This window comes from Shewanella vesiculosa, assembly GCF_009994065.1.
GTDB lineage: Bacteria > Pseudomonadota > Gammaproteobacteria > Enterobacterales > Shewanellaceae > Shewanella > Shewanella vesiculosa.
Genome location: NZ_JAACSD010000017.1, coordinates 1 through 57,671 on the forward strand (window position 1 = coordinate 1; position 57,671 = coordinate 57,671).

Here is a 57,671-nt window from a genome sequence, read left to right on the forward strand (position 1 = left end):
CTTCTCACCATCATCACTATGCCAAATGCTATTTAAGCTACATCGCCTGCACTTGATTTTATAAAGAATGACACCTTATTGGCGCGCATTAATAAATACAATCAACAAAGTCGTTTACACCCTAAATGAGCCTGAAACTAACTGTGCAAAAAGCACCTCTGACTTGAATAGTGCCATCTTAGGGTTAACCGATAAATGTCTAGTGCCCCTGAAATTTCAAAGGAGTGAAAAGAGTCAGGCAGCGATAAGATCGCCTTAAGAGAGCCTCTATACGTGTTTGCATGCTGTTGTTGCTAAAAGCACGATGATTTGACAGCTAAATGACAGACGAAGTAGATGAATTTGTTGATTGATTTTAATTTGACTGCAAAAGCAGTCAAATAAGTTAGGCTCGCCTATTGACTGGCGGGAGGCTCATATGTGTTATGTGTTTTTGATTGATGCATATTCTTTATGAAAGCTATTAACTTTATTTGCAATGACTGGAATTTTCTTAGCCAAGCTATCACCCCACTTGCTAATTAAAGTTGAGGCTTGAAGGTTTTCACTAAGGCCGCAGTTCTCTATTAAGTCTTGTGCCTTAGCCCTTAGAATATCGGCTTCCCAAATCAAAATTTCATGTTGGTCTGACTTAACATGATAATCCCTTGAAAGCTCATCAAGTTCGGATGCTAATATTTTACCTGCTTCAGCTAGATCTACTTTATTCATAGTCCGTACACATAACGTTTTAGTATTTGTGGGTTGCGCGCTTTGCATGGAACAAACCGCTTGTTGGACTTGGCCGATGCCGAGTTCAGGTTAATGGGTACAAGTTATGCTATAGGAATTTGCTTTTTTTGATGCTAGCTCTGGGCTGCAAAGCAATGTTGAATTGATTATGAGACTTGATTTGTATGTGTTCAATTGAAATTCCCTTGTCATTATAGTGCTCCATCACATTTTTTTAAGTCTAACTGATTCAATGAGGTTAATACACTCTATTGAGTCAGCATTTCGCTCCGCGCAGAGGCTTAGTTCAACGCCCTGCTAATAAGTGAACCGAGTGCTGGCGGGCGATTTGCTCAGCAAATGGCATGACAGCCTTGGTGAATCTGAATTTAGAGGTTTGTTATACGCAACTTTCGTGTTTAGGTCTAAAGTAGCTTTTTGAGGCTGGTAATAGCAAAAAAATCAGTGCAGATAAGGGGATGATATATATTCCCAATATCGGATAAACTCTAAATGCATCAAAGAGAGAAAGATCGTAAAAATACTGGTCATAAGCCTTCCAAAGCCAAAAAAGAGGGAATCCACCAGTCCCTATTAAACCAATAATCAAAGATTTTTCATCTCGCTTTTTCAAAGCAGAAGCCACCCAAAAAAAGGCTGCTCCAGAAATTAACTGTGAAACTGCAGTTGATGGCCTAGCCTCTACGACTAACATCATCCATGCAGCAAGAGTAATGCTGACTCCTGAACTCAAATAAAGCAACATTAAAGTCATTTTGGCGGAAAAAGGCATTTACAAACTCCTTGTGTATAACGTTTTAGTATTTGTGCGTTGCGCTGTTTGCATGGCACAAACCGCTTGTTGGACTTGGCCGATGTCGAGTCCAGGTTAATGGGTAAGCTTTATGCTATAGAAATTTGCTTTTTTTGATGCCAGCTCTCGGCTGTGGATCTATTTTGACTTTACTCATATTTCGACATCACCAACTTATACTTCGCCAGAGCCGTCTCTCGAATAGATTCTGGTAAATCATCAAATATTTCTGGTAAATCTTTTAAGCCCTGCCGCAGCCCGGAACTAACTTGAGATTTTGTGACTTGTTTCGATAGCAAATAATTATCCATCTGTTTAAAAGACACATCCCAAGCTCTCAACAAATCCCGCATAAGATCGTGTTCAACTGTTTTAAGTTCATAGGCTAGCTCATCGTAACACTGCCTGAGAATATCAAATTGTGTTCGCTTCATTAATTTGAGCCTAATACCTGCGAATACGCATAACGCTTTAAACAGCGGAAAACGCGAACGCTTTGGCGCAGCCAGTGAGTGGTTTTCCGATGATTTAACATGTTAGTGAGAATTAACTGGGTCAACCCCATACCTCCAAGTGTTTAATCTACCACCTGAACTTTCGATGCCGTAAATGTCCATTATTTCTTCCATATAAGTTAAGCCTCGGTCCATTTCTTCTGAGTCAAATTGCTTATAAAGCTCCGCGGCTTTTTCTAGGAGTCCCCAAAATTGATCTTTCGTAATACCTGTTTCAGGAATATCAATTAATGCCTTGATCAAGATATTTATTGCTTGTTCGCATGTTGCCCTAATTTCTTCTGAAGGCGCCCCAGGATAAAAAAGCTTTTCATCAGCAGTAAATTTCTTTTCAATTAACAACTTTTCAAGCTTCTGTAGACGCTCAACATTGTTATGAATCATTTTACTATTTCCTGCGATGGCAAAAAGACTAATTATGGATAAAAGCAAAATGCTGAATTTTTTCATGTTCTCACTAACGTTTTAGTATTTATGCGTTGCGCTGTTTGCAAGGCATAAGTCTGTATTTTTTAATATATTTAGTAAGTTATCTGCTTTACTGAGTCAAATGCATTGTGCACGATTTTTACTAATACTTTTTGTTGCTCAAAAGAAATGGCAATAGAATCATCGAAATCCCAGCATATACTATTGTCCTTGGCAAAAACTTTTACCGCTAACTCTTGGGGTAAGCCGTCGGCCCTTTTCAACTCATTTTGAATGATCTCTTCGATGATAGAAGTGTCAGAGGTGGATTCAATACAATACAATTCTGTGGCGTTACTCATAGTCATCCTTAACTAGTGAACTAGTATTACATTAATGTAACCAGTCTATTAAAAGTAGCAGCAAACTAAAGCTATGGACACAAAGATTTAGGCGATCAAAAGTTGCGGTTTAAGACGATCAAAAGTTGAGTGGAATTGTGCATCATCAAATGTAGGGTAAAACACTATTAATTCATTAGCTTAATAGGTTTATTTTTTAGGTGAAATTGAATAGCAGAGATCAAGTCTATAAAACAACAACGCAACCCCCTAAAATTTTCATATGTAGTGAAGCACTGCGCTTGTCCCCCCGCAGTGCACCGAGCCAGAAGGACCCATTTATTTTACCGCACTCTAAAATAGTTAGGACTCTTGAACCGACTGTTGAAGCAGAACCAATATCAGATACTCTTAATTGGAGCACATCAACGTTGGAGATCAACTGACGCCTAACAGACCAATTTAAAACTATTTTCAACTGTTTGAGAATTGCACCAGATGTTACCCTATTCTTCTTCGACTTTTGACCAAAGAAATCAATTCATTCACCTAGAGTAATATCTTCTACTAACCGGTCTTCAAACCAAGCAAACAGATGAACTTTAAAACATGACTCATATGTTGCTACAGTACCAGGCTTTAAAGAATTACTTTGCTTTAATAGGAATTGTTCATAACAGCACCTAACGGTTGATCTGCCTCTTCGGGTATTGCGTTGTTTCCAATACACTCTTGGATCTGTATCATTCGCTAATGAGTTTCTAAGTTCTGGTATCAATTTTCGAGCTTCAGCCAGTTTGACATCAGGGTATCGACCTAAGGTTAAACGCCCTGGCGACGAGCGAAATCGAAAGCGATACTACCAGGTAATGGTGCCAGCATGACTGATGCGCACACTTAAACCATCGCGGTCTGAAAGCTCAGATTTACCTGAATATGGTTTGCCGTTTATAGAGCGTAACAGTGAGTCAGATAAAGACATTTTTAGAGCCTGCGTACATATTTAGTATTGATATATAGAGTTTATGACACATTAAAAATATGTACACAGGCATGTACACAGATGCCCTAATAGCAAAGCAAATTCAATTAAATTGAATAAAGTGGTTTAAAATGGAATTAATCATGATTTACATGATGTTAAATAGAAAAATGAGTAAAAATAAATGAACATAAATCATGATAATCAACCATCCCTATTTTGGCACGATTACGAAACCTTTGGGGCGAATCCAAGTAAAGATCGACCATCACAATTTGCAGGTATTCGAACCGATCTAGAATTGAACATTATTGGTGAGCCTGAAACCTTTTATTGTAAACTTGCACCAGATTATTTACCTGCTGCCGAAGCCATACTCATTACAGGTATAACCCCGCAACTGGCTAACCTTAAAGGTATACCAGAAGCTGAGTTTATGAAACGTATCAATGGCTTATTTAGTCAACCAAACACCTGTGTTGTAGGCTACAACTCACTACGTTTTGATGATGAAGTCAGTCGTTATGGTTTTTATCGTAACTTTATCGACCCTTACGCACGCGAGTGGCAAAACGGTAATTCGAGATGGGACATTATTGATTTAGTTCGTGCTTGCTATGCATTTCGTCCCGACGGAATTAATTGGCCAATGAAAGAAGATGGCTCACCGAGTTTTAAGCTCGAACTTCTCACTCAAGCCAATGGCTTAAGTCATGAAAAAGCTCATGATGCTATGTCAGATGTTTATGCCACCATCGCTATGGCTAAATTAATCAAGCAAAAACAGCCTAAACTGTATGAATATTATTTTAACTTAAGACGTAAACAAGCGGTTGCGGATCATATTGATGTGCTAAAAATGCAGCCATTGGTTCATGTCAGTTCAAAAATTAGTGCGCTGCAAGGCTGTACCACATTGATTGCACCAGTGGCCTATCATCCAACGAATAAAAATGCAGTGATCTGCGTTAATTTGGCGATGGACATTTCTCCCTTGTTAGCCTTGTCGGCCCAAGAAATCAGCGATCGTATGTACACCTCGCGTCAAAATCTGGCTGAAAACGAGCTGCCGATACCACTTAAACAAATTCATCTGAACAAGTGCCCGTTTATCGGTTCACCAAAATTACTTGACGATGAGGTAACAGAAAAATTACAGTTTGATAAAGCATTTGCACGCGAGCAATATAAACGCCTGAAAAATCACCCAGAATTGCGTGAAAAACTGAACCAAGTCTTCGAACTTGAATCAGACCGTAAACCGATTACTGATCCTGATTTAATGCTCTATAGCGGTGGTTTTTTCAGCCATGCCGATAAAACGAAAATGGACATTATTTGCCATACAGCACCCCATAATTTAGCCGCATTAGCATTGCAGTTTGATGATCCTCGTATCAATGAAATGTTGTTTCGCTTTAGGGCCCGTAATTACCCAGAAACATTAAGCGACAGTGAAGCTCGTAAATGGCGAGATTTCTGTCAACAACGATTATCGAATGCTGATTATGTGATAAAACTCGAAAATCTGGTCGAAGAAACCAGCGAGAATGAACACAAACAAAAGCTATTAAAAGCCCTATACCAATATTTACAATCATTATAGTGAACTTTCACTTTACACAATTTATTTCATCTAAGGATAAGGGAATGCAAAATCGATTTTTAGAGAGCATTACTCAACTAGACAAGCCTTTGGCTACCGCACTTGTGCCAATACTTCATGAGCAATTTTGTGGTCATATTGATGCGATTCAATTTGCTGAGCTTGTAAAAGCAAGCGGCAAACCAGAACAACAAGTGCTAATGGATTTATTACCTATTGCAGCTGCACTGGCTAACCCTCCTATCAGCGAATTCTACGTAGGCGCTATCGCAAAAGGTGCCAGTGGCGACTTGTACATGGGCGCTAATTTAGAATTACCCGGAGAAGCGCTATTTCACAGCGTACACGCTGAACAAAGTGCAATCAGCCACGCTTGGCTGGCCGGTGAAACAGAAATTGTTGATATTATTGTCAACTTCAGCCCTTGTGGCCACTGTCGCCAATTTATGAATGAGCTAGTCAATGGCAGTAAGATTAGAATTCATTTGCCAGAGCAAGAAACTAAAACACTAGCACACTATTTGCCTTATGCGTTTGGCCCTGCTGACTTAGATGTCACCATGCCGCTATTAAGTAAACGTCAGCAAGAATTTAATTGTGATTCTGATGACCCAATGATCATCGAAGCCATTGATCAAATGGGCCTAAGTTATGCGCCATACACCAACAATAATGCCGCTGTAGTTCTTGAAACCAAGGATGGCGCCACTTTCTGTGGTCGCTATGCTGAAAGTGCAGCATTTAATCCATCAATGCAGCCTATGCAAATGGCGTTATCAAATCTGATCCGTAATAACCGCCAATATAGCGAGATTAAGCGTGCTGTATTAGTTGAATCATCGGTAGGGAAAATCACTTTAGTGGGTGCTGCAATGGATGCTCTACATGCCATAGCCCCAATTGAACTACAACACATGGTTGTTGAACCTTTGATAGGCTAAACGAAAAAGCTTGCCTTCTTAATCGGCAATAAAAAGGCGCTCATATGCGCCTTTTTTATTGAATTAAATACCACATGAAACTCAGATACAGTTGAACTTTTATGGTGAACATTTATTCGAGATAAACGGCTCAACACTTGATTGAGCAAATGCAGCACAAGCCTAAGAGACATCGTTAAAGAAACACCGTTTTTAGAGACACAGTCGCTAAATAACTCCACTCCTGATAAAAACGTCTTCTATCAAATAAGCAAGATTATTTAACCGCCGCTTGCGGCAGTATTTGTGGTTACTTACTCGTGCATTATCGCTCACACTCGATGCATCATGACACTTGGCAAACTCTGTCTGGCATCAAATTGTCACGACCTGCAGCTAAATACGTCTTAAAAGTTGAACTGCCCACAGATTAATAATGTGTTATATTTTAATAATCTACTGCTAATAACATGCTAAACTAATTCACTTTTTAATCGCTATACCGTTAAATAGCCTCTTTTTGGCAATAGCATTTATGAGCCAATTTATGTCGCTAAATGTCTTATAATCAACAAGGTGTCGCGATGAGTAATCACAGTCAAGGTCATGTAAAAATACATGACCAACAAACACATATGGCCTTAACCAAGCAAACGTAAAGTGAGTCACTATTGCGCATTTTGACCGTTAACAAAATCTTACTCTTTGTGCTGTTTTGTACAGTGGCCTTAGTGTGGATCATTTTCGAAAATGCCAAACCCATTACAGTCAAAATACTCAATAATTTACTCGCCGACAATCATATCGAAGTGCTTAACTTTGATGCCGAATATGTGTCGTTTAACCATATTTATATTCCTAGATTAGTATTGAAAGTGGAAGACAGTCATATCGCTATCCAAGAATTTAACCTTGAGCTGCGAGATAGCCTGCAAATTCTTAAAAATCAACAAATCAGTGCTGACGACATTATTAGTATCAAAACACACAGTGTTTATGTCGATTTAGGCGACAGTTTCTTTATTCGTCAGTCTCAACAAACAGAAGAATCGCCGGCGTCAATGCAGCTCAACTTGGCTAAATTACCCATGATTGAGTTAGGCGAGATTAACATTAAGCTGCCACTTCTGGATAAAGATGATCCACAGCACAATACGTTAAAAATGGACAAGCTCACATTAACCCCAGAAGGTCAGTTAAATACCTTGTGGCGCTTTAATGATTTTCCATTATTTAATCTTGATGCCACCTTAGATAAACAAGCGTGGCAATTTAATACGCTGGTTGATTTGGGCTTAAGTTATCAGGGGCTTGAGTCATTAGATCAATATTTACATTTATTAAATAGCAAGCAGTCACAACAAGCACAAGCTAATAATATGCTTAATGGCTTACAGCAACAGTTATCACAAATACTGCAACCCATCCGTCAGCAACAACTCACAGTGAAAGGCCAGTGGACAGCCCATAGTAAAGTTGACTTAATGAGCGGTGAAATCAGCAGCCAACAATCAATTGATGGACTATCCTTGCACTCTCCACTGTGGCCAAGTGTATATTTTGCGCCGCAGCAGCCAATTAAATTAATGCTAAATATGGGTAACTACCCAATATCAACAACCTTAACCGACAACAAAACCACTAACGCGTTCGCGATTAAACTCAACATAGCGCCCATTAACTATCAACTGTCACCAACAGAACAAGACAGAAATAAGCTGATTAGATTATTTGCCGGTGATCATGATAATCAAATAATACATGCTATTGATCAACTTACGCCTAAGTTCGCTTCTCAGCAGGCCCATATTGATGTGCACATGGACTCCCCTATCGAAGCGGTTATTCCCTTACAAAATGATATGTTACCGTTACAAATAACACTGCCGGACTTGAAGCTGAGCATTGAGGGATTACTACTGCAAAGTCAGCTAACCTTGGCCCATACAACATTGAATAGTCACCAACAATTTAGCAGTGATTTTGACTTGGATATGGCTTTATCATCGCATGCCGCCATAAACCAAACCGAACAACAGCAAGCAGTAACACTCGCCACTGACGACACTCGGATAACAGATCCCATAACTGGCACAAATCAAAAGGCGGCTTTACAAGCATCGCCTTCAGCTCCAAGTACTGTTGATATTAAAGCTTTATTTCCGCAAATTGCTTTAGATCAGCTGTTATTGTCAGAGGCTAAACTACATTTAGTCGGTAAAATATCGCAACAACAAGATCAACTCGCGCTATCGTTAGATTCAAGCTCTAGTTTTGCCATCAATCACAGTAGTATTTCACGCAGTGTAACCAGTGAGAATCAACAGCAAACTAAACAAACCAAAACAACGTCGGCGCAATGGGAGACATTTGGGCTTACGGTCAATGACACCTCGACTATAGTGCTCAAACCAGACACGACTCAAATTGATCTGGCCCCTTTCAAGATTCAAATTGGTCAGCTTATTGGCCAGCAAGCAACGCACGCAGGCAAAAACGCATTATCGACCATAGAGGGAGTGATTAATAAAGCTGAGGTGGCGTTTAACCAAAAGTTATCCCTTGGATTACATAGAGATGACTCTTTACAAACGTCATTAGACAAGTGGTTACAAACCCCAGCGACTAACGACATAGCATGGCGTGTCAATCAACTCGACATCACCAAACAGATCGGCAACAATCGCCGCCAACCTTTGCTTGCGCTAAACCAGTTAAATGTCATTCAACAACTTAACTTATCCAAAGGACTATTAATCGGTAATGAGCAATGGCAACTGGATACTCTTACCTTAAGCAGCTATCACTTGCTTAAATTTGCGGATAAGAAAAGCCCCTTATCACTAGCAGGACAATGGACATTCGATACCGACATTGAAACCGCACTAAATACATTGCAAAAAGTCCAACCCTTGCCGAATGACTTTACTATACAGGGCCACAGTAAACTCATTGCTGGATTTGCCTTAAGCGAAATAGACAATAGTAGTCAATTTGAGATGAAGATTGAACAGCAGTTATCGTCTTTATCTGGGCAATGGCAAGATAAAACATTTAACGGCGGTGAAGTTTTTGCTCAATGCCAATTTAACTGGCAACAAACTTACGATGCACCGAATACGGCCGCAGATGCAAAACACTTTGCTCACAGTAAGCTTGTCTGTCCACAAACGGCAATCAGTTTACAGCAAGCTAAAATCGGCTTATCGCTCACTAATTTAAATGTTAATGCCAATATTGAACTCAATAAAGATGGCAATAAACTGCCGACCAACTGGTTACAACAGGTTACCGGATTAAGTGAGACTAACATCAATCTTACCGCCAGTGGCGACATGCTGGATGGACGTTTTCTATTACCTGAATTTGTGCTTAAACTGCATGATAAATCTTATGGATACTTGTTATTACAAGGTCTTAGTTTAGATAAGTTTTTAGAAGAACAACCCCAAGTAGGAGTTAAAGCCAATGGCTTATTTGATGGCGTACTTCCAGCAGAATTAACAGATGGCAAAGTGACAATATCCGGTGGCAAACTTGCAGCGCGTAAGCCTGGAGGATTAATTGAAGTAGCCGGAAATCCTGCCATAGATCGACTAGAATTATCTCAACCCTATCTTGGATTGGTATTTACCGCACTTGAGCATCTTAACTACACTGAGTTGGCGAGCACATTTGACATGACGCCCAATGGAGATGCCGTGCTTAACTTGGGTGTTAAAGGTAACAGCCGCGGAATTGAGCGACCTGTCCACCTCAATTACACTCATCAAGAGAACCTGATTCAATTATACAAAAGCACCCAGATTGGCAATCAACTACAAAACAAGATTGAAACAAAAATCCAATAGCAGCATAAAAGGATCGTCTACGTGAAATATTCATCGCTATATTTAATCAGTATCAGCACCATAATGGCATCGTTATGCCTATCAGCTTGTACGCCAACAGTAAAAATAGAACCGCCCGATAAGCCTATCGTGATTAACTTAAATGTAAAAATTGAGCATGAAATTAAAATTAGAGTGGATAAAGAACTCAATAATTTACTCGAAAATGATGAGTTATTTTAAGCAGAGGTGATCAAGATGAAATCAACTTTCACTTTCGCTACAGCACTATGCTTAACCAGTTTATTATGGAGTGCGAGTGCGTGGTCAATGACATTGCAAGAGGCTAAAGCAGCAAGAATAGTGGGTGAGCAACCGAATGGTTATTTAGGGTTAATTATCGACACTCCTGAGGCAAAACAGCTAGTATTATCCGTTAATGCTAAACGGAAATACTATTATCAATCTATCGCCAAACGACATAGCGTGAGCATTGATGAAGTCGCGACACTCGCGGCGCAAAAAGCCATTGAAGCAGCAGAACCTGGGCATATGATCCAAACGCCCCAAGGGCAATGGCTAAAAAAATAACCACGATAGAAAACTATACGTGGTTATTTATATTCACTTAATATGACGCCATTACATGGTCGCCATAGTCCAATAATCTAAGCGTTTTTGTGGTTCAGTGACAATGGATTTACAAGAATCTTTGTACTTTGCCATCAGTCCACCTAAGTTATTCGAGCCAGCTAATTTATCGATTTGCTGTTGTTTAGCGGCAATCACATCTTTTTCAACTTGCGCAGGCGCGCGATACTTTCCCGCAATAGCAACCGCATCAACTGCGGACGTTTTTAAACGGTCTCCGACTGCTTTCATTTGTGGTGCATTCATCGCACCAATCGCTTCAGAGCTAATTTGATAATAAGCTGCACATTCGATTAACTCATCAGTAAATGCCTTTTCTGCAGCATCTTCTGCACGTGCGGTCATGCTGGCGCAAAGTGCCGATACAGTAAAAATCCACATAGCAGATTTATTCATGGTTCTTTCCCTTCATGTTTAGAAATTAGTCGGTAATGTTAAGATTGATAATGCGTTAAACGTGATGTTAAAAACGGTTCCACTAGAGGCCATTCGGTTTCAAGAATCGAAAACACGACCGTGTCACGAATAGTACCATCAGCTAGGATTTTATGATTGCGTAATATGCCATCTTGCTTGGCACCGAGTCGTTCAATCGCATTTCGTGAGGCAAGATTATGCCTGTGAGTTCTAAATTCAACCGCTATGGCGTCTAAGGTATTAAAAGCATAACGGAGTATTAATAACTTAGATTCGGTATTTATGGCCGTACGCTGATAGGATTTAGCATACCAAGTGTAGCCAACTTCAAGTCTGCGATTGGGTTGATCCCAATGACAAATTCTAGTGCTACCAACAATGTTACCAGACACTTTATCACGCACTGCAAATGCAACGGCTTCGCCTCGGTTTTCACAGGCTTGTGCAAACTCGACATACGCTTTCATTCCCGAAGCATCGGGGATGTTTGTGTACCATAAGGTCCACAATTCACCGTCGTTAGCAGCTAAAATTAAACTAGGAACATGGTCTAATGATAATGGTTCTAAAATAACATGCTCGCCAATTAAGCAATCTTGTCTATTAATCCAGCTCAAGTTAATGCTCCTGTTGTTGATAGGTTACATTACCTTAACTGCATATAGATATACAGCCAACGGCAACAATGTTTTTATTGATATTCTAAAAACATTGTTTTCTGTTGTGACTAAAAGATTATCTTAAAAAGGGCTTATCACAGCACCAGGCTGACAGCGATATGATTAAAAACCATGATTAGCGTGACTAACCCTAAACCATCCAGCAATACTGTTGCGAGTTTTCATTGTCGGTCTCACTTCATGAGGGAAACGTTCACTTAAAAACAGCACCAAGGTTCCAATTTTAGGATTAACCACTTCTAGAGGTAAATCAGATTCATCATAAATAATCAACTCACCACCGTCGTTTTCCTGCCAGTCAGAATTTAAGAAAAAGACTGTCGATAAAATGCGGTTTTGGCTGCCGTGCAGCGCATCGAGGTGTTTTTTATAAAATGCCCCCGGCTCATAAACTGCGTAATGACTTTCAAAGTCAAATAGCCCCATAAACAAACGACGATTAAGGCCATCTTTAAGTTGACTCATCATCGACAAATATTCACGGTCAATAGGGTCTTGATTGTCTAGCCAGCTAATTTTATCCGAACGAATATCAGGATTAATTTGTTGCTCAAGACCTCGACCAACGGCGGCTTGTTTAAAATCAATATCGCGCTGAGCTTGCACTTTTTCAAGCAAGGCCAGACTTACATAATCAGGAATGATATCTGATAAGAGGATATACCCTTTATCGACTAACGCATCTGCGATCACATCCAGCATTGCTTCACTTACTTGCGAAACCATACATGCCACATCCAACAGAAAGACTACGCTTTTTACTTTACTCAAGGGCCCGGGAAGGAAATTAAGGGCCTGATTTTCGAGGGGGCGTCATTACAAGGTATGATTGCCATACCTTGGTTATTTTTGGCGATTTTATATAATAAATACGCTCTGAACAACACTTATTAAAAGCATTTAAATTCATTAACTTAATCAAACCTAACACACATCAACAGCGAACCCTAATGGTTAAATTTGGCTATGTGACAGTATCACCTCTGTCGAACCATCCTGATCAGCATCATCTAAGCGTTGGGACTCATAAGCAGCAACATGACTTTGGTGCATCTTTAACGCGAGATATAAGTCTGAATGAATTGTAATGCCTTCTTCTCCAGACACCATATCGGTTTGTTCAAACCAACTAATTAATTGTCGTTTACGCCCTGCCAATACCAAACTCACTCCGCGTTTACGCAATAATGCATTGATGTCGGTCAACATGGCCATTACGCTCAAATCTAAATGGGTAAAACATGGCACCGCATCGATAATCACGCACTCAATGGTTTCTTGTTGATTCTGACGAGCAAATCGTTCAAGCAGACGTCGTTTAAAGTAGGTGGCATTAAAATAAGTCAGTGGAGAATTAAATCGATAAATGAACACACCTGGCACAGATGCGGCTTTATCACTGCTATCAACGCTACGAATAATCCCTTTGGCATCAAGCCCGAGCACTTGATCTGTTGGTCGCATGACCGTTCGTAAAAACTGAAATAATCCCAATAGCACCGCAAGGGTAATTCCGGGAATAACACCAATAAACAAAACAGCAAAGAAAGTCGTTAAGGCCAAATAAAATGCTTGGCGATCGCGTAAACGTAATCCCCACAGCGCTTTCAGATCGATAAGATGTATTGAGGCTATCACTAACACAACGCCCAATGCTGCACTGGGAATAAACTCTAACGGCGTGGTTAAAAACACCGCCACAATAGCGATCAATACCGCCGCAATCACGGACACTAATTGGGTTTTTCCGCCATTAGCATCATTTACAGCCGTACGAGAATCTGCGCCACTAACGGCAAAACCTTGCGAGAGAGCAGAAGCAATATTGGCCAAACCTAAGGCTTTAAACTCTTTATCGGCATCAATGTCATAACCATTTTTAGCAGCAAAGCTGCGGGCGGTAAGCATCATACTGACAAAGCTCACCATCGCTAAATTGAGTGCCGGCATGACTAACTCACGAGCGATACCGATATTAAACACTGGTGTTTGAAATGATGGCATTCCTCCTGCCACGCTTCCAATCACCGCAATATCATAGTCGGTTAAGTGGAAAAGCCACACTAAAGCGGCGCCAACAGCAATAGCAAACATTGATGCTGGCCAAGTTGGTTTAAAGCGTTTCATTGCAAAGTAGACAATTACGGTAAGGATGGCCATCAATAGCGTCGGAATATGGGTTTGCGACAAATAGCTTGGCGCACCACCTAAGCGTTCAAGTAAGTATTTTTCATCAAAGGTAAAACCGAATATTTTCGAAAATTGGCCGACAATAATGGTAATGGCGACACCATTGAGTAGTCCCATTAGAATAGGTTTTGATAAAAAGTCCGCTAATACACCTAATTTAAATCGACTGGCGATTAAACACCAAAAACCGGTCATCACAGTCATGGTCATCACTAATTGCCAATGTTTAAGGCTGTCGCCGGCCGCTAAAGGTGTCACTACCGCAGCAATAACCGCACAAGTTGCCGCATCGGGACCAACAATAAGTTGTCTTGAGGTGCCAAATAAAGCGTAGATGATCATAGGTAACACGCAAGAGTACAACCCCACCGCGGCATTCACTCCGGTTAATTGCGCATAAGCAATTGCCACAGGTAACGCAACCGCGGCAACAGACAAACCGGCGCGAACATCATCCTTGAGCCAGCTTCGCTCGTAACGAGAGAAGGTCTCTAAACCTGGCATAAAATCATACAAACGACTCAGTACCACAACAACCTCAATACTTATAATCTAGGTTGTTATCATAGTTTTATTTCAAATTAATTACGACATATTCACCTGCGATAAATAAACATATTTCAGGATAGGACATACGCAGCAAAAAAAGCCGAGCATATTATGCTCGGCTTGTTAGACACTCAAAATCGCAACACGCTCATTCGCTTTGGCGATAAAAAAGCATCAATGCATTACTGTAATTGCAGTTGATACACAGTTGTGGTGCCGCTAACTTCATTACCAATCAGTAACAATGGCAAGCCTGTCGGGCTATATTGGCTGGCAATAAACTTCATCCCTTCTGGGCCTAAATCACCTGCTAATGTCGCATCACCTTCAACCTCACCAGTATCGGTATCAATGACATAATCAGCATCAAAGTTACGATTGCTGACATAATCGACAAACGATACGGCAAATGGATTAGTAATATCGTAAATCATAAATCCAGAGGTACGCTCTAAACCAATAAAGGCATAAGTACGTGAGCCTATTTGGCCAAGAGCGAGTGCCTCTGGCTCTGGACCTTTATCGTCACTGCGGCTATCACCTTTGTTTTCATCGTTATTATTATTGAAGTTCATTGCCAATATCGCAGCCGTAATTCGTTCAAAATCACCAGCGCTGTCAAATACTTGCTGGCCATCAGTAGTCCAAATCGAAAATGAACGCCCGCCATAAGCAACAATTTTATCCATTAAGCCATCATTGTTGTCATCACCCATACTGGTGGTGACTTTTAAGCGCCCAAGCTGTGTTTTATCTTGCGCTGCGGCAAATTGTGGATGGTTTGGATCTAAGCTTAGATCTGCAGCACGAGCCTCTTCGGAAAAACCGGCGTAATCTCGTGAATCCCCCTCATTGGCGGTGACAATAAAATCAGTATTATTCCAGCGATAACTGGCTATCGTATCTGGCTGATACATACCATACACCCCAGCGTAAGCCTGTATATTTATGGCATCATCTTTATCACTGGCATCGATTTTATTGGCGTCTAAGCCAAAGTTTTTAAGCCCTAAAGCAATAATATTTTTTACCGCTGCCGCCTTGATATCAATCACTGCAATGGCGTTATTTTCTTGTAAACTGACGTAAGCAGTTTGGCTGTCTGGCGACACGGCAATATATTCAGGCTCTAAATCTTGCGCGACACTCGCTCCAGGGCCATTGATCTTAATCAATGGACTCAGTTCTGCATTACGTGAACCACCAACATTAAAATCATTGAAATCGATTAGGGTAGCCGTTGTGGCAGGCACACCATTAGTGATTGCAATTAACGCGATAGAACCTTCAGGGTCGATATCATAAGCACTATTTGGCTCACCTTCGTTGGCGACTAATAACATGCTACCGTCAGGACTGAACACGACATTGTCGGGTAATGCTCCAACGTCAACAAATGACAAGTACTGGGGTAACTCACTGTCTGATAAACGATAAAATGCAACAATGCCATTACCTTGGGTCGCATTACCTAAGGCGTCTGCTCGTTCAACGGCTGCGGCGAGTAAATTACCCGATACACTGACGCTGTTAACTGCGCCTAATAAAGTTAAGCCAGTATCGACACTGATATTTAAGTCCGTTTTTTTGCTGAGATTATTTAAACTGTAACCGGCTTCAGCGTAAACCGGCGCTTGAGTTAACATTGACAAATCAACCACATCAACTTTGCCGCTTTGAGCATTAACGACAAATGCGCTTTGGCTTGCCGGATGATAATCAACAATTTCTGCGGCACTAAGACCGTAAACACCCGATTGATAACGCCCCACTAAATCAGCGCTCAGAGTATTATGGGCTTGATTACAGATTATTTGTGTTTGCGCCGCATCAACTTCACTTGCTTCTAAAACACCATCACTATTGATGTCTACTCCGGTCTCAATTTGCTGGCCGCCGAATGGACATTGTGCATCGCCGACAGCAAGCGAGGTTAACGCAACCAGGGCTGACAACCCAACGTCTCCATTGGTGCCATCCATGCCCTGAGCCCCCGCCTGTCCATCGTCACCATTGCATGCCGTTAGCAACATAGTGGCCATGATTGAAGAAACCAGTAGTGCCGTTTTACCTTGAGGGAAGCGTTTCATAAACTAAAGTTCCGAATTAAGTTATGCAAAATAATGCCAACAACTTAGACAATCAAGGTGAAGTTTTAATGACAAAAATGTTGCATTTTTGTTCTATTTGAATTCACTCTATTGCCTTAATGTAAATGCTATTTAGCTAAATTATTCATTACAAATTCAGGCTCAGAAAATGCGCCATAGCGTGGTAAACTAACGAAAATTTTTCGCCATTTGCAGCAAAAACGCACAAAGCACATGAGGTTCCCGTGGTATCGCCATCAAAGTCCAACTCATCTCCAGTATCTGCGGGTATTCCCCACTTAGCGATGTTAATACCTATGCTTGCCGCGATTGTCGCCATCACTCCTTTAGCCATCGACATGTACTTACCAGCGATGTCTACATTGGCCTTAGGGTTTGATACCGACATCACGACAGTGCAACAATCGCTGAGTATTTATCTGGCGGGCTATGCATTAGGTATGCTGGTATTTGGTCCATTGGCCGATAAGATAGGCCGACGTCCACTGGTCATATTTGGCTTATTAGGCTTCACGATTATTAGCTTACTTATTGCATTAAGTACCAGTATTGAACAATTTTTGATATTGCGTTTTGCACAAGCTCTGATTGGTGCTGCTGCCACGGTTGTGGTGCCTGGCTACATTAAAGAGATTTATGGCGACAATACCGCCAAAGGCATGTCTTATGTCAGCCTTATTATGATGTTAGCGCCATTACTTGCACCTACTTTGGGCAGTTTGATAATGGAACTCGGCGATTGGCATCTTATCTTCTTAAGCCAAAGTTGTTATGCCATCACATTATTAGTCTTAGTATTATTTAAACTAAAAATGCCCAGCGATAAAGACCTAGGCAGTCGCAGTCAAAAGACCTTTTTAGGCGGCTACTACACAGTCTTTGCTCGCAATGGCGTCAAACTGAATTTATCCAGCGGTGTATTAACTTCATTTGCTTTCTTTTGTTACTTAACCGCTTCGCCTTTTATCTACATGGAAGTGTTTAATTTAGATAAATCGCTGTTTGCGATTTTATTTAGCACCAATGTGGGAGCCTTGATGCTCGCCAACATTGTCAACTCTAGAGTGGTTAGCCGATTCGGCTCCAAACGGATGTTGCATGTGTCAACATTCTTCGGAGTCATTGCCGCAACTGGCCTGCTAGCCGTTAATTTACTCGATTTAAGTTATCATTTTACCGTGTTAATGCTTATTCCTTTAATGGGCTCGCTAGGGGTGATGTCAGTCAATGCCGACGCCATTGTATTAATGAAATTCAAGCAAGAAACCGGTACTGCCACCGCAGTGATTGGTACGCTACGCTTTGGTTTTGGCGCAGTTGCGGGGCCACTGCTGGCGTATTTTTATGACGGTACCGCTGTGCCTTTTGCAGCCTTGATGCTTGGCGCTATTTTATTAGTCGGGCTATGTCAGTTTTTTCAAAGTACCTTATCGAAAAATAAGACCCTTTAATCAATAAAGTATTACCACAAATAAAGTCATCGATATCGGTGGCTTTATTCTTATGAGAGAGCCAAAACAGTCAACCCTCCCCTTCGCTTAACTCATTGATTAATACAGATCAGATCAAGGTACTAATCTGGCAACTTCCCAGTGACTCTCTGGCCTTGTTGTTTAGCACATATTCATCAATAAACAGCAAAGAAAATCGCAGCACTCATCCAGCTAGTAATAAAAACCACCCAATATATAGCCATCATTCAAGTGTGTAATCTTGATTCACCAATCCCTGGCTCAGCAGCGATTAAATGACTGCACCAAGCAAAATCGTTATGACCACGACAAAAGTAAAACAAATCAAACACGCTATTTCCCATATGAATTGAAACTCAGCTGAACTCGATCTTCATCTCCATACACTTGAGTAGCTTCCTGGAATGCCATATTCGACCGCTAATTAGGTTGCTAAGTCGCTAATATTTAGCAGTTAACTTCAGTATAAATAGTACAGCGCTTTATTGATAAACACCCACTGCTTTCAAGCCCCAAATAAAAATCATAAACATGAAACTATTTCAACAAACAAAAATAATTAACCAAAGGGGTTGCAGTAAAAATAAATTTACATAAGATGGAGGCAAGTTACTGCTTCAGTAACGATAAAACTAGCCATTGAATATTACGACAGCAATATTCAATCTTCGAGTTTGAATTATCCTTCAAGCTTATTGATAAAACGATTACCGTCGTTGTATACAAGATACTGTTTACCATACGGTAACTTAATAAGGATGTATTTCATGGAAAAGCTTTCTGGCGCGAGTATGATCGTGCGCTCATTAATTGATGAAGGTGTCAGCCATATCTTCGGTTACCCCGGCGGTTCGGTGTTAGACATTTACGATTCTCTGCACAAAATATCCGGTATCGAACACATCTTAGTACGTCATGAGCAAGCTGCCGTGCACATGGCTGATGGCTACGCACGCGCTACCGGAAAAGTCGGCGTGGTACTAGTGACCTCAGGCCCTGGTGCAACCAACGCAATTACCGGGATTGCCACCGCGTACATGGATTCAATTCCGCTAGTAGTGCTGTCTGGTCAAGTACCGAGTAATTTGATTGGTAATGATGCCTTCCAAGAATGTGACATGATTGGTATTTCACGTCCTATCGTAAAACACAGCTTTTTAATAACCGACGCTAAAGACATTCCTGAAACAGTCAAAAAAGCCTTCTTTATTGCAGCAACAGGTCGCCCAGGCCCAGTGGTAATTGACTTGCCAAAAGACTGCTTAAGCCCAGATATACTGCATGATTATATTTATCCAGACAGCGTAAAAATGCGCTCATACAATCCAACAACTGTTGGTCATAAAGGCCAAATCCGTCGCGGCTTGCAAGCTTTATTAGCGGCTAAAAAACCTGTGTTATATGTCGGTGGTGGCGCGATAATTTCGGGTTGTGACGCACAAATTCTGGCGCTTGCAGAGCGCTTAAACATCCCAGTGGTCAGTACCCTAATGGGCTTAGGTGCATTTCCTGGCACGCACAAACAAAGTTTAGGCATGTTGGGGATGCATGGTTTATATGAAGCCAACATGGCAATGCATAATACCGATTTAATCTTTGGTATTGGGGTCCGTTTTGACGACCGCACCACCAACAATGTTGAAAAATATTGCCCTAACGCAACCATTTTGCACATCGATATTGATCCATCATCTATTTCTAAAACGGTTCGGGTCGATATTCCGATTGTGGGTTCTGCCGATAATATTCTAGACGCTATGTTAGATTTACTCGATGAAACGAACGACACCAATGATGCGACCGCTATGGCTGCTTGGTGGAGCGATATTGAAATTTGGCGCTCACGCCAAAGTTTAGAATTTGATCGCACCAGCGACAGAATCAAACCACAGCAAGTGATTGAAACCTTGTACAAACTGACTAATGGCGATGCTTATGTGGCGTCAGATGTCGGCCAACATCAAATGTTTGCCGCCTTGTATTACCCTTTTGATAAACCTCGCCGTTGGATTAACTCGGGTGGATTAGGCACTATGGGCTTTGGTTTGCCTGCGGCAATGGGCGTTAAAATGGCGTTTCCTGAGGAAACGGTAGTATGCGTCACAGGTGATGGTTCTATCCAAATGAATATTCAGGAGCTTTCTACCGCACTGCAATATGACACTCCGGTGAAAATTATTAACTTAAACAACCGCTTTCTTGGCATGGTAAAACAATGGCAAGACATGATTTATTCCGGTCGTCATTCGCAATCCTATATGGACTCTGTACCTAATTTCGCCAAAATTGCCGAAGCTTATGGCCATGTCGGTATGAACATCAATCACCCTGATGAATTAGAATCAAAACTAGCTGAAGCATTGGCAATGAAAGATAAATTAGTCTTTGTTGATATCAGTGTCGACGAGACTGAACACGTATACCCAATGCTCATTCGTGGCGGTGCAATGAACGAAATGTGGCTAACCAAGACGGAGAAAAGCTAATGCGTCGTATTATTTCTGTATTACTTGAAAACCAACCAGGCGCATTATCACGAGTGGTAGGTTTATTTTCTCAGCGCGGTTACAACATTGAAAGCTTAACTGTAGCGCCAACTGAAGATACAACCTTGTCACGTTTAAATATTACCGTGATTGCAGATGCCAATATTCTCGAGCAAATTGAAAAGCAATTGCACAAGCTTATTGATATTTTGAAAGTGGCTAACATTACTGAGTCACCCCACATTGAACGTGAAATTGCCTTAGTAAAAGTGAAAGCTCAAGGCGATCAACGCGAAGAAGTCAAACGCACTGCAGATATTTTTCGTGGTCAAATTGTTGATGTAACTTCCAATATCTATACCGTGCAGATGGTTGGCACCAGCGATAAAATTGATGCATTTATCCACGCGCTCACCGACATGACCAAGGTGATTGAAATATCACGTTCTGGTGTAGTAGGTTTAGCCCGTGGTGAAAAATCCATGAGAGCCTAACCGCAGCTTGTCTGAAATGAAAAGCAGAGTCACTAATAATATATAGTGGACTCTGCTTTTTTTTGGGGGGATAAAGCTTTATCCCCCAAAAGCTTACTGACTCAAGTGTAGATTTAACACTCATCACTATTGCATAAGGGTCAAGCTTGCCAACCTTCACCATAAGCTTATAGACGGTAATAGCTTAGCTATATAACGGTTGCGCATCGATAGGTTTAGCTTCAACAATATAACGATATTCGGCATTACCAGAGAGTTGATCAAACGGATAACAGGTGATCAAGGTTAAGTGTTTTTCTGCCGTAGGAGCAAGCACCTTCATGTCAGTTTCATGCACCACTTCGGTGGCCGTTATTTGATATAACACTCGCTCCCCCTCGGTACTATATAGCTCGATGATGTCGCCCAATTTTACATATTGTAAACGCATAAAGTGACTGTCACGATGACCCGCTATAATGGTATTCCCCTGCTCCCCTAACCCAGCACCGCCTAGCATCAAACCCGGGCCAAAAGCCAAATTACGCCCAGAGGCCCCAGCGAGCACATACAGATCGCTACCTAAGGGCTGAAAACCATCGGTTTGCTGTTGCAATACGCGCATTTTCGCCACGGGATGAGTGTCGGCCCACGACCAAGGTTTATGTGGTTGGTTATCCACCAAGGTTTGCTCAAAGGCACGCTCAATCAAAAATTGCGCAAAATGGGCTTTAGCTTGCATATAACCTCCCTGTATTAATAGTCCGCATCCCAGCACGCTCATCAGCACAATCACAATCCAGTGTTTGGTCGGTGATATAGTTCGCTGCATCATTTAGCTCCCGTTTAATCATCTGATTCAATCACTAACACCTGCCCTGGTAAACGTTGTCTTAACCATAAATAGTGCAGTAAGCCCAAGCCTAATAAGCTAAAACCGATTAATAACCATAAGCGACTGGCGGTTCCCGTTTGCGGCAGCACTTGCGACGATGGTGCCGCTTGCAAACCATGTGGCAGATGATTCTGTAATTGCACGTCAATAGGGCTATCAATTAATGGATTTACCGGTGTCACGTCTACTGCAACTAAACTGGTTTGGCTGGTCACTAGGTGATACAGGATGCCTAACGCTTCCACTTGTTTATCAACACGTTGACGATTACTACTGTCTTTATACAATTCGAGTGAGGTGATTTGCGCATTCGCCCACAATAGATCAATGCCTTTTGCTGCTTGATTATCATCAAAATCAAGCTGTTGTTGCCAATACTGACCATTGATATTACCTGAGACAATAATCGGTTGCTGCTGGTGTGATGCCGATTTAATGCTGACCCAAAGTGGTTCGTTTTGGTACAAGTCGCTAATGGTTGTTGGCCAGTAATCCGGTACGCTGCCATCAAGGTAATACAAACCAATATTAGTAAGCACTGGTTGCTCAATTTTATGTAACAACTGCTCAATTTTTTGCTGCACTTCAGCCTCATCACCAATATAGGTAAATGTGCCACGGCCCATAGTGGCGGCTCGGCGCATAAAGTCTGAATTAGGTGCAGAGCCAATGCCAACAGTAAATAATCGACTGTCACCTAATTGATTACTAATCAATTGGTACAGTTCATGTTCATTACCCACTGCACCATCTGTCATAAAAATAACCTGACGCAACATGGACTCGTTATGCTTAGCAGTTTGATCGTTTTGTGGTGCTTGGACACTGTCCACCAGCGCGGTTTGTAAAGCACCGCGCATTTCGGTGCCACCATTAGCGTCTAATGATTGAATAAACCGATTTGCTCGATTGATATTACGACTATTGGCAGGCAATGGTGCTGCCGACAACATACTGACGTCACTGTTAAATTCAATGATATTAAAACTGTCGATATCACGCAGCCCAGCAAGGGCAAATTGTAATGCTTGTTTGGCTTGAATAATCGATTGACCAGACATAGACCCAGAGGTGTCGATAACTAAAATAAGTTCTCTGGCGATAAGATGTTGCTCACTCACCTCGACACTGGGCGGCATTAACATCACTAACGAGTACAAATTATTATCTACGGGATTGGCTTGTCTTTGCTCCGCCCCTGCAACATTTTTCGCATCAGTAAAGTCATTACTATTATCTGTCACATGGGTTTTGCCAGTTTGATAAAATGTCGCCGCTTGCGGTAATGCGCCAACATTTGCTTGCCATTGCAGCACAAAATCACGGTCGGCAATTTGTTTACCTGCAAAGCTCACATTGTAATAATGGCCATGACTTGACTGTTTAATTGGATGATACAGACTGTTTAGCGAGTTCAACTCAAACCCTGCATCTATGTTTACTTGCATATTAACCATCAGTTGAGAATGGGCTTGAACTATAGGCTTCACCTCATTATGGCTAGACGGCATGGTTTGCTGTTGCGGCTCGCTATTATGATCCCCTTGCGGGTTATAACGCGGCGTAATCGCTAATGGAAAACGTAAACTAAACATCCCATCGCGGTATTCAACCTGTTGCTGGTAACTGATCTCAACAATTAACTGCTCATTCGGAGCAAGATTAGCCACATCTGATGAAAATAAGTTACGACGCTGTTGCTGTAATAAACTGGCTTGTTTACCTTGTTTTTTAGCGGTCTCAAACGTCTGTAATGCTTGCTTCTTAGGTTGGATTTTACCCGCTATAATCTTGTCACCTATGCGTAACTGCATGCTATCAACGGCGGCATTTTCGGGTAGCGGAAAGACATATCGCCCGTTAACCCATTGATCTGAATCATTGATAAACACTTGCTTAACCGTGACACGATTAAGCAAACCCGACACATCCATGCTCACTTGTGTATCCAGCGCTAAGGCTTGTATAACTTGGTTTTGGGTAGAATAGACTAAGGTTCCTTGGCTGATATCATTATCTTGATATCCAGACGGTGAGGCAAATGCCCTGGTAACACAGGCATAAATGACAAATAACAAACCGAAACACAGTAATTTATAGACATGCTTTACAGAAAAATGTGGCATCAAAAAAAACGGGCGCATATGTAGCTCCTTACCCTTAGATACCCAAACAACCTGCTCATATTGACTTCAGGAGGCTTGGGTATAAGCGCCAACATCATTGTTTGCGCCGACATGAGTAATCATTAAAACAAAAAGAAAAATCGACTTAGTGACATTGTTTGGCACTGCGTTTTGCAAACCGATATGCAAAACCGTGCTCGGTGTTTAGTTGGCCGCGAGTTCAGCACCCGGCGCCATTAACTTGAGCGTTACTCGACGATCAAAAAAGTCATTTTCAAAATTTTGTTCTTGATGCATTGGCGATGTCGCGCCATAAGCTTGTCCATGCAAACGATCGCGTGCTATTCCTTGTATCACTAAGTATTGCGTCACTTCAGCCAAGCGCTGTTCAGACAAGGCTTGGTTAAAATCATTATCACCACGGCGATCGGCATAACCGGTTAGATCAATGGTTAATTCAGGTGATAGGTTCATCATATAAGCCACATTATCTAGCTGTTGTTCAAATAGCGGTTCAATATGGCTCGATCCGGTTTTAAACTGCACGTTCATACCTATGGTGAGCTCATTAAGCGTCTGCAATTGGTTGGCTTGTTGTTCGGTTAAATTAGACTGTAATTGATAATACTTTTCAGACACTTGCTCCAAGGATTGCTGCTTGGCATTCAGAGCCATTAATTGCTCATTGGTTTGAGCCAATTGCTGTTCTTGATCTACCAGTTGCTGTTTCTGCACGGTAAGCTCAGCATCATCACCAACCGACTTACCAATAAAAGTACCGGTAAATGCACCAATAATGGCCCCAACAGGCCCACCAATCACAGCACCAAGTAAAATCCCAGAGCTCAAACCCACTAGCTCTTCGGTATGTTCGCGTTCATCGGTAGTATCAGTGTCGTTAGCCCAGCTGACATTTGATACCATCATGGTAGTGATCATCGTTGCGGCAATAAGTTGCTTTTTCATAAAGAATCCCTTTTAGCGGTTGTTTAAAAAACGTTCGTTATCATCAATGCATCATTTAATGCGTTGCGGATTAACGCTATGTCGCTATTAAACACCTCATAGATGGCTTTATTGGGGAGCAAAAATGGCAATGTGGCGATCAAATGTGGCAACAATATGGCAATTGCCGTAGACGGCTTTTTTGGTTGATAAAATCCTGTATAGTCAGCACTGTATCTATTTATCAGCTCATTAATTGAAATCATCCCATGAAACGAATTGCCATTGTTGAAGACGAAGCCGCTATCCGCGAAAACTATAAAGATGTCCTGCAACAGCAAGGATATAGCGTGCAAGCTTATGCAAACCGCCCCGCAGCTATGCTCGCCTTTAATGGTCGTTTACCTGACCTAGCCATTATTGATATAGGTTTGGAACATGAAATTGATGGTGGTTTTACCCTATGCCAGTCACTTCGGGCGATGTCGAGTAGCTTACCGATTATCTTTTTAACTGCCAGAGACAGCGACTTTGATACCGTTTGTGGCCTACGTTTGGGTGCTGACGACTACTTAACCAAAGATGTCAGTTTTCCTCATTTATTGGCGCGTATTGCAGCACTGTTTCGCCGTTCAGAACTCATAGGCTCAAGCCCCATTGAAGACAACTTACTCGAGCGCGGTCACCTCACCATTGATGGCAACCGTATTCAGGTTTATTGGAAATCGCTGCCAATAGAGCTGACGGTGACCGAATTTTGGATGGTACACGCCATGGCAAAACATCCAGGTCATGTGCGCAGTCGCCAAGATTTAATGCAAGAAGCCAAAATTTACGTTGACGACAGTACTATCACCTCACATGTAAAACGCATTCGTAAAAAGTTTATCGCTATCGACTCCGAGTTTGACTGTATCGATACCGTGTATGGTATGGGTTATCGCTGGGACAATATTTAACCGATGAATTTACCTATAGGACTGCGCGCCAAAGTTGTCATTTTGTCACTGTTTTTGCTCTGCCTACCTTGGCTTGGGTATGAATATGTGTGGGAAATGGAAAAGTACTTGCGCTATGGCCAAGAAAAAACGTTGGAAGGTACCACTCAGGCACTTGCCACCGCCTTACATGAGCGACCTAAATTATTTGACAACCAAGCCAGCTTTTTAAACCAAGTTGAAGAAGGTCGCGACTTATACGCATACCCGTTAGCGGGCCCAATCCAACTTGATGGCAAACTCACAGATTGGGACTTATACCAACACCGCACCTTAAACTACTCTGATGAACATGTGCTTTATCAACGTAATAAATCTGAGCCAATTGACATCAGCTTTAACCATATGGTGGGTAAATACGGCGGTTACCTGTATGGATTTTTTAATGTCACTGATCAAAATGTCGTTTTTCGTAGCCGTAAAAGTTTGCGCATCGACAGAAACGATCACTTAGTCATGGCCACTCAATCGCCCGATGGTCAGTTCAGGCGTTATATTATTGCCAACACTCAAAGTGGCTGGTTAAGTGCATTTGAATTACCCGCTGATCCCAGCCAATCTATGCCCGTCAGTCCAGAAGTGCGTATTCAAGGACAATGGCTCAAGACAGAGCAAGGTTACAATATTGAATTCAGGCTGCCACTGGAAATGGTCGGCAGTAAATTAGGTTTTGCGATTCATAATGTCAACGATGCCAAAACTCGGCAATTAGTGAATATCATCGGCACATCAGCCACCGATTCCGTCGCCAGTTTAGGCACGGTACTCGTGCCCTCACCTGAAATTGAAAGCATTATTAAAGGCATGAGCCATAACAGCTCACGCATTTGGGTGGTCGATAATCATGGCCGAGTACTGGCTAAATCCGGCGATATTCGTTCATCATCCAATACGTGGGCGGATGACCTAGACGTCAATCAAGCAGACTCGTTTTGGCAGCACGTCAAGCAGCAATATATATTGCCGCTGTACTACAAAATATTAACCCGTCCACCGCAAGACTTTATCGATTCGTTGCAGGACTCTACCGAACTCACCGGCAGCCACATTGAAAAAGCATTAAGCGGTAAGCAAGGCTCAACATGGCGCCTCACCCCAGATAATAAAGCGGTGGTACTGGCCGCGGCCAGCCCAATATGGATTGACGATAAAGTCATGGGCGTAGTAATAGCAGAGGAAACTACTCACGGTATTCGCAGCCTTCGTAACCGCGCATTAGAAAAGCTGTTTAACGTTATCTTGACCATTATGAGCATGGGCACCTTAGCCTTGTTTATCTTTGCTTCCAGTATTTCAAGTCGCATCCGTCGTCTGCGTGATCAGGCTGAACTCGCCATAGACAGCCAAGGCCGGGTAAGGCAGCAAATTGTCGCTTCAAAAAATCGTGATGAAATCGGTGACTTGTCTCGCAGCTTTTCGAGTATTGTCAGTCGTTTAGGTCAGTACACACATTATTTGGAAAATATGTCATCGCGCTTGTCGCATGAACTGCGCACCCCAGTTGCCGTGGTTCGCAGCTCGCTTGAACATTTGGGTTTACAACAACTTGATGACCAATCGCAAAAATATGTTAATCGCGCTCAAGAAGGCGTCAGTCGCTTGCATCTTATTTTAAATAACCTAAGCGAAGCTACCCGCTTAGAAGCCAGTTTAACCCAAGCAGAAAGCTGCCACTTTTCATTAAAGAAGGTCATCAGTGGTTGCATGCAAGGCTATCAAATCACCTATCCAGATCAAGTATTTACCGTGCATATTGAAGATAAAACCCTGTTTTGCGACGGTGTTCCGGAATATATTGCTCAATTAATGGATAAACTGATCAACAACGCAATTGAGTTTCATGAGCCCGCCAGCGCGATTACTGTCAGCCTGACTCAATACAATAAACAGGCGATATTGAAAGTCAGTAATATTGGTCCTTTATTGCCTAAAGACATGAATAGCCAAATTTTTGAATCCATGGTGTCAATTAGGCCGCAAGATATAAACGGCAAGCCACATCTAGGTTTAGGCTTGTATATTGCTCGTTTGGTCACCGACTTCCATCATGGCACGATTAAAGCTAGCAACATGATAGAAAATGGTATTGAAGGCGTCGAAATATGCCTGACGTTACCCTTAAGTGATGAAAAATAGTCAACCACAGCATTTAAGCGCTTTTATTTACGTTTGTAGGTGCTAGGATAATCAACTTTGGTATATCACTCACCGTAGCGCATTTATCCATGTCATTGATATTTTCTAATAAAAATTAGCAAAGCATAAACCGTGGACTCTACACATAATGGAAGTAACAACATGAGCAAAGACGATAAACTCGCCACCCAGATTGTTAGCGTTGGCCGCGAAAAAAAATTCACCAAAGGCATTATCAATCCACCCGTATTTAGAGCCTCTACAGTGGTGTTCGACACCATGGACGAGATGCGTTTTGCGATTAAAAACAAAACCAACGGTGAAATGTTTTATGGTCGTCGAGGCACCCCAACTCATTTTGCATTTCAACAAGCCATATGCGAACTTGAAGGCGGCGCGGGTACTGCATTATACCCTTCGGGTGCTGGCGCGATCAGCAGCGCTTTGTTGGCATTTTTAAAAAGTGGCGACCACTTGTTAATGGTCGACACCGCCTATGAACCGACACGCGACTTATGCAATAAAATGCTCGCGGGTTTTGGTATCGAAACCACTTATTACGACCCCATGATTGGCGATGGCATTCGTGAGTTAATTCGTCCAAACACCAAGGTGTTATTTTTGGAATCACCAGGTTCTATCACCATGGAAGTGCAGGATGTTCCAACGCTCAGTCGTATCGCCCACGAACATAACGTTATTGTGATGCTGGATAATACTTGGGCCTCACCAATTAATTCTCGCCCATTTGATATGGGTGTCGACATCTCAATTCAAGCAGCCACCAAATACATTGTCGGCCATTCTGATGTGATGATGGGCACTGCTACTGCCAATGAACAGCATTGGGAGCAACTGCGCGAAAACAGTTACTTAATGGGCCAAACCACCTCGCCTGATGACGTGTATTTAGCCGCGCGAGGCTTACGTACCTTAGGGGTGCGAATGGCACAACATAATAAAAATGCCTTAAAAGTGGCTAATTGGTTGGCGACTCGTGCAGAAGTCGATCATGTGCGTCACCCAGCGTTCGATACTTGCCCTGGCCACGAATTCTTTAAACGCGACTTTAGCAGCGGTAATGGCTTATTCTCGTTTGTGCTTAAGCAAGGCGACTTAGCATCGGTGACGGCTTTTGTTGAAAATATGGACCATTTTAAAATGGGCTTTTCATGGGGCGGTTTCGAAAGCTTAATTTTAGGTGTCTTTGGTATTAACAATATCCGCACGGCTACCCAATGGGACAACAGCAAGCCATTAATACGCTTACACATTGGACTTGAAGATGCCGACGATTTAATTGCCGATCTTGATGCGGCATTTAGCCGATATAATGCAATACTACAAAAATAGCCTCTACTCGTGGCTGTAACGCTTTGCAAAAAACGTTTACGGAATGTTCAAACTACAGGGATATAAATGAATATAATCAAATTAGTCATACTCAGCCTGTGCATTAGCATTGGCTATTATGCATTAACTATCGTGGCAATTGGCCAGTCTGCTGCCGGCAACTTATTGTGGTGGTTTAATAGCAGTGAATATCCAATGCTGGCGCACCTTGCACAGAACTTTGTTGGTATCGGCATAGCAGCGTTAATTCCTGCGTTTATAATCAGAAGTTACGAGCCTGCAAGACAATGGATTGCCATTACCATTATGATTTTAGCTGCCATGTTATTGCACGGTAATATGCATTACATGCCATGGGATCCGATGGGCATCGTCAGGTTTGTAAACAACACCTTGTTTTACGGTGATATCGGTGCAAAAGTGCTGTTTTTCTATATCTTGCTGCTACCTATTCTGTGGTTGATGCTGCTTAAACGTATGGCACGTGTCTAGCCCAAAGTAAGCATACAAAATAGCAGCCCAGTTAACTGTTAGGATTAACAAAGCCCTGAGTCATAATCGACCCAGGGCTTGTTAATACTTATAAGCCTTAGTGCAATGTCTACCAACACTGTAACTCACAACCACACTAGCATTCGCAAACCATAATGAGGTTATTAATCCTCTAGTACTGAAATGAAAATTCGGTCTGCATTCCACAGTTCTATTATTTTGCGAGTCTTCTTGGCGTTCCAAAAACATTTTCCAAACAGAATAATCCCCGCACCTTCTAACTGACGCCCTTCTGATACCTTAAAACGTTCTAATAATATCGACTTATATTTAGCGATAGGAATGCCAATATCATTACAATCAGATGGGTTTAACCAATCAAGCGCTTTATCTAGGTGTGAAATCGTCCCCCAATACATTTTAGGCTTTGCCTCTTTGGCATTAGCACTGGGCTCAGCCTCGGCAAAGTTAACAAATAAATTCTTCGCTTTGAATTGATAGCCAGTATCAAGCTCAATCAAGGTATTCGACTGGGCTAAGTCGCTACCACGCATTAGGCTATTGAGAATTTTCTCCAGCCCCAATACTTTGACCTTGGGTTGTTGATTGTTGCCAGCGGGTTTGCGGCTGGCATTATCGATTTTTGGGGCGCGGCTTGAGATTAGGTTTGCTCCAGAGGCGACAGTTTTCACCTCTAAAATGGGCTTTTTGGTGTTTAATAACCTGAAATCAATACTGATAATATTCGTATCTGCAATGAATTGATTCACTTCAACGGCATGTCGAGTCTCTCGGTCTCGCTGAGTTGAAGGATGGCCTTCGTCACATCCTGCAATATGGTATCTAGAGCCAAAACAGGCCGCTTTACCGTCTGAGCTTGTCTTACGATAATACGCCTTCCCTTTGCACTCAGGGCATTCTAAAAATTGCCTGAATTGTTCAATCTCTGATTCAGGTAACACCTGAAATTTCAAAATTGAGAAAGTGTGCCTTTCACCACCATAAGTACAAACCGCATCAATCATTTGCTATCCACATCTTTTATAAAAATGCCCTTTACAATGAGCGATAAAGGAACCTTAAAACCCTACCGAACAATAACAAGTTATTAATAAAAAGACTATTTTGCAATAGCCACTATGGTTATTAGCAGATATTAAAAAGTTGAATTTAACATACTAGAAGCCGCTCAACTATTAGGCCGTTAGTTGGTTACGATTAGGTCAGCACGACTCACCAGCAACTGACGATATGATTTGATCACTGTCTAAATCGTTTTTAGACATTTCCGAGTTGGAACATTAATTTTAATTCGTGAGTTTCAGGTTAAATTTTCTATGTGTAACGCCGCGTTAAGCGGACTAAAATTGTTGGTTGTAATGTGGAGAGAAGTGAAACCTAACCAACTGTTTTAGTTCAGTTTTAAACACCTTGTTATAAGCTAAACGGCGGCGGTAATCCACTCATTGCAGTCTTTAATATCATTCTCACCAAACAGCTTTACATTAATAGATGCAAACTCAGTAGAAATATTTTCAATAACACCACTTACATTATCATTACTACAAATAGCTAACTTACCTGTATCCATAACTTTTGCAAACAATGAAATAGAGTCCCAGTGAGCATAAGGTGAATTTGAAACTATTATAATATTTGGTGTAAAACCATAAACAGCGACACCTTGGCTCACTGTCTTCTTGAACTTATTTATGTCAGTACCAGATAATTTACATTCACTATCTAATACAATCTTATAGAGATATGGACTTGCCGAGTGCTTAATCTGATGCATATATTCCTGAACTTATAACAGCTTATTGAACGGCTCGCCCGATAAAGTCGGCTGTTCAAGTCATTGATTAATAACATCCTACATTTTTTATCTTATTGATGTAAAAAGATAAGTTATTATTGAACCATAAAAACAAATCGAAGAGATAGAATGAACTAGTGTAGATGCGACTGAGGGTATCGAAAACAGGGACGTTTTCGTTAAGCGGCCATGGATGGCGTAAAGCGTCCCGAAGCAGTATCTGCACATACGTCCACTGCAGGTGATTGACTGCATTAAAGGTACAAGCTTCAAACCCATTTAACCAATACCCACTCAGCTAAACACGACTCAACCAAACATAAAAAATGCCAAACCTTCATTCGAAGGCCAGCAACGTTGAGCAAAAACAAGTTTGCCTGTTTAACTTGAGAATATATAAATTCAACTATGAACTTGAAGATATTGGAGACTTTTTAATGAATACGATGGAGTGTAGCCAGTGAGAAATGATAAGAAAACCCAAGGCTACACACAATTTTCAGTCATTTCATAAAACCATAACATACCAAGTAACTCACGTTGAGGATTACCCGAGTAGCTTACTATGGAGCTGAAATATGCAAGCAACTAACTTGGAAATGAATAGATATACCTGAGTGTTCTAAGCCATATCATTCTAATAATTTAAAGTATGTTCTAAACCTATAACTAAAAATAATTAACATAATAAACAACAGCATAGATTAACATCACATTTTGAGCAGATATTTGATCTGCATCATGTTGCGTACATTATTTAACCGTTATGATTATTCTGCAATATATAAGATTTCGTCATGTTGATTGTTGGCCTAAATCAACGTGATGAACAGTTCCCCCTCTAAAAGGAGATTTTTATTATGAACTTAATTCCTAGAAACTCTCTATTTAATATGACTGATATTTTTGACAACTTCTATTCCCCTATGTTTGAAAGCACAAAGGACTTGGATTTTTTTAGTCCAAGAGTGGACATCAATGATAAAGCTGATCACTATGAAATTAATGCTGATTTACCGGGTGTAGAAAAAAAGGATCTTCATGTCACACTTGATGGTGATTTACTCACCATTGAAGCGACTACAGCTGAAGAGAATGAAGAAAAAGAAGATGGACGTGTGATCAGAAAAGAACGTCGCTCTGGTAAGTATGTGCGCAGTTTTACCCTTAATTGCAGGCCAAATGAAGCAGATATAAAAGCCTCTTTTAAAAATGGAGTGCTTAATCTTCAAGTGCCAAAAGAGAATGTCAAAGCTGTTGAAAGCAAAAAAATACCCATCTTATAATCTATCAAGTATGAAATTTAAGATTATGTAGTGGTCAAAATCTTTTGACCACTACAAGGGGAGGTACTAACTTCATTTGAAGTCATCATTTGCATTTCTAGATTAACAAAGTTGTAGTCGTTTTCTTGCAACGGGAGAGCAACTTGAAGCGGGCTCACTTTCGTACCAAACACTCGTCTTTATCTACATCATTACCATGCAAAATTTGATTTCTCCAGCCTACATCACTATCGACGATCTTCACAAATATCGTTCCCAATGGGAGCGATTCAAGTGGCTGAGCTAATTCTTTTAAACAAAGTTAAGAAGACACAGTCGCTGGTTTCCTTTTGCTCTGGTTTGAGTGAAAATCACTATGTTCGTGGTCGCAGACCATATCCATCAACAGCTAGCCGAGTGTGTAACAAAAAGCCTAATCCCTCCCTATCCGATAATCTATTCCCCTGCTCACAACACAGTAAATCAATCACCAAACAGGTACTTTTTGTATTTAATCGTTGTTTTCTTAATTGAATTAGCATTAGATGTAAGCAGGTTGTATTTGAAGGAAGAAATGACTGAATGAAAAATATTATTTGCGATATTGATGGTGTGTTACTGCACGACAACAAGCTAATTCCTGGAAGCGACAAGTTTATTCATCGCGTACTTGAACAAGGCAATCCGCTAGTTATTCTCACTAATTATCCCGTTCAAACGGGTAAAGACTTACAAAACCGACTTGGCGCGGCAGGTATTAATGTACCAGAAACCTGTTTTTATACCTCAGCGATGGCCACGGCCGACTTTCTAAAACACCAAAATGGCAGTAAAGCCTATGTGATCGGTGAAGGTGCGCTGACCCATGAGTTGTATAATGCAGGTTTCACTATTACCGATATTAACCCAGACTTTGTCATAGTCGGTGAAACTCGCTCGTACAACTGGGACATGATCCATAAAGCATCGCGTTTTGTTGCTGGCGGTGCCCGCTTTATTGCCACTAATCCAGACACCCACGGCCCAGCATTTAGCCCTGCTTGTGGCGCCTTGTGTGCAGCCATTGAGCGTATTACAGGTAAAATGCCATTTTATGTGGGTAAACCTAGCTCGTGGATTATCCGCTCTGCGTTAAATCATATTCAGGGACACTCTGAAAACACTGTCATTATTGGCGACAATATGCGCACCGATATTTTAGCAGGCTTCCAAGCGGGTCTAGAAACCATTTTGGTTACCAGTGGTGTAAGCCAAATGAGTGATATTGATAAAGAACCTTTCAGACCAAATCATGTGTTTGCATGTGCTGGTGATATTGATATCGTTTAGTGACAATTGATTTATAAGATTGCGTCTGACATGTCTAAGCATATGTTTAATGACAAGAAGCCTATCGGCCTCATCACTAATCTATGCGACTTAGCACGAGAAATTTTTGCTCCAACCCAATAAGATCAATTAGTTAATAAGCTGACTTGCTGTCATCACAATTTACATTAGGTAACATATTTCCAAGCCAGTGACCTTGTTTTCAAGCACTGGCTTGGCTCATTATGCTTGTCTGAAATAAAACTAAAAATAATAACAGGACATAGCATGAAACGATTGTTTCCTTTTTGCGCCATTGCCTTACTAACAGCATGTAACAGTGAAGATGTTAAACACGCTTCGACTGAGCAAGTCAGCGCAACCCAAACCGCTGCTGTTATCTTCGATGAACAACGCTTTAGAACGGATATCGAAACATTATCCTCTGATAAATTTGAAGGCCGTGCTCCCACAACTCAAGGCGAAAAACTGACCCTAGAGTATCTATCTGCAGCTTTCACCCAAATGGGCCTAAAAGGCGCTTACAAAGGCAGTTTTCTGCAACCTGTGCCTATGGTGAGTTATACCGCCAGCGAAAAACAGCAGGTTAATTTAGCAGGTATTAAGATGCAATATCGTCAGGATATTGTGCTTAGCAGTCGTCACAATAACCACCAAGTGAGCATTAAAGATGCGCCATTGGTGTTTGTTGGTTACGGTATTAATGCGCCTGAATATGGCTGGAATGATTACCAAGACCTCGACATGAAAGGCAAAATCGCCATCATTTTGGTCAATGACCCTGGTTTTGCACATCCTGAAGGGGCCAAGTTTAATGGTAAAGCGATGACTTACTATGGCCGTTGGAGTTATAAGTTTGAAGAAGCCAGTCGCCAAGGTGCATTAGGCGCAATCATTATCCATGAAACTGAGCCGGCCTCTTACCCTTGGTCGGTTGTCGAAAATAGCTGGACCGGTCCACAACAAGATCTAGTATTAAGCCAGGCGGAGCAAGATCAACGCATTCAAGTTGAAGGTTGGCTAACCTTAGACAGCGCAACAGCATTATTTGACAAAGCAGGCCTGTCGTTAACCTCGTTAATGGATCGTGCGGCCAACAGTTCACTTAATGTCGATTTAGCTCAAACAGCTAGCATTGAATTTGCTAATAAAGCGGAGTTCGCCGACAGTTATAATGTGGTTGCTACCTTACCTGGCACCACTCAAACCGATGAACAGATTTTATTCACCGCTCACTGGGATCACCTAGGTAAAGATGACACCAAAGACGGTGACCAAATTTACAATGGTGCATTAGATAACGCTTCCGGTACTGCAGGTATTTTAGAAATTGCCCGCCAATTTGCCCAGCGCGCCAAACAAGGTCAAGGCTTAGCCCGCTCATTAACCTTTATTGCCACTACTGGTGAAGAACAAGGCTTATTAGGCTCACGCTACTATGCGGCCAACCCGATTTATCCTATTGATAAAACGGTGGCAGTATTTAATCTCGACAGCACCAATGTTTACGGCAAAACCAAAGATTATACTATTGTCGGTAAAGGCCAGTCAGAATTAGAAAACTATTTAGATCGCGCCGTTGCTAAACAACATCGCATTAGCCAAGGCGAACTTAACCCTGCATCAGGTGGTTTTTTCCGTTCAGACCACTTCAGTTTTGCCAAGTTAGGTGTCCCTGCCGTGTTTGCCGGAGGAGGAAATGATCCCCTTGATGATGCAACGGCACAATACAAAGCGTCAATGATGGTGAAAATGAAAGGCTGTTACCATAACGTGTGTGATTATTATCACCCTGAATGGGATTTATCCGGTGCGTTACAAGATTTAGGTGTGTATTACCAAGCTGCAGCTGAATTAGCCAATAACCAAGATTGGCCAGGATACTTTGCAGCTTCTGAATTTAATCAGTTACGCCCAGCAGATTAAGCCTATAACCCCAGTTCCTTCCCCCCCAAGGATTAGCCCATCATCTATTTGATGGGCTTTTTTATGCTGGTTTTTATGATGATTCTTATTTTGTTATTAACCTACTTAAAACAAAGGTCATCAATCAGATAAAAGCCCTAAACAGCAAACTCATTTAATGCCTCAATAGCTAAAGCGGCCTTTTCTGTTTGCACAAAAATATGGTCGTGATAGTAGGCCGCAATCACGTTAGCACTAATGCCCTTTTCTGAGAGTTTATGAGCTACCGCTGCCGTTAACCCAACGGCATCAAGACTAGAGTGCACCTTTAAGGTAATACCCTTAAACACTGATTCAAATGCTAAGCCACCAGCAATAGCAGCCGCTTTGGTTAGCACTAAAGTCAACCCTTCCGTTTCACGAAACGTTGCCAGCGGCGATAAAGTTTGATAATCACCATATTGGCCCTGTACCGAACAAAAAACGTATTCATCTGCTAATAATATCGGCGACATTGATGCCAGTAACTTAGCTAAATCTGTTTCACCAACCACGGTATTCTCCTCAAAAACCATCACTCAACTTACGTTAACGACAAAACATTCAAACGAATGCCATACTCATCTATTCAGCTGTTTAGCACTTAATCTTGTGTCGCTCAGCTTAGTCTTATTAGACACTGATATTGATCTGAATGATAACCATAAAGGCTCAATCTAGAGGGGTTATATAGATCATAAAATATCCTTAGCGGCGCTTTTACCGATAAAATTAAGCAACATAAAGGACAACTTAGACCGTTATTGCACAAATAAACAGCAAGCGCACTAGCTTAGTGCAATAATCGTGTTTAGTGGTATTTGATTGTGAAATCTTAAAAAAAATAGCCACAATAGCCAATAAAATAAACATACATCAACAAAAAAGCATTTTTAATAAATATTTATCAATTAAAAAGATATTTTAAAGAGATAAAATCACTAAAATAGACATTTTTATGACGTTATCTTAAAAAACAAGCTTGGCAGTTAACGAAAATGCTGGCAGAGTAGGAACCAGATAAAGATTAGCCAACGCTGCTGGAGCCGTATTATGTGTTCAATATTTTCGATTTTAGACATCAAAACTGATGCAAGCCAACTGCGCCAAGTGGCGTTAGAAATGTCAAAACTACTGCGTCACCGAGGTCCAGATTGGTCTGGTGTGTATGCTGATGACCAAGCTATTTTAGCTCATGAACGTTTATCAATTGTTGACGTTGACCACGGAGCACAACCACTTATCAGTTTTGATGGCAACTTAGTGTTAGCCGTAAACGGTGAAATTTATAACCACAAGCAGTTAAAAGCACAGCTAGGTGAAAAATACCAATATAAAACCAACTCAGATTGCGAAGTGATCTTGTCACTTTACCAAGAATACGGTTGTGATTTTTTAGATAAACTTAACGGCATCTTTGCATTTGTACTGTATGACAAAGCCAAAGGCACTTACTTAATCGGTCGTGACCATATGGGAATTATCCCGCTCTATACCGGTCATGATGCGTCGGGTAACTTCTATGTTGCCTCAGAAATGAAAGCATTAATGCCAGTGTGTAAAACAGTTGCTGAGTTCTACCCTGGCCAATACTTATATTCTGCCGATGATAAGCCAACACAGTATTATCAGCGTGATTGGCGTGATTTTGATGCGGTTAAAGATAACCCAGCCAGTATTGAAGAATTACGTGAAGCATTAGAAGCTGCAGTAAAACGCCAGTTAATGTCTGATGTACCTTATGGTGTATTACTCTCTGGTGGCTTAGATTCATCAGTGATTTCTGCTATTACACAAACATATGCAAAGCACCGTATTGAAAACGACGGCGAAACCGGCGCATGGTGGCCACAACTGCATTCATTTGCTGTTGGGTTAGCCGAGTCTCCAGACTTAGTTGCGGCGCAAAAAGTGGCAGATGCGATTGGCACTATTCACCACCCTATTGTGTATACCTTCCAAGAAGGTCTAGATGCAATTAAAGAAGTGATTTACCATTTGGAAACATACGACGTCACCACCATTCGTGCGGCAACACCAATGTATTTAATGGCACGAAAAATTAAAGCCATGGGCATTAAAATGGTGTTATCTGGCGAAGGAGCTGACGAGTTATTTGGTGGTTACTTGTATTTCCATAAAGCGCCTAACGCTCAGGCATTTCATGAAGAATTAGTGCGAAAGCTTGATAAACTGCACTTATTTGATTGCTTGCGAGCCAACAAAGCCATGGCAGCATGGGGACTTGAAGCTCGGGTGCCTTTCTTAGATAAAGAGTTTATCGACGTTGCAATGCGCATCAACCCAGAAGCCAAAATGTCCAAAGATGGTCGCATCGAAAAGCATATTTTACGTCAGGCATTTGAGCACAAGTTGCCAAAGGAAGTGGTATGGCGTCAAAAAGAGCAGTTCAGTGATGGCGTTGGCTACTCTTGGATTGACGGCTTAAAGGCACACGCTGCGGCAAACGTGGATGACGTACAATTTGCCAACGCAAAATTCCGTTTCCCATACAACACGCCAGAATCGAAAGAAGCCTATTTCTACCGCAGCTTCTTTGAAGAGTTTTTCCCATTAACCACCGCAGCTGAAACCGTGCCTGGTGGAAAAACAGTTGCATGTTCAACACCAGAAGCGCTGTTATGGGATGCGAGCTTACAAGGCATTAACGACCCATCTGGTCGTGCGGTTAAAAACGTTCACGCTAGCGCGTATTAACCTTTAACCACACAAAAACACCACCCAATCAGGGTGGTGTTTTTTTTTAGCACTATCTTGTAATATTGAACCTTACTCTATGAAGATAATAAAAAATAATAAGGCTTTGTATGACAGACATCAGTATTTTTAATCTTGAAATGACCGACCGCAGCCAATTGAAGCCTAAGCATGATGCCAACGGGTTAACCGTGGTTGAAGTACAAATAAAACAATATCAATTCAACCGTTTTCTGTATCAGTTTGTCGGTGCTGGATGGGAATGGACAGATAGACTACCTTGGACCAATAGCCAATGGCAGGCATATAGCGAAGCGGATAATTTACACTCGTTTGTGGCGTATAAAGATGGCGCACCCGCGGGATATTTTGAGCTGCAGCAACAAGATGAGGCTAATGTAGAGATTGTGTATTTTGGCTTAGGAGAGCGCTTTATTGGTAAAGGATTTGGCGGCTATTTATTGACCCAAGCAATTGAAAAAGCATGGGCATTACCCAATACTCGCAGAGTGTGGGTACACACTTGCACCTTAGATCACCCTAGTGCATTGCAAAACTATCAAGCACGTGGATTTAGCCTGTTTAGAACCGACACTGAACCAAGAACCAATCAAATAACTGCAGACTGAGTCAACCCAATGAGTAAAGCACTGACTCAACACTAACTCAGCTAACGTTTTTTACCTGCATTAGCGCGTTGTTGTAATGTAGCAAGTAAGGCACTTTTTTGCTGATCGTTCATCGCATGCCAGGCTAAAATTTCATCGAGAGTACGATGGCAGCCTAAGCAGACATCCTGTTCATCTAAACAACATTGCCTCACACACGGTGAGGCAATGTTGTTATTGCTGTTATTTTTATTCTGACCAGACGCCATATTCATTGCCATTAATGTCAGTGAAATGAAACCGTCTACCACCAGGAAAACTGAATATCGCTTTGGTTATCTGTCCACCAGACTGAATAATTTTAGCTTCTGTAGCCGATAAATCTTGGCTATAAATAACGATTAACGGGCTGCCCTTTGCCAAGGTAAATTGACTATCAGCTTGATAAAAGCCACCGTCAATACCGACTCGTAAAAAACAGCTGTATTGCGGTCCATAATCTTGAAACTGCCAAGCAAACACCTCAGTAAAAAAGGCTTTAGTGGCAATAATGTCTTTCACAGGTATTTCTAAATAATTGATACTATGATGCTGACTCATGCTCACCTCTGTTATTGCACTTTTTAATTTAGTTCAGTCGCTTAGCACCAATTAACCTGTAGCGTCCATATAGAAGGATGGCTTAATCGTACTGGTCACTCTGCTAATGAAACAATGCGTGGTTTGATACTATTGTTGTAGCAATGCCGCTACGGCACCAATAATGCCACCAAATACACCGCCCCATACCACTAACCAACCTAAATGGGTTTTAATCATATCTTGAATGATTTGTTTGACTAATTCTGGCGTAAGCTCATTTAAACGCTGATCAACGATATTGGCCACTTTCGCCTGCATATCGGCGATAACATCCGGTTTTTCAAGCTCATTAACTAAAATTGCATTGAACTCTTCACTTTGGGCCAGTTCCACTAAAGACAGCTTCATTTTTTCAATGAATGGTTCTTTTAACGGAATTAACGCCTCGGTGCCACCAAACATGGCTAACATACCACCAAACGATGACTTTTCAATTGTCGACACCAATGCATCAAATGATGGCGCTAAATCAATTTTTTCAATCACAGGGGTTAAATCGATACTGCTAGCACTGCTGGTTGTCAAAAAGCGATCAATATTCTCTTGAGTAAAAAATTGCTTCATCATGAGATGTTTAATGCCCGCTTTAAACTCTTCAAATCGTGACGGAACCACGCCAGAGCCATACAATCCAGGGACTTTTTCAAACAACATGTGGATAGCTAACCAGTTTGTTATCGCGCCCGACAATGCAAATAAACCTATTGTCATCACAATGTGTTGCTGTAACACATACCCGACCACCATAAGAATGGCGGCAATAAGGTTGGTTAATACGCTCTTATTCAATCTCTTTTCCTTAACGTAGATGATGATTAATAAATAAAAAACCTGCGCTATTTTACCAGAAAATAACTGAGGTCTACATAACTCATCGTTTATGTCGTCAAAGACTTGAATACCCCACTGTTCAACTGATCAGCTTTATACCAAGCAACTATCCGATTCAGACTCGCCGAAGGCTTCATCATCGTGACGGTTAATCAATAATACTCCCATGCTGTGTGCCAGTAATTGGGCCTTTGTATGCATTTGACTCACCACATTATGTTGCTGATAGTCTGGCAGGACAAATACATCTTCTAAATGCCATACGGGTGCCAGGCGCACTGAGGAGAATGATGGATATAATTGAATAAAGCCCACAATATTGTCATCTATGAGGGCAACAAAAATCATCGAATCGTTTTCGGCCAAGCGGTTTTTCAAAAATGAATGACACGCGGGATAGTCAGCGGATTGTTGTAATTGCTGCCGATATTGATCAAATAACAGGCTCAGCGGTTCTAAATCAATGCTCGAGGCAAGACGGATTTGCATTTATCATCCTTGAAAGTAGGGTTCAATATCACCTTAGATATCGCCATTATAATGTGAGTTAAATGATGAAATCACAACATCAAGGTTAACCACATTATATCGATACAAGTCATTAACAGGGCATTTTTGCTTAACATTCTTAAATGAGAAAAGCATAAAACCTATCAATTACATTAACTTAAATATAAATCTAACATCTATGTCCACAAATGTAAATTAATCCGTTTTACTCACAAAATAATCATTCGTTAAGATCGTTTTTTTGCTAAAATAAACCACTGTCGACACTGTTTCACATCAAGATTATCTCATATGACCTCGTATTTCTCTCAGATGCGCTCAGCGATTAATTCTCGCTTTCGTATACAAAAATTAGCTCTTTATGGATTAACTCTTTATCTATTAGGCTGTGCTGTTCTTGGTGGCGTTATTCCGTACATAGCCAAACAACAAGCACCCGCAATATTAGCCGAGCAGTTAGGCAGAAGCGTGACCTTGCAAGACGTTCGAATCAATCCATTTACCTTAGAACTCAACATCTCTGGCTTGGTGATTAATGAATTTAATAGCCAACAAACGTTTGCGTCATTAGCTAATGTGTATGCCAATATCCAATTATGGCAATCGATTACGTCTTGGTCATTGGTGATTGAAGATATCCGCTTAGTGAAACCCACCATTAAGGTGGCGCGTTCGCAAGCAGCTGATCAGCAAGTGATGTTTAACTTTAGCGATATTATGACCCGCCTGAGCCAAAATACTCAGCCAACGCCAACCAGTACTGAACCAAGTGTTATCCCCGCGATAAGCATTGCTAATATTCAGATCCAACAAGGCGTATTTACCCTAGACGACAATGTCACAGATACCCACATTAATTATCCTAATATCAATGTGTCATTGGCCCAATTCAATAGCCTAAGTAGCGCGTTAAACGACAAGCAAGAGCAAGTAAATCGTTATAATTTAAGCATAGAAGATCAATTTAAAGCTTCAGTGACACTGCAAGGACAATTCCAATTAGCGCCATTGGCCATTGAAGGCGATCTTAATGTTACAGGCATTGATTTATCGCGCTATTGGTCGGTTGTCGATCAACTGTTTGCCATGAATTTAGCGGAAGGTATGTTGAGCCTAAACGGCCAATACAAGGTGATATTACAAGATAAAAACTTAGCCCCGATCACTGATATAAAAGTCACCAAGGGGCAGATAACAATTGATCGCTTTAAAGCCTTGTATCAACAAGATGAGAAAATTGCGATTGATGTGTTAGCGTTAAAAAACATCAATCTTGATAGCCTGAAAAAACGCGTGAATATTGATGAGTTCCACACTGAAAATGGTAAAATCAAACTCAAGATCACCCCGACAGGCGCTGATCTCGTTGCGTTGTTGTTACCTAAAAATACTGAGCTGACGACTGAGGTTGATACCGTAAATCACACTCGCACAGATGACACACCATCAGAAGCATTAAATAGCGATACCACAAAAGCGAGCACTTCAGAGCCATCTGCCCCTGTGACAGACAAGGCGGTTGCGGTAGTCAACAAGCTCACCACAGAGGTTGCCACTGAACAGACTACAGATGCTGACGATGCTACGATCAATAGCACTAGCCAACACAAGCAAGCCTCTCTTGGCTCTGATACAACAGCGTTATCTGCGTCTACAGCAGAAACGACCTCAGTAACCCCTCAATCGCAAACGGTATCTAAAGCAGTTGACGCTGACGCACCTTGGCTCGTGACGCTCAACAAAATCTCTATTACAGAATATTTAGTCGATCTGGGTGAAGGTATTGCCAGTGATAACATTATCCTATGGCAAATTGGCCCAATAGATATCAGTACCGGTATCGTGAAATCTGATCTATCAACTCCAATTGATTATCAACTTTCAGCAGGCATCAATGCTCAGAGCTTATTAACCTCTGTTGGGCAAATTGATGCCGTCGCGCAAACTGTCGATGCGGACATCGATTTTAGCAACATGTTGTTATCACGCTTACAACCCTATATCGCCCCGTACATAAATATGACCATAGAAGACGGGATGTTTTCAACTAAGGGCCGTTTGCATGCCGATGCCAAGGACATGCTGACCTACTCAGGTAGCGCAAACATCAGCCAATTGCATATTAACGATAATGTCTTAAAACAGCCTTTGCTGACATGGGAAACCATGGACATCAACCAATTAGCGTTTGATCGTCAACAAGCTAAAATTGATATCGATGAAATAAACTTCGATACCCTATTTAGTCGCCTAATTATTTCCGCTGACCGCACTACCAATATCAGTGCATTAATCAACACAACTGACACTGCAACACCCCCTAAGCAAGTTGGCGTTGAACCCAGTAATGCCAGAGCGACATCCGCCGATGAAGCTGCTGTATTATCGGCTGGCAATGAGTCACCCGCCACTGCCAAGCCCGCGCAAATGCAGCTTAATATTAATAAAATTGGTTTTAAAGACAGCTCAGCCTTCTTTGCAGATAACTCCTTAACACCTAATTTTGCTTCCGGCATTGAAATGCTTAACGGCCAAATCACCAACTTATCATCGAATCCTGAAACTACAGCATCCGTTGATTTAACGGGTAAAATAGACAAATATGCACCCGTAACCCTTAAAGGCGATGTTAATCCATTACTCGCGCAGCCTTACCTCGACCTTAACTTAAACTTTGATAAAGTTGAACTGACCTCGGTTAACCCTTATTCAGGCACTTATGCAGGCTATTATATTGATAAAGGCCTGTTGTCATTAGACCTCAACTACCAACTTAAAAATAATGCCTTGGTCGGTAGCAATCACGTTGTGATTGATCAACTCAAGCTAGGTAAACCTAGTAATAGCAGCCTAGCCACCAGCCTACCAGTTACGCTAGCCGTTGCGTTGTTGCAAGATCGCAACGGCGTGATTGATTTGGGCGTTGATGTTTCTGGGGATATTGATTCTCCAAGCTTTAGCTTTGGTAGCATAATAATTAATGCGTTAGGCAATGTTATTACCAAGGTTGTCACCTCACCTTTTTCGTTTTTAGCAGGTCTTGTGGGTGATGATGAAGAAATGGATAAAATCAGTTTCGATTATGGACTAAGCACGATTACGCTTAAACAAAAAACCACATTAGACAAGCTGGCTAAAGCGTTAATTGACCGACCGCTACTTAATCTTAATATCAAAGGCAGTGTCGACTTAATTAACGACCAACAAGCGTTAGCTGAATCTCAACTGCATAAAAAGCTGGCTAAAACGGCGGGCATTAAATTCAAAGATTTCCCAAAAAGTTTATCTGCTAGCCAGTTTCCTGCAACAGGGCCGATAGCTGATGCACTCTACCAACTGGCGGAGCAAGAATTGTCACAACCACCACAGGACATCAAGCAAACGCTCAAACAGCAAACACCAGAAATCACAGAAGCCGAATTGATCACTCGCTGGCATATAGGCTTGTACAATATGCTTAAAAACCAACAGCAATCTACTCGTGATGACTTAGGCGAATTAGCACAACAGCGTGCGAAGGCCGTAAAAGCCTATTTAATCGATCAAGCCGGTATTGATGCGGGTAAAGTATTTGTACTTGAGAGCCGTATCAACACAGCTGAAGATGCCGCTGAAGCATCGCTTGAACTACAAGTAAAATAACCTGTTGTTAGCTGTTAACCGCTATCGACATCGGGTAGACTGCGCATACATTGCAAACGAGTCATAACAAGCGTTTGCAATCATGTCATATTATTAATAGCTAAGATTGAGGTTATCTATGTTTATCGTTCGCTGGATTTTAGGTCGAATTATTTTGTTGTTAAATTTTGTGTTTGCCCCTAAAAAGCGCCAACGTCCGCAAGAGCAACAAGCGACTGTCGATCAACAGACTCAATCACTGGCTTTGTATCAATACGCAGCCTGCCCTTTTTGCGTCAAAGTGCGTCGTGAAATGCGTCGTCAAAACCTAAGCATTAATTTAGTTGATGCTAAACAAGAGCAACACAAAAGCGTGTTAACTAGCCAAGGCGGCAAACTACAAGTGCCTTGTTTACGTATTGAGCAAGACGGTAAAACCCAATGGTTATATGAGTCTAAAGCCATTACGAGTTACCTTAACGAACGTTTCGCTTAAAGCGTTATCCGCTTAAATTAGCGACAACCTAGCGAATATGTAGCCACAGTGCATCACAATACTGTGGCGAATAAACGTCTGCGGATCTCTTTGCTACTCATGTTATTGGGCTATTAATCAATGGTGAATATGAGATTGGCAGCGTTTATGCCAAAATTTTTTAACCAAGAATTAATGAGGTTATGTGTGTCAAAATTCGGCTTAACCGTCTGCAGTATCATACTGCTAAGCGCGTGTAGCGCGAGCGAACCAGATCCAATGGATTTTGTTGGCCAATTTCGCGATGCATTTAGCACGGAAATTAAAGGCAACGGGATTAAGTTATTTGTCTACAAGGCAAAGTTGGCTACCGCGCTTGATCGCAGTATACCCAGTGATCCGCCGCAAGACAGAATAATACGTCGCAGTACACAAGATGCACAAAGCTATCTCATTGAGCAACGTAATGCTGAAAACCGTCTCGAACTATGGAACCAACAAATCGATATTGGTGTCAGAAAAACCATCGAAATGAACGGTTATTGTCAGGCTGGCTTTATTGAATTAAGTCGTTATGTTGAAGCCGAACGCGGTGAAATTCGTGGCGAATGTAACGATGGCGCTACTGCTGAAGATATCAAAAAATTCGCTAATTAGTCGTTAATCCGGTGATGTTTTTAGTCTACTGAAAGTACTAATAATGCGACAGTTAGATAAAACACTATATCCAGCTAAGCAATTAAGTTAAAATTAGCCTCCAAATTTTCTCGTGATGGTGCCGTTGGCTCCAAGACCAGTGTCATCACGCTTTGATATGCTATTTATTGTCTACAAAGATATAAATAGTTTATCGTTTATAAAGTAAGAAATCAGATGAACAGAAAGCAAGAGATGATCAAAAAGTTGGCAAAACGAGCTAAGGCTCGTCAGAACAAAGTCGTGCCAGCGAATCCAAGTAATAAGCCAGTTGAGCGTTATATTTCTAAAGCTGAACGCGAAAAAATTGCGTTAGCTGAAGCGGCAGAACAAATTGCTGCCACAGAGACAAGTAACCCGGAAACTGACAAAGACTAACACCTATTAAGCTGTTAGTAACAAAAAGCCCCTATCTTGGTCAAACCAAAATAGGGGCTTTTTATTAGCTGTTCAATATAGACTCTATAGGGAATAAACCGTTATCGGAATAACCTGATGCCATTATTTGCTTGTGTCTGTAGGCCTAGTGTCAGTATTAGCGTTATTTGCACCAGTATTATCGTCAATGGTTTGATCTTTAATCGATGATGCTGGAATAGATTGCTCTGCAAAGCTGGTGTTAACGTCGTCCTTATCGGTATTCGCTTTATCGACAGGAGTCTGCTCGGCGAACTGTTTACACAAGGGCTCTTCATCCAATTGCGCCATCTGAGTACGCCCAGACATAGGTGACGGTGCCGCGACCATATCAATGTTAATCACATCGTTTTCTAACACTTGTTGATTGGCTGCTGCGGACACTAAGCCTTGACGACTAATTTTATCCACTAATCGATATGCGCAAAAAATACCAATCACACCAAAGATAATTGATCCAATCACCTGACCGATGAGCACCCCAAATACCCCGCCCCACTGCGCACCAAAATACACAAAGGGGATAGTGCCAATGGTGGCTTTACCGACGTTAAAAAAGGTTGAATATTTGGCTTTACCTAAATTATTAAATGACGCATTGGCAATAAATAAGATACCCGAAAAGATAAAGAACACCGCGATATATTGGCAGAAAAACAAAATCAACTCGGCAGCATCACCTTCCATATCAAAACTACTGACAATCACATTACGCAATAAATACAGCCCTAGCGACATCACTAATACGTAAGCCACACAAAACTGAATCGCGTTGGTCAAACTTAATCTTACACGCTCTATTTCATTGGCGCCAAAGTTTTGTCCCACAATCGGCCCAACGGCGCCAGACAGAGCAAAAATCATCCCAAACGTTACAGGGATCAAGCGGCCTAATACCGCCCAACCGGCCACATAACTGTCACCAAAATCGGCTATGGCACGGGTAACCACGGCATTACCAATTGGGGTGGCCACATTGGTGAGCATTGCTGGGGCGGCAATGGCAAATATTACCCTGAGATCTTGTTTAAACTCGTCAAATGAGAATCGACCTAACAACTTATGTTTTATCACCACACCGCGCGCGGAGATAATGAATACTGCGATACGAGCAAGAACTGACGCCGCCGCTGCACCTTCGATGCCCATTGATAAAGAAAAAATAAAGATAGGATCCAACACCGCATTAACACCGCCACCAGCGAGTGTTGACATCATCGACAATTTTGCATCACCCACGGCACGTAAAGCACCACCCAATGCCATGGCTAAACAAATAAATGGTAACGATGGCAGTAGAATATACAAATAGCTTTGGGCTAGCTCAGCAGTACGCCCTGTTGCACCGATTAATGCGAGCAGCTCTGGAACAAATGTAATCACCACTGCAGCCACCAACACACTGGTCACTAATGTGACTATGGCACTGTTTAAGAATAATCTTTTCGCTAACTTAATATTCTTAGCACCCACAGCTTTTGACACTAAGGCACCAAGGGCAATGGATAAGCCGATACCAATAGAAGTGGTAAAAAATGAAATGGTGCTGGCATAACCTGCCGCAGCGGCAAGCTCAACTTCGCCGAGCAAGCTTAAGAAGAAAATGTCGAGTAAATCGACAACAAATAACGCCGAAATACCGACCGCAGCGGTCGAACTCATCACTAAGATGTGGCGTAAAATGGGGCCTTCGACAAATTTAGCTGTGGTCATTGGTATCCTTGAGATGAAATCACCCTGCGCAAGATTGTCACTGGACGATGAATAAAGGTAAAACTACAGCTTTTCTAACTCGCTGCCACAATGATTACAGTACTCGGCATCATTATCGTGGCCTTTTTTACCGCAATTATTACATTTACGTAAATCACGGGTTCTGACCATTTCATTTGAGATCTCAGCGGTTAAAATGCCGGTTGGAATGGCAATAATCGAATAACCAATAAGCATGGTTAGCGCAGCAATCCCCTGACCTAACGTAGTTTGCGGCGTAATATCACCATAACCCACAGTGGTAATCGTTACGATTGTCCAATACATTGATTTAGGTATGGAAGTAAAGCCATTCACTGGGCCTTCAACAACATACATAATCACACTAAGTACCATAATGATCAGGCTGACCGAAAAGAAAAACAGAAACACTTTACGGCTCGACAGTATCATGGCTTTGAGCAATATATTACCGTCACTTAAATAGCGCAGTAGCTTTAATACTCTGAATACACGGAATAGCCTTAACACTCTTATTGCTAATGCTAAATTTGCACCAGGGAATATCAAACCTAAATAACTGGGCAAAATAGACACTAAATCGACTACACCGAAGAAACTGCGGGCATAGTGTAACCGATTCAATGAACAATATAATCTTAATATGTACTCAACGGTAAAGATTACCGTAAAGGTCCATTCTCCAATACGAATATAATCACCATATTGCGCATGAATAGTTCCTATGGTGTCGATAAAAATCAGTGTCACACTCAGTACAATGCAAATCATCAGTGCAATATCGAAGCGTTTACCTGCTGGCGTTTCAGTACCAAATATCACGCTTCTGAGTGTTTGTTTTAGTGGGCTGTCGGCTTTTTCTTCGGTATTCATTTTAGGTTTCGCTGTATTAGGTTATATCTATCAAAAAACTTGCAAAAACTTGCAAATAACTCGGTCAACTAATATCAATTAACCCTTGATGTAGTTAAAATCTAACATTGACCGCCGAGATTTAACATTCACAATCGGTCATTTTACAATAAAAAATAAAAAGGTCATTGGTTTACGGAGATTTCATGCGCACGCTGTCTATATTATTCATGGTTATATTTTGTTGCCCTTTGTTGGCGAATGCATCATCAGCTCAATCTTTAAAGGCCAAAGTCGATTTAGTTGTCGTTAATAAATCTGAATCCCGCATGTCTGTTATGCGTGACGGAAAAGTGATTAAAAGTTATCTGATTGCTATGGGTGACGTGCCCAGTGGTCATAAACTTAAAGAAGGTGATCAACGTACTCCACAAGGTCGTTACACCTTAGATTATAAAAAATCGGATAGTGCATTTTATAAATCGATTCATATTTCATATCCTAATGAAGAAGACAAATTGCGTGCTGACGCATTAGGCATAAGAGCCGGTGGTATGATCATGATCCACGGTGAAAACCCTCGCTCATCGTTACCGCCAGAAGAAGCACAAAAGTACAACTGGACCAACGGTTGTATAGCTGTCACCAACAAAGAAATGGATGAGCTTTGGCAAATGATTGATGCTGGTACGCCAATTGAGATATGGCCATAATCTGATCTACTATCAACCATACCATTTTGCTTTGTTTTTTGGGTTATTAAATGAATTACCAATACTTACAACATACTTGGCCAGATTTTAGTCAACGCATTATTGCATTCATACATCAGTTAGGTTTAGAAGGTTTATCCTTTCATTGTGATCACGCAGCTCTTCGAGTGAATAACAGCCAAACGGCGCAGTTACTGGCAGATGAATTTAGTCAGTATGGAGACATTATCTCTAATAACATGATTAACGGTCGGCCGATTTTAATCATTAAATTAGTTGAGCCATTAGTTATGGGGACAATGAACATTCAGTGTGTTGAACTGCCCTTTCCTTCAGACAAAGTTTATCCCGTTGAAGGTTGGGAACATATCGAATTAGTGTTTCCATCACAAGCGAAAACCAGTGAAGCATTCGTGGCAGAACTCATGGAACATGCCCCACAATTAGCTGAGATTATTGTCGCTGATAGTGCCAATACCGGTAAAAGTACCCATACCGGTAAAAGTGAGCATAACATTAAGGTAAAGCTAAGTTCACCTAAAGGTGATAACGAACGCTTAGCAAATCCAACCATCGCATTTAAAGCCAATGGTATTTGCGTTAAAGTGCATCCGCACGATATTCAAACTATTCTAGCCAGTGAATCGGCAAGCTAATCTCTTTACTGGTAATGGTTTATCTTAACCTTATTAGCACTAACTAGTAGCGGCTAACTTTCGCGGTAAAATTCCGCTCAAGCGAACTCTCAACAGGGGTATCAGATGTGATACCTCTGTTGAAGTAACTAGCTGACACCAAAGTTATCCTATAAAAAGAAGCGAGACCATTATTGCTTAGTCACAGGAAATAACGACATAGCATAAGCACTGTCGTGAATAAAGTTGCCCAAAACTGTGGCAAAATGCACCTTTAAAGCTCATCCCGCCACAACAATAAACCGAAATATCACACCATGACTAAGTTTTTAGTTTAGTGCTGGCGCTTTATGTTTAATCAGCCATAAGCAAAACACACTATGGCGATTAGGCTTAACCTTCAATCGTTGATAACCTCACCTTGCTGGATCTCAAAACTGTTAAGTTTGCTTGGAAATGTGTGACGATCGATAAACTCGTCACTTCGCCATATCAAATACATAGAATATTACAGTTTATCAAATGCCCTTTTATCAAGCAGTTTGATAAGGAGATCGATACGCTTATGGGCTAAATAATCCTCGCAACGATTAAAGCAAACTGTCACAAGCAATAGTAAGAACCATACAAAGTTCTGTTCTGCTAATAAATCAAATTCTGCAATATAGACAATCGCGGCAATGGTCGCGCCAAAAATTCCCCATTGAATAAGCCAGCTATACGATTTAGGCCTCAATGTATCTAAATTAGCGCGTAATAGGTTAATTCTTTCAATTTCATTTGATTCAGCAATATTATCTATTGGAGTTTGATTCATTTTTTTACAGTTCCATTGTATAAGCGCGCTTAATTATCAAGCAATTTTGATTGATGTCATTGGTAATAACATCAATAATCTACAGGCAATACGTCTAATATGATTGCGATGTCATTATTACTAATTTACATTAAATGACTATATATTTCGTACAACATAGCTGGGTATATTAATTTTAGCCCCACCTTCACTGAAGTTGGCATCTAAGGCATAAGCCATTTTCTCTAAAGGGGATTCGTGATAGCCAAAGGTTTGAATTTCATCCATGTAACGAAGTATAAAACCATGAGCGCCTAAATGTGCCCATTGAGCCACATGGACTAACTCATGAAAGTGTAAGCGCAAACTCGAAACATTATGGCGAAGTACGTAATAGGTATCCTTATAGGTAATGCCACCAGCTTGCATATCCATAAAGCTACCGAACCCCATTTGGCGAAGCTCAGGGAAGTCAGGTTTTGGGATCTCGTCTACCACAACGAAATAAGCTTGTTCAAGAAACGCTAAAGGATAAAAACCTTCAAACTCACTGAAAAATTTAGCACAGCAAATTCGTTGTTGTTTATATTCGAAATTGGTTTGATCAATCCATTTCTCAATTTTATGAAGCATCTTTATATCCCTATTTCATGCACCATTTAAATGGCAATCTTGCTGATTTTGGAATTTTGGATAAATGAATATCTTTTTCGACTAATCTAAGCAAGCGTAATAACAAAAATATCGACGCCATTATACACATCAGCATCACACATTTTTGCAAAGATGCTTGAGTGATGAAATATTACTCAATATGCTATTCAGCGTCATATTCTTAGCAATAACATGATTAACTGCTGTCATCCTTTAGTTAGACAAAAGATATGTGAGCGACTAATCTATTATTACCTTACCTTTGCGAGTATTTACTATACGTTTTCTACTGTTGTTTTTATGCTTGTATAGTCTTGGTGCTATTAGCAAACCTATTGAATTAACGAATGTTCCTAGTGAACTATTCATTAATAAACACCTAACTATTCTACAAGACCGTAGTGCGGATTTGTCGTTCCAGAATGCTTTTAAACAATATAAACAAGGTAAGTTCACGCTAAATGCCGATGAAAGAGCCAGTTTTGGGTTTATTCATGATGCGCTTTGGGCATCTGTGTTAATCAATAATTCATCGGATAAAGAGATAAAAAAAGTGCTTTACCTCGATACCGCTTGGCTAGACCATGCTGATTTTTATTTTATGCGTCAAGGTAAGGTTGAAGATAAAGCGTTTATTGGTGACACACTACCGTTTAATGCACGAGAAAATAAAACCCGTATGCTGTCACAGCAATATACGTTTAAGCCAGGCACCACTCAGGTGTTTATGCGCTTTGAATCACAAGACCCTCTGCTGATTCCATTGTACTTAACAACTCACGACGTCATACAAGATAACCTAATTATCTCAAGTTATTTTTATGGCTTTATATATGGTGCATTTTTTATACTTTTCGTTTATAACATTACGCTTTTTATCAGTTTAAAAGATAGCAGCTATGTATTCTACTCTTTGTATTTATTGTCATTTTTTTGTTTAAATATTGCTTATACCGGCCATGGCTTTAAATTTATTTGGCCCAATAGCTTATTGTTACAACAATGGTTAATGATATTGTTTTTATATTGTTACATCGCTTTTAGTATCGCCTTTTGTTTTGAATTCCTTAAATTAAAAGTGTTTGCGCCTAAAATATATCAAATAAGAAAGTGGGTATATACTGGCCTAATACTGTTAATCACCAGTCTATTTCTCAATGCAGACCAATTACTCGCCGTTAATATAGGTGTCGCCCTGACGTCGCTATTAGTGGTTATTTTTTTATCTTTGGGGTTTTTAGTCTTAAAAAATGGTCACGATACGGTTAAGTTTTTTATTCCTGCTGTGTTTCTCGGCGCTGGAGGTGCGGCGACCTCTGCAGCAACTACTTGGGGCTTTATTCCCTATAGCACTCTGATATTTCACAGTATTGAAATAGGTATGTTAATTGAAATGTCAATTTTAGCTTTAGCATTGGCCTTTAATTTAAAGAAGGTAGATAAAGCTCGTATTACTGCTGAAGTCAGCGCGCAATTAGATCACTTAACTGAATTATACAATCGTCGTGCTTTTACTGTAGCCGTTAGCCCGTTATGGAATTTAGGTATAAGAGATCAACAAGCCTTTTCAATAATCCTGTTGGATATCGATTGGTTTAAAACAATAAATGATGATTATGGTCATGCAGCTGGAGATGATGTACTTAAAAGTATTGCTCAAACATTGCAACAACACATCAGAAAAAGTGATATTTTAGCGCGTTGGGGAGGTGAAGAGTTTATCATTTTCTTACCTAACACCACTCAATCAGATGCAATTAATCTCGCTGATCTCATTCGCAAAAACATACAAAAAATGACAGTTTTACATGACACTGGCCCGCTATCAGTAACTGCCAGCTTTGGTGTCGCGGTTTACAATGAACAAATGACTGAATTAGAGGACCTAATCAAACTTGCCGATGTTGCTTTGTATAAAGCCAAAAACAGTGGCCGTAATGTTGTTTGTCACATGCCACAAAACCAAACCATTAAAAACCAAGAAGTTAATAAAATGACGCCTATTTAGCTGGCTAAATGACATCAGCCTCTGCGCAAGTGTGATCTTAAGACTAACCAATCCAATTGCCTTATACACTCATTAGTGGGTCTTTTAGTTCAACAGCTTGATTGAGAGCCCTGATAGCCTTTAATTAACGCTTACAAAGCGTCCTTGAAAATAGCCAAGTAACATGCAGGTAAGGCCTAGCGCAATACTTAGCTATGCAAGATCATTTGCTAGGCGTTAATAGCGCCGAGCTGTCTTTTTTGCCTTGAACAATAATAAGCATAAATACACCTATCATAATGGCAATATCTGCGACATTAAAAACTCCCGTTCTTAGACTGCCAACGCCAATATTGAGAAAATCAATCACAGCACCATGATTAAACACGCGGTCATGGAAATTACTAATACCACCTGAAAAAATAAGTGATAGTGCAATTAAAGATGGCAGATTCAGCTGGGTATTTAATAACAAATAACACAATAAACCTAATAAAAATGCCCCTACCAATAGCACAAAAAGCAAAACCGAGCTTGCTCCGACATGCTATTACCCAAACCAAGAAATGCGCCAATATTTTCAACGAAACCGACTCTAAGGGTGTCATTAAGGTAACTGACCATTGCATTTTTTGTCAGGTATTCTGATGCCAGCAACTTAGTCGCTTGATCAATGCCGACACAGGCAAAGCTCACTGAAAAAATTGTTAACAGTCTTTTCCGAACGTCCATGTTTACGCCAAAATATTGATGACTATAGGCTAATTAACCGATAAGAAACCGAGTTTGTGTATTGGTGTCTTTCTTTTCCGAAGCATTTATTTCAATCCTGAATAATCCAAACAAGAACAGCGTGCCAATCATCACTATCGCGGCAGAGACATATAGCCCAATATCATAACTGCCAAAAGTTTCAGTAAGATACCCGGTACATACAGGCGCAAGAATTTGGGCCGCACCATAGGCCAAGGTCATAGTCCCCATAAACTTAGCCGGGTTACTAGGATAAAACTTACCCGCCATTGTTAATACCATGCTAACGCATGCGATAAAAGTCCCGCCGAACATTAATGCACTTAAGATCACCACAGGTAAGCAGTCATTTATAGCTGGAAGAATAATCCCTATGGCCTGAAGAATATACGCAATGATTAACGCTTTAATATAACCTGTTCTTCGCGCAATTCGATCCCAAATAAGTGCTGCTGGAGTTGCTGCTAATCCAACTAATAAAAAGGCCAATCCCCCTTGCCCTTGTAAGCCTTCAACCCTCTCGACAATATCAACAATAAAGGTAGAGCTAACAGCATAACCATAACCTGCACAAAAATAAGCCAACATCATCAGCGATTTAAACACCTTGCTTGGAGGAGTATCTTTAGCCGTACCCCCTACTTGACCATCAATAAAAGGGGGTGGCATCCATAACCATGCTGGGATGGCAAATACTGCCGCCATAACGGCTAATGCCAACCACTGTTGCTGCCAGTCGGCTGATATTGTCAACATGAACTCAACCAGTAATGATGTAATAATGATACTTAGCCCAGCACCTGAGAAGTGAATCCCTAATTCAGCACGGTGATGATGTTTAACTAACCATTTTAATATCAAACCAGAGGCAATAATAAAGCCACCAGAAGCGCAAACTCCGGCAATAAATCGTAATACCGCCCAAGTGACCATATCCGTGGTCATTACCATTGCTGCTGAAGTGAGCACACTCAATATAAGATACAGCCGGTGCAAGTTGTATTTATAGTTCATGTTATGCAGGCTAGCAGCAAGCAATACCCCACTCATGTACCCCATAAAATTAGTGCTAGCGAGCCAACCGCCTCCGAGTTCAGTTAAACCTGCGCCATCCTGCATTATCGGTAATAACAGGCTGTAAGAGAATCTAGCCACACCAACAGTCACAATTAAACTACTGATACCGGCAAAATATACTCGAAATTTTGTTAACGCCATTAGCATGTTAACCACTTTGAATTATAAATAATTAACAAAGAATACGTTAACCTGCTAATCTTAAAAATTGAATTATTTAGAATAAATACTTCTTATTAAGAGAACCATATGGAAATTTTGACACTAAAAACCTTCAAAGCGGTAGTCGATGAAGAAGGTATTAAAGGCGCAGCGGATAAACTGCATACGGTTCAATCTAATATCACCAACCGAATTAGAAAGCTCGAAAGAGAGCTGGATACCAAACTATTTAATATTATTGGTCGTAAGTTACAGTTAACAGCGAGTGGACAACAGCTTTGCGAATATGCCGATCAAATTTTGCAGTTAGAATATCAGGCCACATCAGCCATTTTACGCAATAAAGGAAGCTATGAGTTAAGAGTTGGTATGCCAGAAACATTCGCAGCGGTTCACATGCCTCTGGCCCTCAAACAACTCAAGCTTAATCATTCTCAAATTCGCACCAAAATCTATACCGATACCAGCGACAGACTAGTGTTTTCGGTACTAAACAATAAAGTTGACTGCGCCGCGATTGGTAATGCACCTAAACATGAAAAACTGGTTGTTATCCCTATAGTGAAAGAAGAATTGATCATGGTCACGCCGCTAGAGAGTGAACATGATCCGGTATTATTGGTCAGAGATGAAGGCTGTGGCTATAGAAAACACGCCCTTATTTGGCAACAAAAGGCTGGACGAGGTCATGATGAGCTCATGGTGATGAGCAGTGCGGATGGTGTTTTAGGTTGTATTGCGGCGGGTTTGGGCTACACGATTATTGGCAAGAATATGGTGACAGGAAGCCGCTATGAAAAGTCACTCGTTATGACGCCAGTGAGCCATGGCCCAAAGCATGTTCAGTTGTCGATTGTCTATCGTAAAGGTAGCCTATTAGAGGCTGGAATATTAACCCTTGCAAAACTGTTAACTAAATAGCGATGCTACTGCCCTAAATCAAAGGGCCTCCTAGATAATTCAAAAAACAAATTAACTAATTAAATGCTTTAATTCAATTACTTAACCAAAAACACTAAGTCAATGACACCAATCACTGCACTATTCCATGGTCCTCAACCTTATGCTCTAAAAATCTGGTAAGGACGGATTGATCTTAACTCCTGAACGATAGAACTATCACACAGCCAAATGCCCCAAAAATGGTTTGTTTTACGTACAAATAAACTTGTCGCCATTTAAAACAAAATTGTTAATTTCCGCCTAATCTAAACTGCGCTAATAAAGGATGATGATCTGATGTTTCGGTATCGATTACCCGTGCAGATTCTAAAGTCAGTCCTCGGTAATAAAGATGATCTATGGGATAACCCATCACTGTTGTTCGAGTATCTT

General features: G+C 41.1%; 55 protein-coding genes and 1 pseudogene (1 of these 56 running past the window's edge). 26 read left to right on the forward strand and 30 right to left on the reverse strand.

Annotated features, from left to right (window positions below):
- Positions 1-423 precede the first annotated feature (423 nt).
- From GW828_RS16340 to GW828_RS16370, 7 genes and pseudogenes are all read right to left on the reverse strand, one after another.
- Positions 424-711, reverse strand: coding sequence for a hypothetical protein (locus GW828_RS16340; RefSeq protein ID WP_273059690.1), 288 nt, complete (start codon positions 709-711; stop codon positions 424-426).
- 400 nt (positions 712-1,111) lie between these two features.
- Positions 1,112-1,504: a hypothetical protein gene (locus GW828_RS16345; RefSeq protein ID WP_182723806.1), complete on the reverse strand. Its 393-nt coding sequence runs from the start codon at positions 1,502-1,504 to the stop codon at positions 1,112-1,114.
- Between the two features lie 170 nt (positions 1,505-1,674).
- Positions 1,675-1,959: a hypothetical protein gene (locus GW828_RS16350; protein WP_273059692.1), complete on the reverse strand. Its 285-nt coding sequence runs from the start codon at positions 1,957-1,959 to the stop codon at positions 1,675-1,677.
- Positions 1,960-2,061: 102 nt separating this feature from the next.
- A complete protein-coding gene (locus tag GW828_RS16355; RefSeq protein ID WP_273059694.1) occupies positions 2,062-2,490 on the reverse strand; it encodes a DUF4844 domain-containing protein in 429 nt (142 codons plus the stop codon).
- 71 nt (positions 2,491-2,561) lie between these two features.
- On the reverse strand, positions 2,562-2,810 hold the full coding sequence (locus GW828_RS16360) for a hypothetical protein (protein ID WP_273059696.1): 249 nt from the start codon (positions 2,808-2,810) through the stop codon (positions 2,562-2,564).
- A 520-nt stretch (positions 2,811-3,330) separates the two neighbouring features.
- Positions 3,331-3,636, reverse strand: a pseudogene (locus tag GW828_RS16365) (integrase arm-type DNA-binding domain-containing protein); the annotation flags it as partial.
- Between the two features lie 12 nt (positions 3,637-3,648).
- Positions 3,649-3,771, reverse strand: coding sequence for a hypothetical protein (locus GW828_RS16370; RefSeq protein ID WP_273059698.1), 123 nt, complete (start codon positions 3,769-3,771; stop codon positions 3,649-3,651).
- 184 nt (positions 3,772-3,955) lie between these two features.
- Here GW828_RS16370 and sbcB point away from each other — a divergent pair, with 184 nt between their 5' ends.
- From sbcB to GW828_RS16395, 5 genes are all read left to right on the forward strand, one after another.
- Positions 3,956-5,377 carry an exodeoxyribonuclease I gene (gene sbcB, locus GW828_RS16375; protein ID WP_273059700.1) on the forward strand — a complete coding sequence of 474 codons (1,422 nt, stop codon included), beginning with the start codon at positions 3,956-3,958 and terminating at the stop codon, positions 5,375-5,377.
- Between the two features lie 44 nt (positions 5,378-5,421).
- Entirely contained in the window at positions 5,422-6,318 is an 897-nt protein-coding gene (gene cdd, locus GW828_RS16380; protein ID WP_124018439.1) for a cytidine deaminase, read from the forward strand.
- A 650-nt stretch (positions 6,319-6,968) separates the two neighbouring features.
- A complete protein-coding gene (locus tag GW828_RS16385) occupies positions 6,969-10,148 on the forward strand; it encodes an intermembrane phospholipid transport YdbH family protein (RefSeq protein ID WP_273059703.1) in 3,180 nt (1,059 codons plus the stop codon).
- 63 nt (positions 10,149-10,211) lie between these two features.
- On the forward strand, positions 10,212-10,370 hold the full coding sequence (locus GW828_RS16390) for a YnbE family lipoprotein (RefSeq protein ID WP_124018445.1): 159 nt from the start codon (positions 10,212-10,214) through the stop codon (positions 10,368-10,370).
- Positions 10,371-10,385: 15 nt separating this feature from the next.
- Entirely contained in the window at positions 10,386-10,718 is a 333-nt protein-coding gene (locus GW828_RS16395; protein ID WP_182698761.1) for a YdbL family probable chaperone protein, read from the forward strand.
- A 51-nt stretch (positions 10,719-10,769) separates the two neighbouring features.
- Here the strand turns inward: GW828_RS16395 and GW828_RS16400 are convergent, their stop codons facing one another.
- The 5 genes from GW828_RS16400 to GW828_RS16420 all read right to left on the reverse strand — a co-directional run bounded on the left by GW828_RS16400 (position 10,770) and on the right by GW828_RS16420 (position 16,704).
- Positions 10,770-11,159, reverse strand: a complete 390-nt coding sequence (locus GW828_RS16400) for a hypothetical protein (protein ID WP_165870201.1) — start codon at positions 11,157-11,159, stop codon at positions 10,770-10,772.
- Positions 11,160-11,212: 53 nt separating this feature from the next.
- Positions 11,213-11,803, reverse strand: coding sequence for a GNAT family N-acetyltransferase (locus tag GW828_RS16405; protein ID WP_420542442.1), 591 nt, complete (start codon positions 11,801-11,803; stop codon positions 11,213-11,215).
- Positions 11,804-11,977: 174 nt separating this feature from the next.
- Complete coding sequence (locus tag GW828_RS16410) at positions 11,978-12,601, reverse strand: 2OG-Fe(II) oxygenase (protein ID WP_273059708.1); 624 nt, start codon at positions 12,599-12,601, stop codon at positions 11,978-11,980.
- 228 nt (positions 12,602-12,829) lie between these two features.
- The gene (locus GW828_RS16415; protein WP_124018443.1) at positions 12,830-14,569 is read right to left on the reverse strand and encodes a SulP family inorganic anion transporter; all 1,740 of its coding nucleotides are present in this window, start codon (positions 14,567-14,569) and stop codon (positions 12,830-12,832) included.
- A 227-nt stretch (positions 14,570-14,796) separates the two neighbouring features.
- Positions 14,797-16,704: a choice-of-anchor I family protein gene (locus GW828_RS16420; RefSeq protein WP_273059710.1), complete on the reverse strand. Its 1,908-nt coding sequence runs from the start codon at positions 16,702-16,704 to the stop codon at positions 14,797-14,799.
- A 305-nt stretch (positions 16,705-17,009) separates the two neighbouring features.
- On the opposite strand from GW828_RS16420, the gene GW828_RS16425 reads away from it, so the two are divergent.
- From GW828_RS16425 to ilvN, 3 genes are all read left to right on the forward strand, one after another.
- Positions 17,010-18,176 (forward strand): multidrug effflux MFS transporter, encoded by a 1,167-nt coding sequence (locus tag GW828_RS16425; protein ID WP_273059766.1) that lies wholly within the window; start codon positions 17,010-17,012, stop codon positions 18,174-18,176.
- A gap of 788 nt (positions 18,177-18,964) precedes the next feature.
- The gene (locus GW828_RS16430) at positions 18,965-20,683 is read left to right on the forward strand and encodes an acetolactate synthase 3 large subunit (RefSeq protein WP_182698765.1); all 1,719 of its coding nucleotides are present in this window, start codon (positions 18,965-18,967) and stop codon (positions 20,681-20,683) included.
- Complete coding sequence (ilvN, locus tag GW828_RS16435) at positions 20,683-21,177, forward strand: acetolactate synthase small subunit (protein WP_182723813.1); 495 nt, start codon at positions 20,683-20,685, stop codon at positions 21,175-21,177. Before GW828_RS16430 ends, ilvN begins: the two co-directional genes overlap by 1 nt.
- Positions 21,178-21,361: 184 nt before the next feature.
- Here the strand turns inward: ilvN and GW828_RS16440 are convergent, their stop codons facing one another.
- The 3 genes from GW828_RS16440 to pdsO all read right to left on the reverse strand — a co-directional run bounded on the left by GW828_RS16440 (position 21,362) and on the right by pdsO (position 25,143).
- Complete coding sequence (locus tag GW828_RS16440) at positions 21,362-21,991, reverse strand: class GN sortase (protein ID WP_273059713.1); 630 nt, start codon at positions 21,989-21,991, stop codon at positions 21,362-21,364.
- Positions 21,992-22,002: 11 nt separating this feature from the next.
- Positions 22,003-24,195: a marine proteobacterial sortase target protein gene (locus GW828_RS16445; protein WP_273059714.1), complete on the reverse strand. Its 2,193-nt coding sequence runs from the start codon at positions 24,193-24,195 to the stop codon at positions 22,003-22,005.
- A 186-nt stretch (positions 24,196-24,381) separates the two neighbouring features.
- A complete protein-coding gene (pdsO, locus tag GW828_RS16450) occupies positions 24,382-25,143 on the reverse strand; it encodes a sortase-associated OmpA-like protein PdsO (protein ID WP_182741770.1) in 762 nt (253 codons plus the stop codon).
- Between the two features lie 248 nt (positions 25,144-25,391).
- On the opposite strand from pdsO, the gene pdsR reads away from it, so the two are divergent.
- The 4 genes from pdsR (at position 25,392) to GW828_RS16470 (ending at position 30,101) form a co-directional block, all read left to right on the forward strand.
- Positions 25,392-26,081 (forward strand): proteobacterial dedicated sortase system response regulator, encoded by a 690-nt coding sequence (gene pdsR / locus GW828_RS16455; protein WP_124018430.1) that lies wholly within the window; start codon positions 25,392-25,394, stop codon positions 26,079-26,081.
- Between the two features lie 3 nt (positions 26,082-26,084).
- Positions 26,085-28,256, forward strand: coding sequence for a proteobacterial dedicated sortase system histidine kinase (gene pdsS / locus GW828_RS16460; protein WP_273059717.1), 2,172 nt, complete (start codon positions 26,085-26,087; stop codon positions 28,254-28,256).
- A gap of 162 nt (positions 28,257-28,418) precedes the next feature.
- Positions 28,419-29,609 (forward strand): cystathionine beta-lyase, encoded by a 1,191-nt coding sequence (locus tag GW828_RS16465; RefSeq protein WP_273059718.1) that lies wholly within the window; start codon positions 28,419-28,421, stop codon positions 29,607-29,609.
- Between the two features lie 66 nt (positions 29,610-29,675).
- Positions 29,676-30,101, forward strand: coding sequence for a hypothetical protein (locus GW828_RS16470; protein WP_124018427.1), 426 nt, complete (start codon positions 29,676-29,678; stop codon positions 30,099-30,101).
- A gap of 164 nt (positions 30,102-30,265) precedes the next feature.
- Here the strand turns inward: GW828_RS16470 and GW828_RS16475 are convergent, their stop codons facing one another.
- Positions 30,266-31,126 (reverse strand): hypothetical protein, encoded by an 861-nt coding sequence (locus tag GW828_RS16475; protein ID WP_273059720.1) that lies wholly within the window; start codon positions 31,124-31,126, stop codon positions 30,266-30,268.
- A gap of 416 nt (positions 31,127-31,542) precedes the next feature.
- Complete coding sequence (locus GW828_RS16480; protein ID WP_273059721.1) at positions 31,543-31,896, reverse strand: hypothetical protein; 354 nt, start codon at positions 31,894-31,896, stop codon at positions 31,543-31,545.
- An 881-nt stretch (positions 31,897-32,777) separates the two neighbouring features.
- Between GW828_RS16480 and GW828_RS16485 the strand changes: the two genes are divergently transcribed.
- The 3 genes from GW828_RS16485 (at position 32,778) to GW828_RS16495 (ending at position 36,437) form a co-directional block, all read left to right on the forward strand.
- Positions 32,778-33,203 carry an Hsp20/alpha crystallin family protein gene (locus GW828_RS16485; protein WP_220492620.1) on the forward strand — a complete coding sequence of 142 codons (426 nt, stop codon included), beginning with the start codon at positions 32,778-32,780 and terminating at the stop codon, positions 33,201-33,203.
- Positions 33,204-33,764: 561 nt separating this feature from the next.
- Positions 33,765-34,511 (forward strand): HAD-IIA family hydrolase, encoded by a 747-nt coding sequence (locus GW828_RS16490; RefSeq protein WP_182698777.1) that lies wholly within the window; start codon positions 33,765-33,767, stop codon positions 34,509-34,511.
- A gap of 267 nt (positions 34,512-34,778) precedes the next feature.
- Complete coding sequence (locus GW828_RS16495; RefSeq protein ID WP_273059724.1) at positions 34,779-36,437, forward strand: M28 family metallopeptidase; 1,659 nt, start codon at positions 34,779-34,781, stop codon at positions 36,435-36,437.
- A 137-nt stretch (positions 36,438-36,574) separates the two neighbouring features.
- On the opposite strand, the gene GW828_RS16500 is transcribed toward GW828_RS16495, so the two are convergent.
- Entirely contained in the window at positions 36,575-36,970 is a 396-nt protein-coding gene (locus GW828_RS16500) for an ACT domain-containing protein (RefSeq protein ID WP_273059726.1), read from the reverse strand.
- A gap of 538 nt (positions 36,971-37,508) precedes the next feature.
- Between GW828_RS16500 and asnB the strand changes: the two genes are divergently transcribed.
- Together asnB and GW828_RS16510 are read left to right on the forward strand one after the other, a co-directional pair.
- Positions 37,509-39,173 carry an asparagine synthase B gene (gene asnB / locus GW828_RS16505; RefSeq protein WP_182698780.1) on the forward strand — a complete coding sequence of 555 codons (1,665 nt, stop codon included), beginning with the start codon at positions 37,509-37,511 and terminating at the stop codon, positions 39,171-39,173.
- Between the two features lie 110 nt (positions 39,174-39,283).
- Positions 39,284-39,802, forward strand: a complete 519-nt coding sequence (locus GW828_RS16510) for a GNAT family N-acetyltransferase (RefSeq protein ID WP_124016019.1) — start codon at positions 39,284-39,286, stop codon at positions 39,800-39,802.
- A 41-nt stretch (positions 39,803-39,843) separates the two neighbouring features.
- Here the strand turns inward: GW828_RS16510 and GW828_RS16515 are convergent, their stop codons facing one another.
- The 4 genes from GW828_RS16515 to GW828_RS16530 all read right to left on the reverse strand — a co-directional run bounded on the left by GW828_RS16515 (position 39,844) and on the right by GW828_RS16530 (position 41,743).
- Positions 39,844-40,056, reverse strand: a complete 213-nt coding sequence (locus tag GW828_RS16515; protein WP_124016260.1) for a DUF1289 domain-containing protein — start codon at positions 40,054-40,056, stop codon at positions 39,844-39,846.
- Positions 40,031-40,381, reverse strand: a complete 351-nt coding sequence (locus GW828_RS16520; protein ID WP_273059729.1) for a VOC family protein — start codon at positions 40,379-40,381, stop codon at positions 40,031-40,033. The genes GW828_RS16515 and GW828_RS16520 overlap by 26 nt, the downstream gene beginning before the upstream one ends.
- 129 nt (positions 40,382-40,510) lie before the next feature.
- On the reverse strand, positions 40,511-41,212 hold the full coding sequence (locus GW828_RS16525; protein WP_124016021.1) for a DUF445 domain-containing protein: 702 nt from the start codon (positions 41,210-41,212) through the stop codon (positions 40,511-40,513).
- Positions 41,213-41,347: 135 nt separating this feature from the next.
- Complete coding sequence (locus GW828_RS16530) at positions 41,348-41,743, reverse strand: GNAT family N-acetyltransferase (RefSeq protein WP_182723848.1); 396 nt, start codon at positions 41,741-41,743, stop codon at positions 41,348-41,350.
- A gap of 312 nt (positions 41,744-42,055) precedes the next feature.
- On the opposite strand from GW828_RS16530, the gene GW828_RS16535 reads away from it, so the two are divergent.
- The 4 genes from GW828_RS16535 (at position 42,056) to GW828_RS16550 (ending at position 46,934) form a co-directional block, all read left to right on the forward strand.
- A complete protein-coding gene (locus GW828_RS16535; protein WP_273059732.1) occupies positions 42,056-45,406 on the forward strand; it encodes a DUF748 domain-containing protein in 3,351 nt (1,116 codons plus the stop codon).
- A gap of 118 nt (positions 45,407-45,524) precedes the next feature.
- Positions 45,525-45,881 carry a glutaredoxin family protein gene (locus tag GW828_RS16540; RefSeq protein WP_124016024.1) on the forward strand — a complete coding sequence of 119 codons (357 nt, stop codon included), beginning with the start codon at positions 45,525-45,527 and terminating at the stop codon, positions 45,879-45,881.
- 186 nt (positions 45,882-46,067) lie between these two features.
- Entirely contained in the window at positions 46,068-46,517 is a 450-nt protein-coding gene (locus GW828_RS16545; protein WP_182698786.1) for a hypothetical protein, read from the forward strand.
- A gap of 216 nt (positions 46,518-46,733) precedes the next feature.
- Complete coding sequence (locus GW828_RS16550; RefSeq protein WP_124016026.1) at positions 46,734-46,934, forward strand: DUF2986 domain-containing protein; 201 nt, start codon at positions 46,734-46,736, stop codon at positions 46,932-46,934.
- 123 nt (positions 46,935-47,057) lie between these two features.
- Here GW828_RS16550 and GW828_RS16555 read toward each other — a convergent pair whose 3' ends face one another.
- On the reverse strand, positions 47,058-48,686 hold the full coding sequence (locus GW828_RS16555; protein WP_273059734.1) for an MATE family efflux transporter: 1,629 nt from the start codon (positions 48,684-48,686) through the stop codon (positions 47,058-47,060).
- 63 nt (positions 48,687-48,749) lie between these two features.
- On the reverse strand, positions 48,750-49,580 hold the full coding sequence (locus tag GW828_RS16560; protein ID WP_124016027.1) for an ion transporter: 831 nt from the start codon (positions 49,578-49,580) through the stop codon (positions 48,750-48,752).
- 209 nt (positions 49,581-49,789) lie between these two features.
- Here GW828_RS16560 and GW828_RS16565 point away from each other — a divergent pair, with 209 nt between their 5' ends.
- Positions 49,790-50,272 (forward strand): L,D-transpeptidase family protein, encoded by a 483-nt coding sequence (locus tag GW828_RS16565; protein ID WP_259395350.1) that lies wholly within the window; start codon positions 49,790-49,792, stop codon positions 50,270-50,272.
- A 50-nt stretch (positions 50,273-50,322) separates the two neighbouring features.
- A complete protein-coding gene (locus GW828_RS16570) occupies positions 50,323-50,928 on the forward strand; it encodes a VOC family protein (RefSeq protein ID WP_273059736.1) in 606 nt (201 codons plus the stop codon).
- Between the two features lie 487 nt (positions 50,929-51,415).
- Here the strand turns inward: GW828_RS16570 and GW828_RS16575 are convergent, their stop codons facing one another.
- Positions 51,416-51,724, reverse strand: coding sequence for a hypothetical protein (locus GW828_RS16575; protein WP_124016030.1), 309 nt, complete (start codon positions 51,722-51,724; stop codon positions 51,416-51,418).
- Between the two features lie 19 nt (positions 51,725-51,743).
- On the opposite strand from GW828_RS16575, the gene GW828_RS19290 reads away from it, so the two are divergent.
- A complete protein-coding gene (locus GW828_RS19290) occupies positions 51,744-51,827 on the forward strand; it encodes a flagellar basal body protein (protein WP_353681930.1) in 84 nt (27 codons plus the stop codon).
- Positions 51,828-51,862: 35 nt separating this feature from the next.
- Here GW828_RS19290 and GW828_RS16580 read toward each other — a convergent pair whose 3' ends face one another.
- The gene (locus tag GW828_RS16580) at positions 51,863-52,336 is read right to left on the reverse strand and encodes a hypothetical protein (protein ID WP_273059738.1); all 474 of its coding nucleotides are present in this window, start codon (positions 52,334-52,336) and stop codon (positions 51,863-51,865) included.
- A 325-nt stretch (positions 52,337-52,661) separates the two neighbouring features.
- On the opposite strand from GW828_RS16580, the gene GW828_RS16585 reads away from it, so the two are divergent.
- Positions 52,662-54,365 (forward strand): sensor domain-containing diguanylate cyclase, encoded by a 1,704-nt coding sequence (locus tag GW828_RS16585; protein ID WP_273059740.1) that lies wholly within the window; start codon positions 52,662-52,664, stop codon positions 54,363-54,365.
- A gap of 202 nt (positions 54,366-54,567) precedes the next feature.
- On the opposite strand, the gene GW828_RS16590 is transcribed toward GW828_RS16585, so the two are convergent.
- Genes GW828_RS16590 through GW828_RS16600 form a run of 3 tightly spaced genes read right to left on the reverse strand, consistent with a single transcriptional unit; the run spans position 54,568 to position 56,315 of the window.
- Entirely contained in the window at positions 54,568-54,861 is a 294-nt protein-coding gene (locus tag GW828_RS16590; protein ID WP_273059768.1) for a signal peptidase II, read from the reverse strand.
- Positions 54,849-55,076, reverse strand: coding sequence for a signal peptidase II (locus tag GW828_RS16595; RefSeq protein WP_273059742.1), 228 nt, complete (start codon positions 55,074-55,076; stop codon positions 54,849-54,851). Before GW828_RS16595 ends, GW828_RS16590 begins: the two co-directional genes overlap by 13 nt.
- A gap of 33 nt (positions 55,077-55,109) precedes the next feature.
- Positions 55,110-56,315 carry a YbfB/YjiJ family MFS transporter gene (locus tag GW828_RS16600; protein WP_273059744.1) on the reverse strand — a complete coding sequence of 402 codons (1,206 nt, stop codon included), beginning with the start codon at positions 56,313-56,315 and terminating at the stop codon, positions 55,110-55,112.
- Between the two features lie 108 nt (positions 56,316-56,423).
- Between GW828_RS16600 and GW828_RS16605 the strand changes: the two genes are divergently transcribed.
- A complete protein-coding gene (locus GW828_RS16605) occupies positions 56,424-57,257 on the forward strand; it encodes a LysR family transcriptional regulator (RefSeq protein WP_273059746.1) in 834 nt (277 codons plus the stop codon).
- A gap of 271 nt (positions 57,258-57,528) precedes the next feature.
- Here GW828_RS16605 and GW828_RS16610 read toward each other — a convergent pair whose 3' ends face one another.
- Positions 57,529-57,671: the end of an endonuclease/exonuclease/phosphatase family protein gene (locus GW828_RS16610; protein ID WP_337956447.1), read on the reverse strand. 757 nt of this gene lie beyond the right edge of the window; only the last 143 of its 900 coding nucleotides appear in the window; its start codon lies beyond the right edge, outside the window; its stop codon occupies positions 57,529-57,531.

Coding starts and splice junctions, on each gene's coding strand:
- GW828_RS16350 (WP_273059692.1), bottom strand. CDS start 1,959: ATGAAGCGAACACAATTTGATATTCTCAGGCAGTGTTACGATGAGCTA.
- GW828_RS16440 (WP_273059713.1), bottom strand. CDS start 21,991: ATGATGCAGCGAACTATATCACCGACCAAACACTGGATTGTGATTGTG.
- GW828_RS16560 (WP_124016027.1), bottom strand. CDS start 49,580: ATGAATACCGAAGAAAAAGCCGACAGCCCACTAAAACAAACACTCAGA.
- GW828_RS16420 (WP_273059710.1), bottom strand. CDS start 16,704: ATGAAACGCTTCCCTCAAGGTAAAACGGCACTACTGGTTTCTTCAATC.
- GW828_RS16555 (WP_273059734.1), bottom strand. CDS start 48,686: ATGACCACAGCTAAATTTGTCGAAGGCCCCATTTTACGCCACATCTTA.
- GW828_RS16445 (WP_273059714.1), bottom strand. CDS start 24,195: ATGCGCCCGTTTTTTTTGATGCCACATTTTTCTGTAAAGCATGTCTAT.
- GW828_RS16415 (WP_124018443.1), bottom strand. CDS start 14,569: ATGCCAGGTTTAGAGACCTTCTCTCGTTACGAGCGAAGCTGGCTCAAG.
- GW828_RS16400 (WP_165870201.1), bottom strand. CDS start 11,159: ATGTGGATTTTTACTGTATCGGCACTTTGCGCCAGCATGACCGCACGT.
- GW828_RS16490 (WP_182698777.1), top strand. CDS start 33,765: ATGAAAAATATTATTTGCGATATTGATGGTGTGTTACTGCACGACAAC.
- GW828_RS16515 (WP_124016260.1), bottom strand. CDS start 40,056: ATGAATATGGCGTCTGGTCAGAATAAAAATAACAGCAATAACAACATT.
- GW828_RS16360 (WP_273059696.1), bottom strand. CDS start 2,810: ATGAGTAACGCCACAGAATTGTATTGTATTGAATCCACCTCTGACACT.
- GW828_RS16575 (WP_124016030.1), bottom strand. CDS start 51,724: ATGAATCAAACTCCAATAGATAATATTGCTGAATCAAATGAAATTGAA.
- GW828_RS16595 (WP_273059742.1), bottom strand. CDS start 55,076: ATGGACGTTCGGAAAAGACTGTTAACAATTTTTTCAGTGAGCTTTGCC.
- GW828_RS16485 (WP_220492620.1), top strand. CDS start 32,778: ATGAACTTAATTCCTAGAAACTCTCTATTTAATATGACTGATATTTTT.
- pdsR (WP_124018430.1), top strand. CDS start 25,392: ATGAAACGAATTGCCATTGTTGAAGACGAAGCCGCTATCCGCGAAAAC.
- GW828_RS16345 (WP_182723806.1), bottom strand. CDS start 1,504: ATGCCTTTTTCCGCCAAAATGACTTTAATGTTGCTTTATTTGAGTTCA.
- GW828_RS16520 (WP_273059729.1), bottom strand. CDS start 40,381: ATGAGTCAGCATCATAGTATCAATTATTTAGAAATACCTGTGAAAGAC.
- cdd (WP_124018439.1), top strand. CDS start 5,422: ATGCAAAATCGATTTTTAGAGAGCATTACTCAACTAGACAAGCCTTTG.
- GW828_RS16530 (WP_182723848.1), bottom strand. CDS start 41,743: ATGCAAATCCGTCTTGCCTCGAGCATTGATTTAGAACCGCTGAGCCTG.
- GW828_RS16535 (WP_273059732.1), top strand. CDS start 42,056: ATGACCTCGTATTTCTCTCAGATGCGCTCAGCGATTAATTCTCGCTTT.
- GW828_RS16510 (WP_124016019.1), top strand. CDS start 39,284: ATGACAGACATCAGTATTTTTAATCTTGAAATGACCGACCGCAGCCAA.
- GW828_RS16605 (WP_273059746.1), top strand. CDS start 56,424: ATGGAAATTTTGACACTAAAAACCTTCAAAGCGGTAGTCGATGAAGAA.
- pdsO (WP_182741770.1), bottom strand. CDS start 25,143: ATGAAAAAGCAACTTATTGCCGCAACGATGATCACTACCATGATGGTA.
- asnB (WP_182698780.1), top strand. CDS start 37,509: ATGTGTTCAATATTTTCGATTTTAGACATCAAAACTGATGCAAGCCAA.
- GW828_RS16580 (WP_273059738.1), bottom strand. CDS start 52,336: ATGCTTCATAAAATTGAGAAATGGATTGATCAAACCAATTTCGAATAT.
- GW828_RS16495 (WP_273059724.1), top strand. CDS start 34,779: ATGAAACGATTGTTTCCTTTTTGCGCCATTGCCTTACTAACAGCATGT.
- GW828_RS16465 (WP_273059718.1), top strand. CDS start 28,419: ATGAGCAAAGACGATAAACTCGCCACCCAGATTGTTAGCGTTGGCCGC.
- GW828_RS16395 (WP_182698761.1), top strand. CDS start 10,386: ATGAAATCAACTTTCACTTTCGCTACAGCACTATGCTTAACCAGTTTA.
- GW828_RS16410 (WP_273059708.1), bottom strand. CDS start 12,601: ATGGTTTCGCAAGTAAGTGAAGCAATGCTGGATGTGATCGCAGATGCG.
- GW828_RS16565 (WP_259395350.1), top strand. CDS start 49,790: ATGGTTATATTTTGTTGCCCTTTGTTGGCGAATGCATCATCAGCTCAA.
- GW828_RS16570 (WP_273059736.1), top strand. CDS start 50,323: ATGAATTACCAATACTTACAACATACTTGGCCAGATTTTAGTCAACGC.
- GW828_RS16550 (WP_124016026.1), top strand. CDS start 46,734: ATGAACAGAAAGCAAGAGATGATCAAAAAGTTGGCAAAACGAGCTAAG.
- GW828_RS16390 (WP_124018445.1), top strand. CDS start 10,212: ATGGCATCGTTATGCCTATCAGCTTGTACGCCAACAGTAAAAATAGAA.
- sbcB (WP_273059700.1), top strand. CDS start 3,956: ATGAACATAAATCATGATAATCAACCATCCCTATTTTGGCACGATTAC.
- GW828_RS16480 (WP_273059721.1), bottom strand. CDS start 31,896: ATGCATCAGATTAAGCACTCGGCAAGTCCATATCTCTATAAGATTGTA.
- GW828_RS16600 (WP_273059744.1), bottom strand. CDS start 56,315: ATGGCGTTAACAAAATTTCGAGTATATTTTGCCGGTATCAGTAGTTTA.
- GW828_RS16355 (WP_273059694.1), bottom strand. CDS start 2,490: ATGAAAAAATTCAGCATTTTGCTTTTATCCATAATTAGTCTTTTTGCC.
- GW828_RS16475 (WP_273059720.1), bottom strand. CDS start 31,126: ATGATTGATGCGGTTTGTACTTATGGTGGTGAAAGGCACACTTTCTCA.
- pdsS (WP_273059717.1), top strand. CDS start 26,085: ATGAATTTACCTATAGGACTGCGCGCCAAAGTTGTCATTTTGTCACTG.
- GW828_RS16540 (WP_124016024.1), top strand. CDS start 45,525: ATGTTTATCGTTCGCTGGATTTTAGGTCGAATTATTTTGTTGTTAAAT.
- GW828_RS16425 (WP_273059766.1), top strand. CDS start 17,010: ATGTTAATACCTATGCTTGCCGCGATTGTCGCCATCACTCCTTTAGCC.
- GW828_RS16470 (WP_124018427.1), top strand. CDS start 29,676: ATGAATATAATCAAATTAGTCATACTCAGCCTGTGCATTAGCATTGGC.
- GW828_RS16430 (WP_182698765.1), top strand. CDS start 18,965: ATGGAAAAGCTTTCTGGCGCGAGTATGATCGTGCGCTCATTAATTGAT.
- GW828_RS16340 (WP_273059690.1), bottom strand. CDS start 711: ATGAATAAAGTAGATCTAGCTGAAGCAGGTAAAATATTAGCATCCGAA.
- ilvN (WP_182723813.1), top strand. CDS start 20,683: ATGCGTCGTATTATTTCTGTATTACTTGAAAACCAACCAGGCGCATTA.
- GW828_RS16370 (WP_273059698.1), bottom strand. CDS start 3,771: ATGTCTTTATCTGACTCACTGTTACGCTCTATAAACGGCAAACCATAT.